The following is a 57435-nucleotide window of genomic DNA, read 5'->3' as shown; positions in this document are numbered from 1 at the left end:
TGATCCTCCCGCTCCAGTTGCTGTCGGTGTTCGGGCTCCTCCACGCGATAACGCGGCACTTCGGCGGCGTATTCAACGCACTCAATCGTCCCGACTACAACATGAAACTCGACGTGGTCCGTATCGTCTGTCTCGCGGTCGTCATCTGGCCGGCGACGGCACAGTGGGGTCTCGCGGGGACGGCGACTGCCGTCATCGGCGTCTACCTCTTCCCGATGTTCCCGCTCGACGTCTATGCCGTCTCGACGCTCATCGAGGCCCACCCCCTCGAGATCTTCCACGAGTACGTCTACCCGGCGATCGGGTCGGCGGTTATGTTCGGGAGTCTCTGGTACGCGCACGGCCTCGTTGACGTCTCCCCACTGGTCGAACTGGTCCTGACGGTGCCGATTGGAGCCGTCGTGTACACGGTCTCGGTGCTGTTGCTCGACGAGTTGTTCAGTTGGGGCATCAAACGGGACATCCGGCACATCGCTGCTGAAGTACAGAGCTAGCGTCGCCGACGCGCCGCGCGGCGGCGACGCAGAACTCCGAGCCGACGACGCTCCTGCGTGTCCTCTCCAGACCTTCGGTGAATCCGCGGCCGAACGGGTAGTACGTGAGAACCTACCCCTGTAGAATTACGAACGTCACCAGTCAGTCGGATTCCACAAACTCGGTAGTATCCGAGTAGATCCGCTTCGCTCGACACGCAAGCGAGTTCTTCCGGGTGTTTCATCACCTATCCAGTCTAACGGAAGTATCCGCGATCACTCGCCGAGGTCGAACGCCTCCTCGCCGTGTTCCTCGACCGCCGCGAGCAGTTCGTCGCGCTGCCGGCGGAGCTCGGGCGGCATGTCGGCGTACGTGTGGTCGAACATCGCGGCAGGGTCGGGCTCGACCGCCTCGGCGGCGTCTATCGCCTCGGCGACCAGGTCGTCGGCGCGGTCGTGGGCCGCCGCGACGCCCTCGTCGTCGATCCGGGCCGTCTCCCGGAGGAACGTCTCCATCCGGTCGATCGGGTCGATCGCCCGCCAGGGGTCGACCGCGTCGTCGTCGCGGTAGGCGGTGGGGTCGTCGGCGGTCGTGTGCGCGCCGTACCGGTACTCGACGAACTCGACGAGGACCGGACGGGTCGGCGGATCGTCGGAATTCCCCTCCTCTCCCTTGCTCGCGCCCGCGTCTCGCCCGGATCCGTCACCGCGAGCGCGCTCGGCCGCCTCCCGCGTGACCGCGTAGCTCGCGAGCGGGTCCATCCCGTCGACGCGGACTCCCTCGAAGCCGTAGGCCGTCGCCTTCGCGGCGAGCGTCGCGCTCGCGGTCTGGCGCTCGCGCGGGACCGAGATCGCCCAGCCGTTGTTGTGACAACAGAACAGGGTGGGCGTGTCGAAGACGCCGGCGAAGTTCATCGCCTCGTGGAAGTCGCCCTCGCTCGTCGCGCCGTCGCCGAAGTGACACGCCACCACGCGGTCCTCCCCGCGGAGGTCGAACGCCCACGAGGCCCCCACCGCGTGCGGCAGGTGCGCCGCGATCCCGATGTTGAGCGGGAACACGTTGCCCTCGGCGATCGCCGCCGTCCCGGACTCGTGACCCATCCAGTACGGGAGGTACTCCGCGAGGAGGTCGCGAGCGACGACCGCCCCGTGCTCGCGGTACTGGTAGCTGATCAGATCGCGTTCTGCGAGCGCGTGGGTCGACCCGACCGCCGATCCCTCCTGTCCGGCACAGGGGGCGTACGTTCCCATTCGCCCCTGTCGTTGGAGGCTGACGGCGCGCTCGTCGAACCGCCGGGTGGTGACCATGTCGCGGTAGATCCCGCGGAACCGGTCGTCCGAGAGGTCCGGAACGGTCGCGTCCGGGAGCGGCCGCCCGTCCGGCCCGAGCACGCGGTAGACGTCCTCGTCGGCGAGCGGGTCGGTCGCGGAGCCGGCGACGTCGGTGCCGTTCTCGTCCATGCCCCGTGACTGTGTGCTGCTGTCACAAGGCGTTAGCGGTCGGTCGCGGCGACGGTCGAGTTCGACGTGGCCGCACACGACTCGGTCGAGTCGCTGCGTTGACGGGCGCGCTCGGCGTGGGGCTTACACTCGTCGCGGGGTGTGCGTTCCGGAAACGACTCCTGCGGTCGTCCACGGCGTGACGCCGTCCGGGAGCCCGTTCGCGGTCGAACGGTCACTCGATCGATCACCCGATCGGTCGGCCGTCAACCCTCGGAACCCTCCGTGTCGATCGTCGCCGCCTCGTACTCGATCCCGGCCTCGTCGAGGAACGACCGTAGCGTTGCCATCCCGCGGTCGAAATCGAAGCCGACGCCGTCGATGTGGTCGTTCCCGTTCTCGGTCGGTTCGAGCTCCCAGTGACCGTGGAGTTCGATCCGTCCGTCCTCGCCGCGCCAGCCGCGGAGGTGCGTCTGCCACCAGCGATAGCTCGTCCCGTCGACCGTCCGTTCCTCGTACACCACGCGGGCGAGGTTCAGGACCTCGCCGCGCTCGTAGTAGGAGAACTCCCAGTTGGGCGCAAAGCTGAACGCGCCGAGCTCTCGTTCGAGCTCCGCGACGGACCGGTCGACGACGAGATACTCCCCGGACGGCCGCGACGCCGTGAAAAGCGCCTTCCGCAGCTGACGGTACGCGTTCCGAACCGCGTCGAACGGGACGTTGACGACGTCCCAGAGGTTGATCCCCGTCATCTACCCGACGGCGAACGACGCGAGTACGGTCGGAGCCGGACGGACGGACGGCGTGCGGTTCGTGGACCCGCCGGTCGGTCGTCGAATGCGCATAGTTGGCAATAGTCATCGAACTATTTAATTCCGGATGTCAAACACGTTTCGAGCGGAAACCGCCGCTTCAACCGCTGTGAGGACGTTCTTCGATCGATCCGTCATCCGTCAGCGGGACGGATCCCCTCCGCCGATCGGGACCGGCCGTCCGCGGAGGTCCCGCTCTCCCGTCACGTTTGATTTTGTCCGTGTAATATGATGGCGTGATCGTTGCTCGGTGGACGGACGGTTCGTGCGCAGGGACGACGCTTCGGGGCCGTGCGAACCACACGGTCGGATCCGAGCGGCGATCCGGGAGCGACGGCGTCAGTCGTCGCAGAGGTCGAGCCCCAGCTTCATCCAGAGCGGATAGGCGGCGAACATGATGACGGCGAGCACGTCCGTCCCCGGTCCCCTGGTCAGATCCGTGTCCAGCCCCGAATTCAGCATCCACTCGGGGCCGTCCTCGTCGGTGAACCACCAGGGGAGGACGTCGAGGTACAACAGCGTGCTCGTGGTGAGGAACACGAGCACGACGCCCGCCGCCAACCGGGCGCGGCGGACCGGCGATCCGACGTAGCGGTCGAGCAGGACGCCGATGCCCACGAGGGATGGGGGGTCCAGCAGAAAGCTCATCGTTCCGTGATACCTCTCCACACACAACTGTTGGTCCATCAATAATATAGATTTTGGTGGATCGCGGCGATCGCCGTTGACGGCCGGTTTCGGAACGCTCGCCGCTGCCCGTGGCAGCCGTCGCCCGGGGATGTCATCGGGATAAAACTTTTTCACTCGGTCGTCCGATCCGGCACCATGGTAACTAGTCGCATTGATGAGTGGGTGACCACCACGTGGCGGAGCGTGGCGTCGACCTGGGGGCTGCTCCTCGAGTTCGCGGGGATCGGTCCCGACGTCGACCCGCACACGCGGGTGACGTTCCGGGCCATCGCCGACGCGGTCGTCCCGGAGACGCCGGCGCTCGCGGAGGAACTCGGCCCGGAACACGTCGCCGGCGGGCTGGCGGTCGACCTCGACGAGTTCGCCATCACCTACGTGGACGACGGCTTCCAGTTCGGGCTTCCCCACCTCGGCCCCCAGGGCAACATGCCGATCGCTGACCCGATCGCCCACGTCCTCGACACGGCGGCGCTGACGCTGCTGGAGCGCGGGGACAACGAGGAGGAGCCGAGCCTCGACCGCGCGCTGTCGCTGCTCGGTCCGGACGATCCGTCGGCGGCGAAGACCGAAAGCGCGGTCGGCCCGTTCGCGAAGCTCTCCCGGCGCGACCGGCTGCGCGCCATCGCCATCCTCGACGAGTTCGAGGTCGAGTTCTCGCCGACCGACCACGACCTCCTCGAACTGGACGCCGGTCTCGTCGGGCAGCTGGTGGTCGGTTTCATGGAGATGATCTACTACAGCGAGTGGCAGGGATACGACGACTTCACCGAGCCGCCGAGCCGGCGGAACCACCCGAACGACCCGGACGCGGTCCAGAGCTGGCGACAGACCGGCTTCCCGGGGTTCGCGAACGGCTACGCCGCGCTGCGCGGCTACGTCGGCACGGACGACGGCCCGTTGGGTGACGGCGACGCGTGGACGACGATCGACGAAACGACCGGGGTCCGGATCCGCCGTGAGTCGGGGTCGTTCCGCGAGAACGACTACGACACGGGCGGCTACGAGGAGCCGTTCCCCGTGGAGTCGGGGTGAGAACGGATGGTCGAGGACAGCTACGACGCCATCGTCGTCGGGGCGGGCGGAGACGGACCGGTGACGGCGTGGAAGCTCGCGGAGGCAGGCCTGTCCGTGCTGGTTCTGGAGGCGGGGCCGTTCCACGGCAACGAACAGTGGCCGAACCCGCACGAGGAGCCGGGCGGGGAGGCCTCCTCGAGCGTCGAGGACCTGAGCGGCGACCTCCTCGACGAGCAGTTCACCACCCGCGAGTTCGAGATGATCACCAACCTCGTGTTCGGCCCGGCCGACCACGAGCGAGGGTTCTGGTTCCGGAAGTTCCCGGGCGACGGCGCCATCCTCCAGTGTGCCGGCGTCGGCGGCACCACCCTCCACTACACCGGATGCCACCCGCGTGCCTATCCGGCGTCGATCGACGAGCAGGGCCACTGGCCGATCGAGTACGCCGATCTGCTCCCCTACTACCGGGAGGTCGAGGAGATGTGCGAGGTGACGCCGGCACCCGTCACCGCCAAGGAGGAGCTCTTCTTCCGCGGGGCGGAGGCGGCGGGATGGGACCTGATCGAGGACCTGAACGTCACCGAGCCGGGATACCGCCCGCAGCCGAACGCGATCAAACAGCCCGACGGGAAGCTCCACGTGGACGCCGACTACGACGGAGACTTCACGTACCCCGACGTTGAGGGTGATTCCCTCGCGCTCGGCAACATCGCCGGAAACCCGCACCCGCGAGGCGCGCCCTTCGAGGAGAAGGCCAAACGAGCGAGCAACGTGAGCTTCGTGCCGGCGGCGTTGCGGACCGACAACGTGACGGTCCGGCCCAACGCCTTCGTCACCGACGTGCTGACCGAGACTCCCCGAGGCGACACGCCGACGGCGACGGGAGTGGAGTTCCGTGACACGTGGTCGGGATCGGTGGAGCGAGTGGAGGCGGAGGTGGTGGTGTTGGCGGCGGGAGCCATCGAGACGCCGCGGCTCTGGCTCAACGCCGACCTCCCCGCGAACGACTGGGTCGGGCGCGGGTTGACGATCCACTTCGGCGACAACGTGATGGGGCTGTGGGACCCCGACGACCTCGAGGAGACGATCGGGAAGCCGACGGTCGACCAACACGAGGGCCAGGACATCGCCGCCCGGTTCGACTACCCGGGCGTGGGGATGCTCCAGACGGTCGGCACCGCGCCCGGCATCGGCGCGATCCTCGGGTTCGGCGCGAGCGCGTCGGGGTTCGCCTTCCAAAACGATCCCGCGGACGCGCCGTGGGACACGATGGGACGGCTGGCCGGGGGAGACCTCAAACGACTGCTCTCCGATCACCGCCGGATGTTACAGATACTCGTCGTGAGCGACGACCGCCCGCATCAACGGAACGGGGTCACGGTCGCTCCGGGGGTCGCCGACGAGCACGGGCCGATCCCCGTCGTCAACTACGAGCCCAGCGAGGGCGACCGACGGCGCCGCGACGAACTCGCGCGGATCGCCGCCGACGTCCTGCGGGAGGCCGGGGCGTCCCACGTCCACCGTTCGGACTCCCCGCCGACCGCGCTTCACGTCCACAGCACGATGCGGATGGGGAAGGTCGTCGACGAGGCGTGTGAGGCGTACGACGTCGACCGGCTCTTCGTCGCCGATCACTCCGTTCTCGCGAACGGCGTCGGCGGCGCGAACCCGACGAACACGGGACAAGCGCTCGCGGCCCGGACGGGCGAGCGGATCGTCGAACGACACTTCTGATCACCGCAGTCGCTTCCGATCACCGCGGTTCCCACGCGCGTCCTCACACGTCCCGGCCGCGTCGGGTCGGTCACACGAGGCGCTCACGCCGGGTCTGTCACGGGTCGCTTGAGTACCAGCGAGTATCTCGAGTCGGCCTTCCACTCGCCGACGCTCCCCTCGTAGATCTCGCCCGACGAGTACACGCGCTCGTCGTCGAAGGCGATCACGTGTCGCGGCCAGGGGTAGGGAAGGTCCCAACAGAATCCGATCCCGATCCCGTCGCGGTCGTTGGCGACGGCCCACGAGAGCGCAACCAAAGCGTAGTCCTCGCAGTCCCCCCGGCCCACGTCGACGCACTCGCGCGGCTCTCGAGCGAAGTCCCTGACCCCGTTCCACGCGTCCTGTCTCCAGTCGTACTCCGACTCCGACCACTCCTCGAGATCGAAGGAGTCCCAGCGGTCGGCACGGTCCACGTAGCGGTCGGGCGCGATGAAGGTGAACGGCGTCCAGCGACGAACGTTCATGCCACCGGATTATCTGTCAACGATACTAATACTATGGACAGGGAGAAAGAGAGGAGGGGAAAAAGGAGCAGGGAGAAGTGAGAAGGGGAAGGGAGAAACGAAAAGGGGCAGGGAGAAGCCGAAACCCGCGGAAGGCCCGAAGACGGTGGAGAGCGGCGGTGAACGTGGAGAGCAGCCGAGGATCGGGAGTACTGTGGGGTACCGGGGACGGCCCCACGCCTCACGCTCAGGGCGTGATCACGGCGCGGCCGTCGATCTCCCCGTGTTCGAGCTTCTCGGCGACCTCGTTGACCTCGCCGAGGGCATAGCGACTCGTGTGGAGGTCGACGTCCCCCTGTTCGACGAGCGCGACCAGTTCCTGTAGCTCCGCGTATCGGCCGACGATGTTGCCGACGAAGGAGAACTCGCCGTTGACGAGCGCCTGTGCCGGCTCGTGGACGTGTCCGCCGTAGCCGATGACGTGGTGGTCGCCGCCCGCCGCGGTGACGTCGGGGGCGTACGCCGTGGTGACGTCCTCGCCGACGAAGTCGAGCACCTGTGCCGCCCCCTTCCCGTCCGTGATCCCCTCGATCTCGGACGGGACGTCGTCCTCGGTCGGGTTGACGAGGTGGTCCGCGCCGTACCGGTCCGCCAGACCGAGCGCGGACTCCTTCACGTCGACCGCGGTGATCCGTGCGGCGCTCATCGCGTCGAGACACTGGAGGCCGATGTGACCGAGGCCGCCGACGCCGATGACGACCGCGTGGTCGCCGGGGTTCAACTCGGCCACCGCCTTCTTCGCGGCGTGATACGCCGTGATCCCGGCGTCGGCGTGCGGCGCGATGTCCACCGGTTCGACGCCCGCCGGCAGCGGGATCACGGAGCGCTCGCTCGTGTGGAGGTAGTCGGCGAAGCCGCCGTCGGTCGTCAGCCCGTTGAACGCGTCGTTCTCGCAGTACATCGTCTCGCCGAGCCGGCAGGGTCGACAGGTCCCGCAGGTCTGTACCGGGTGACAGATCACCGGGTCGCCCTCGGAGACGATATCGACGTCCTCGCCCGTCTCGACGACCGTCCCGGCGTTCTCGTGGCCCAGCGTCATCGGCAGGTCCTGGGGGACGTACTCCTCCCACATCCCCTCGATGATGTGGTTGTCTGTCTGACACCACCCCGCGCCCTCGACCTCGACGATCACGTCGCTCGCGCCCGTCACCTCCGGACGGTCGACCTCGTCGATCGAGAGCCCCTCCGTCATGTCGTCGGTATACTCGTGGAGTCTGGCTGCTTGCATGTGGCATGAGATGGCGTGTCTATGTCCATAAACGTTCGTTCGGGTGTGGTGGTCGGGTCGGCGGAAACGGTCGGAGACGGCGGAGAAGGCGGGGACGGTCGGGGACGATCGGGGACGGCGGAGAAGGCGGGGGCGGCGGGGACGGTCGAAGGACGGCGTGAACGTCGGGTGCCGCGGAGACGGCAGGGACGCTATCGCCCGAACCCGTATCCTCTCCGGCGGTCCTCCCGACCCGACGGGTCGGACCGACCGGGGCGGGCGGGTCCGCTCACCTCCCCGTCGGCGTGGTCGCTCGCGGTCGCGTACGCCTCCTGGACCCGGCGGAACGCCTCCTCGTCGCCGCCCCGGTCCGGGTGCGTCTCCTTCACCCGTTCGCGGTAGGCCCGTTTCACCTCGTCCGCGTCGGCGTCGGTCGAGAGGCCGAGTTCCGCGTACGCGTCGGCGACGCGGTCGCTCCGCCGGGAGCGTTCGGGATCGGGGTCCCAGTCGGGTTCGGTCACGTCGAACGGGAGCCGCCGGCCCAGCCCGCGGCCGGGCATCTCGTGTTCGCACAACACGGCGTGGACGTTCTCGCCCTCGAGCCGGAAGTAGTCGTGCGCGTCGAAGGTCACGGCGACTCCGCGCGCCGGGAGGTAGAAGGGGACGACGACGCCGCCGACCGCGTGCTCCTCGAGGAAGCGCTCGTTGATCGCGGTGAGGTACGCGCGGATCTCGCCCCGACGCCGGACGTCGCCGCTCGGCGTCCCGCCGGCCGACCGTATCTCGTGCGGGAACAGGCGGTGTCCGACGTAGAACACGGCGGCGACGACGACGCTCGCGACGACGCCGAGCGCGACTCCCGCGAGCACCCACGACGGAACGGTTCCGATGCCGTCAACGGTCACGACCCCTCCTAACGGCCGCGCCCGTATCAACCTCTCGGGGGTCGGAACGCAGGATCCGAGACCGGAACGACGGCGACTCGGAGCGGCGAGCCGAGGGGCCGGGCTTTGAGAAGGTCACTGCGTCAACGACGACGGATGCCGACCGACTTACAGCAGGTCCTTCGACTCGAGCGCCTCGAGGACGTCGTCGACGAGCTCCTCGGCGGTGTCGTACGGGAAGTCCTGGTCGCTGCCGAGCTTGGCGGCCAGCTCCATCGCGGTGAAGCTCACGTCGCCCGCCTCGAACTTCGTCGCCGGCCCGTTCGGCAGCGCGGGGACGAGGTCCATCTGGTTCTGTACGGGGAAGTCGGCGTCGCCGAAGGCGTCCAGGAACTGTTCGCGGAGTTCCGCTTTGACGTCCGTCATGCCCCCACCTCTCCGGAGGGGCCGCAAAAGCGTTGTGGAACCACTAGAAATCGATTTATCGTTTTCCGTCCCGACCCGGCGACCCGACCCCACGACACCCGGATCCTACGGAACTTTGTCCGTGGCGGCGTTCGTCCCGGGTATGTCCACCACGTCCGACGACCCGTTCGACGGGGACGACGCGCTCGACGAGGACCTGCTGTTCGAACTGACCGAGGCCCGCGGGGTTCCGGGGTACGAGGACCGCGTCCGGGAGATCGTGCGCCGCGAACTCGCCGACTCCGTCGATCACGTCCGCACGGACGCGATGGGCAACGTCGTCGGGACGATCGAGGGCGACGCGGACCCTGACTACTCGGTCGCGGTGGCGGCCCACATGGACGAGATCGGCTTCATGGTCCGGCACGTCGACGACGACGGGTTCGTCCGGGTCGACGCGCTCGGCGGGTTCGACCCGCGCGTGCTCCGGGCCCAGCGCGTGACCGTCCACGGCGAGGCGGACCTCACGGGCGTCATCGGCTCGGTCCCGCCGCACACCCTCACCGACGAGCAGCGGGAGGCGGACGACGAGGTCTCGGACGTGTTCATCGACCTCGGCCGCGACCCGGAGACGGTCGCCGACCTGGTGAGCGTCGGCGACCTCGTCACGCTCGACCAGACGACGACGCGGATGGGCGACTGCGTGACCGGAAAGGCGCTCGACGACCGGGTGTGCCTGTTCGCTGCCCTCACGGCCGCGCGCCGGATCGACGACCCCGACGTCACGATCCACTTCGCCGCGACGGTTCAAGAGGAGGTCGGGCTCCGGGGCGCGCACGCGCTCGGCGTCGACATCGATCCGGACCTGGCGATCGCCCTCGACGTCACCGTCGCCAACGACGTGCCGCAGATCGGCGAGGCGGCCGACGCGGTGACGAGCCTCGGAGACGGGGCGGCGATCAAGCTCAAGGACTCCTCGGTGATCACGAGCCCGAAGGTCCACCGGCGGCTGACGGAGACCGCGGAGGCGAGGGACATCGACCACCAACACGAGGTGTTGCCGGCGGGCGGCACCGACACGGCCGGGTTCCAGACGCCCGGCGGCGCGAAGCCGGTCGGCGCGATCTCGATCCCCACTCGATACCTCCACACGGTGACGGAGACGGCGAACGTCCGAGACGTCGCGGCGACGGTCGACCTGCTGACGGCGTTCCTGGTGTCGGAGACGGGCGAGCACGACTACACGCTTTGAGGCCGAGTCGGGGCGTCGACGGCGGCGGGCCGGGGCGGCGGCGGCCGAACGGACTTCGCGTCGTCGACCGTCCACGCCATACCAAACCCGTTTTAAGCGTCGGCGCCGAACCGCCTTCCAAGGTAGATATCCATGGAAATGCCACGCCGCTTCAATACGTACTGCCCCCACTGTGACTCCCATCAGGAGCACGAGGTCGAGAAGGTCCGATCGGGTCGTGCGACCGGCATGAAACGCGACGCGCGACAGCGACGCCGCGCGCTCGCGACGATCGGGAACGCCGGCGGATACTCGAAGGTGCCCGGTGGCGACAAGCCCACTAAGAAGACGCACCTGAAGTACCGCTGCAGCGACTGCGGGAAGGCCCACATGCGCGAGGGATGGCGCGCGGGCCGACTCACGTTCCAGGAGTAACCATGGCGGGAAGCTTCCACCGCGTGCTCTGTGCGGACTGTGAGAACGAACAGGTCGTCTTCGGCAAGGCCTCCTCGGTCGTGTCGTGTGCCGTCTGCGGCACGACGCTCGCGACCCCGACCGGCGGGGAGGCCGAGCTGCACGGCGACGTCGTCGAAACCGTTGAGGCGCGGTAACCGCCTCGCCCCCCATCATGAAGTACAGCGGCTGGCCCGAACCCGGTGAGCTCGTCGTCGGCGAGATCGACGAGATCGCCGACTTCGGCGTCTTCGTCGACCTCGACCAGTACGAGGAGAAACGCGGCCTGTGTCACATCAGCGAGGTCGCCTCCGGCTGGATCAAGAACGTCCGCGACCACGTCCGCGAGGGACAGACGGTCGTCGCGAAGGTCCTCGAGGTCGATCAGTCCTCGAACCAGATCGACCTGTCGATCAAGGACGTCAACGAACACCAGCGCAAGGAGACGATACAGGACTGGAAGAACGAGCGCAAGGCCGACAACTGGATGCTCATCGCGCTCGGCGAGGACGTCGACGACGACCGATACACCGCGGTCGCGAACGCGCTCCTCCGCGAGTACGACTCGCTGTACGACGCCTTCGAGGCCGCGGCGATCAGCGGACTCGAGGCGCTCGAGGACGTGGACGTGGACGACGACGCGGCGGAGGCGATCGTCGACGCGGCCCGGGAGAACGTCTCGGTCCCGTACGTGGACGTCACGGGCTACGTCGACCTCGAATCGACCGCCGCCGACGGCGTCGACGACGTCAAGACCGCCCTGGAGGCGGCCGAGGGGAACGGCGAGATCCCGGACGGCGTCGAGCTCGACGTGGGCTACGTCGGCTCGCCGGAGTACCGGATCAAGGTGCGCGCGCCCGACTACAAGACGGCGGAGGACGAGCTCGAGGCCGCCGCGGAGCGCGCCCGCGAGGCGATCGAGTCCGCCGGCGGCGCCGGGTCGTTCCATCGCGAACGGCGCGAGGACGACGAGTAGTCGTCGTCACCGCATCACCGCGGACCTCCACTTCACGACTCCCCCTCACGTCCATGCGCTCCGACATCCGCGTCTGTTCCGACTGGCAAACGACCCACGAGCGGCCGGTGTACACCCTCGGCGACCGGTGTCCGGTGTGTGACGCTCCCGCCGAGAACAGCGCACCCGCCCCGTTCGACCCGACCGATCGGTACGGCGAGTACCGCCGCCGGGCGCGCTCGGACGGGCCCGAGTGAGACGGGGCGCACGCACCCGGTCCGCGCTCCCGTCGAATAGCCACCCTCTTGTGACCGCCGCCCGGACGGGAACCGTATGGACGACATCGAGATCGACGAGGTGGCGACGCCGGAGCTCGACGACCCGGTGCTGATCGAGGGGCTCCCGGGCGTCGGCCACGTGGGGAAGCTCGCGGCCGAACACCTCCTCGAGGAGTTCGACGGCGAGCTCGTCCGACGGGTGTACGCCACGGAGTTCCCCCCGCAGGTGAGCGTCGACGGCGAGGACGGGGTCGCGGAACTCACCTGTGCGGAGTTCCACGCCGTCGAGACCGACGGCGCGGACCTGCTCGTGTTGACCGGCGACCACCAGGCGGGGTCGAACGCGGGCCACTACCGGCTCACCTCGACGTTCCTCGACGTCGCCGAGTCGTTCGGCGCGGAGCGCGCGTTCGCGCTCGGCGGCGTCCCGACGGGCGAGCTCGTCGAGGAGTACACGGTGCTCGGCGCGGTCTCCGAGGAGGGGCTCGCGGACGACCTCCGCGAGGCCGGTGTGGAGTTCCGCCCCGACGAGCCGGCGGGCGGGATCGTCGGCGTCTCCGGGCTCGTGCTCGGACTCGGCGGCCGTCGCGGGCTCGAGGCGGCCTGTCTGATGGGCGAGACGAGCGGCTACCTCGTCGACCCGAAGAGCGCGCGGGCGGTGCTCGAGGTCCTCGAGGACCTCCTCGAGTTCGAACTCGGCTATGACTCCCTCGAGGACCGCGCCGAGGAGATGGAGGAGGTCGTCGGCAAGATCCGCGAGATGCAGGACGGCCCGGCGGTCCCCGACGACGACCTGCGATACATCGGGTAGGCCGTCGCTTCCTCCTCGCTTGCGTCTCCGTTCGCTCTTACCTCCGTTCGCTCTTACCTCCGTTCGCTCTTACCTCCGTTCGCTCTCACCACCTCTCGCCTCCGTCTCCGTTCGTTCCCCGGTCCCCGCTTCCGGCAGAGCTAAACGGGATCCACGGTCATCGATCGTGTATGACCGAGGTACGCGTCGCCGGCGTCGGACTCACGCGGTTCGGGAGCCACCCCGAGCGAACGGGTCGGGACCTGTTCGCCGAGGCGGCCGACCGCGCGTTCGCGGACGCCGGCGTCGAGCGGGATGACGTCGGGGAACTGAACTACGGCAACTTCATGGGCGCGCTCGCCGAGCATCAGGGCCACCAGGCCCCGCTGATGGCGGAGGCGGCGGCCGTCCGCTGTCCGGCCACGCGCTACGAGTCGGCGTGTGCGTCCGCGGGCGTCGCGGTCCGCGAGGCGGTCCGAACGGTCCGCTCCGGCGAGGCGGACGTCGTCCTCGCCGGCGGGATGGAGCGGATGACGAACCTCGACACGGAGGGAGCCACGGAGGGGCTGGCGATCGCGGCGGACGACCTCTTCGAGGTGCGGGCGGGGGTCACCTTCCCCGGCGCGTACGCGCTGATGGCCCGCGCCTACTTCGAGGCGCACGGCGGGGATCGCGAGGACCTCGCGCACGTCGCCTCGAAGAACCACGAGAACGCGCTCCCGAACGAGTACGCGCAGTTCCGAACCGCGGTCTCGGTCGAGGAGGCTCTCGACTCCCCGCCGGTCGCGGAGCCGCTCCACCTCTACGACGCCTGTCCGATCACCGACGGCGCGAGCGCGCTCGTGTTGGTCTCCGAGGAGTACGCGGCCGAAAACGACGTGGACGCGCCCGTCGCCGTGACCGGCACCGGCCAGGGGACGGACCGGATGGCGCTCGCGGACCGGGCCGACCTCGCGTCGACGCCCGCGGCCGCCGACGCCGCGACCGCCGCCTACGACGACGCCGGCGTCGGTCCAGCCGACGTCGACGTGGCCGAGGTTCACGACTGTTTCACGATCGCGGAGGTGCTCGCGGTCGAGTCGCTCGGGTTCGCCGAGCCGGGCGAGGGGATCGCCGCCGCCCGCGACGGGCTCACGACCGCCGACGGCGACCTCCCGGTCAACCTCTCGGGTGGACTCAAGGCGAAGGGGCACCCGGTCGGGGCGACCGGCGGGTCACAGATCGCGGAACTGACTCGCCTGCTGCGCGGCGACCACCCCAACAGCGAGCACGTCCCCGACGCCGACGTCGGCGTCGCACACAACGCCGGCGGGACGGTCGCCAGCGCCGTCGTCCACGTGCTGGAGGTGGCGGAATGACCGACCGAAACGAGGGGTACGACGAGTGGATCGACGCGCTCTCGGAGGGCGCGGGCTACGCGCTCGTCTGTCCCGAGGGCCACGGCTCGCTGCCGCCGCGGCGGGTGTGTCCGGAGTGCGGGGCGTCCCCGCTCTCGGAGGAACCCCTTCCGGAGACGGGAACGGTCGAGACGTACACCGTCGTCCACGTTCCCTCGCCGCGGTTCGCCGACGACGCGCCGTACGTCACCGCGGTCGCCCGCTTCGGACCGATCCGGCTGACGGGGATCGTTCGCGGGGTCGATGGCGACCTCGAGGGCGTGGGCGACGGCGACCCGGTCGAGGTCGGCACCGCGGTCGAGGCCGGCGTCGGAGAACGGGAGACCGACGACGGACGGATCGTCGTCCTTCGGCCGGTCGAGACCTAAGAGAGGCGCGTCGAGAACGGCGGGCGTTTCGGGACTCGAACCGATCCGGCTCAGTCCTCGGTGACCAGTTCGACCTCGTGGCCGTCCTGGTCCTTCGTGAACGCGTAGCGGTCGTCACACGACTCGGGGTCGCGGTAGTCGGCGGCTTCACGGACCATCAGCTGGTCCCACGCGTCGTCGAGATCGTCGACCTCGACCGCGAGGTGTCCCCACGCGTCGCCCAGCTCGTAGGAGCGGCCGTCGTAGTTGTAGGTGAGCTCGAGCTTCATCGCCTCCTCCGGGGCGTCCTCGGGCGCGACGAAGTAGTTCGCGAACGTGTCGGCCTCCCAGCGGTCTCGGGCCTCCCCGTACTCGAACTTGCGCGTCCAGTAGCCCAGCGCCTCGTCGGCGTCCTCGACGCGGATCATCGTGTGGTCGAGGCTCCACTTCGCGCCGTAGTCTCGCTTGACGATCTCGACCTCGTGGCCGTCGGGGTCCTTCACGAACGCGTAGCGGTTCCCGCAGGACTCGGGGTCGCGGTAGTCCTCGACGCCCTCCTCCATGAGTTGGTCGTACGACTTCTGAAGCTCGTCCTCGGGCACGCGGACCGCGATGTGGCCCCACGCGTCGCCCAGCTCGTAGGAGCGGCCGTCGTGGTTGTAGGTGAGTTCTAAGAGTGCGCCGGCGTCGTGGACGTCCTCGGGACCGAGGAACACGTTCGTGAACGTGTCGGCCTCCCAGCGGCCCTTCTCCTCGTAGTTCAGGTGCGTTTGATACCAGTCGAGGCTCTCCTCTAAGTCCTCGACGCGGATCATCACGTGGTCGAACGTGGACTCCATACGCGTTCGTTCGGCGGCTCGACCCAAAAGCGTACTGAACCCCTCGGTCGTCCGTTTCGGAACGGGTAGTTCACGGGACCGGGAAAAGATATGTATGTTCCCACTCCTCAGTCGAGACATGGCGACCGAAACCGACGATCGAGGGAGGATCTATCTCCCGAAGGAGTTGCGGGATCGTCACGGTGAGCGGTTCCGGGTGGTCGACCTCCCGAGTCGGATCGTGCTCGTTCCTGTCGACGACGATCCGATTCAAGCGGTCCGCGAGAGCGCGGGGCCCGCCTTTGAGGGAAAGTCCATCGACGAACTTCGCGATGACGCCCGTACGGCGATCGCCGAGGAATCCCGTCGGGAGACCGAAGGGAAGACCGACACATGACGGCGACGTACGTCGAGACGGACTTCCTCTTCGCCGTCGCGAAACCCGACGATTGGCTAAGCGAGGAAGTCGAGGCGGTTCTCGGGGAGAGGACGGTCGAAACCTCACTCCTCGCGTACGCGGAGTTTCTCGTGGCCGCCTACACGGAGGATGAGGGCTTCGATTTCGAGGTCGCACCGCTCGTCGCCAACATGCTCGATATGGTTCCGTTACCGTCGGCGAAAGACGAGGAGGTCCTGCTGGCGGCGGCGACGTACCTCGACGACCACGACCTCACCCCGTTCGACGCGCTTCACGCCGCACATGCGTCGATACGACACGAGGGCGTGCTCGTCGGGTCCGATCTCTCGTACGACGCGCTCTCCGACATCGAGCGTCATCAACTCGAGTCCGAGTGACTCACCGGGACTCCCTAGAGTACTCACGGGACGACGGAATCGGTCCCCGTCGCGGGTCGGCAGACACTTATCGCCGCCGTCACATCCCCGGACATGGACACGACGTATCTCCCGTACGCGCTGCTCGCGATGGGCGCGTACACGTTCGTCTCGCCGCTCATGCGGATCGCGACCACCGGACCCGACGCGGTCCCGAGCGACGTCGCCGTCATCGTCTCGAACACGTTCCTCGTCTCGATGGCGGTCGGCGTGGTCTGGTACACCGGGCAGGGATTCACCTCGCATCTCGCGTCCCCCAAGCTGCTCCACGTGCTCGGTGCCGGCGTCTTCCTCGGGATCGGCATCCTCGCGCTGTACCGATCGCTCTCTCTGGGTCCCGTCAGCGTCGTCACCCCGATATTCGCGACCTTCCTCGTCTTCTCCTCGCTCATCGGGGTCGTGTTCCTCGGCGAGTCGTTCTCGGCGCGGAAGGCGCTCGGGATCGCCTTCGCCGTCGCCTCCGTGTACCTCGTCTCGGGTGCCTGAGACCGGCGCGAGGGGCGGTCGACGATCCGGAAACGTCCGCCGCGTGACGAAACCCCTTTATCAAGGGCGGAGAAGACTGCGTACTCCCTGTGTCCTCCGTTCCGAACCCGTTTCGACTCGTCGTCCTCTACATCGGCTTCGCGCTCGCACGTCTGGGGCTGATCGACCGCCACCGCGTGGTCCGGACGACGGACCTGGCGTGGCCGCGGATCGTCACGGGCGTCGCCCGGATGTCGAAGAACGCCGTCGACGTGGCGATGGTTGGCGTCGCCATCGGGACGAGCGCGGTCGCGGGCGTCGGCTTCGCCGGGCCGTTCTGGGGCGTCGCCTTCGCCATCGGCGGCGGCGTCGCCGGCGGGACCATCGCGCTGGTCTCACAGCGCTACGGGGCCGAGGCGTTCCGGGAACTCGGCGACGCGGTCCGCGCCAGCACCCTGCTGGTGGTCCTCATAAGCGCTCCCGTCACGGTCGTCTTCTGGACGTATCCCTCCGAACTCATCTCGCTCATCAGCAGCAACGAGACGGCGATCGCGTACGGTGCCGACTACCTGCGGATCGTCGGGATCGGCGTCCCGTTCGCCGGCTTGAACCTCGTCGGGAGCCGGGTGCTCGTGGGATGTGACGACGCCTACACCGCGATGCAGCTCCGCGCCGGCGGCGCGATCGTCAACGTCGTGTTGAACGTGTGGTTCATCTTCGGGCTCGGCTGGGGCGTCGAGGGGGCCGCGCTCGGGACCGTCCTCTCGAACGTCGTCGTCACCGCGGCGTTCGCGGCCGGGATCGCGTGGGGTCGGCTCCCGATCTTAGGCGCGTTCCCGGTCGCGATCGACCCGTTCGGCTCGTATCTCAACCCCGCGATGCTCCACGACCTCGTCGAGATCGGGCTCCCGGTCGGGGCCCGAAACCTCGTGTGGACCGCCGCGGAGTTCCCGATGTTGTTCGTCCTCGACATCTTCGGCGAGAACACCGTGGCGGCGTTCGTCATCGCCCGCCGGATCTGGGGGATCATGAACACGCCGGGGTGGGGCTTCGGGCTCGCCTCCTCGAGCCTGGTCGGCCAGGAACTCGGCGTCGACGACCCCGGGGAGGCGGAGGCGTACGCTCGCGACATCATCCGCTTTTCCGTCGGGACGTACCTCGTGAGCGCGGCGCTCATCGCGACCTTCGCGACCGACATCGTGGTGCTCTTCGCCGACAGCGCGGCCAGCCCCGAGGTCCCCATCGCCGTGAATCTGGTGTACGCCGCCTGTGTCGCGGTCGTCTTCCAGGGGATCTCCGGCGGGGCCGCGGGGCCGCTCGACGCCGCCGGCGACACGAAGGTCCCCTTCGCCAGCCAGTTCGTCGGGATGTTCCTCGTGTCGATCCCGCTCGCGTACGTCGGGGCGACCACGTCGCTCGGGCTGTGGGGGCTCTACCTCGCGTTCCTCGCCGAGACGACGATCCCCGCCGCGATCAACTACTGGCGGTTCCGCTCCGGCAAGTGGAAGGCGATAAGCCAGGCCTACCGCCCCGATGCGGCGGTCGCCGACGACTGATCGGGCCCCGGCAGTCGCGCCGGTTCACCACGCCCCGCGGAGCACGCCCTCGATCCGCTCCGGCGAGGCGTCGATCCCCGCGGGCGCTCGTTCCATCGGCGAGTCCTCGGCGATGAACGCCGCGATCGCGGGGAGGTCCTCCTCGCGGACGGCGTCGACGTCGCGGAGGCGGTTCGGGACGGGAAGCGCGTCGCGGACGTCCGCGACCGCGTCGACGACCGCCTCGGCGACCGCGTCGTCGTCGCGGCCCTCGGCGTCGATCCCGAACCCGGCGGCGAGCGCCCGACGGCCCGCGTCCGCCTCCTCGAAGAGGTACGCGAGGGCGTGCGGGACGACGACCGCGTGGATCGCGCCCTGCTGGACGTCGTACCGGCGGGCGAAGCCGTGACCGAAGGCGTGGATCACGTTGATCTTCCGGTCGATCTGGACGAGCAGCGCGCCCGCGACCGCCCGCTCCATGGCGGCGGCCCCGTCGCCGGCGCGGTCGCCCGCCACGACCGGGAGCGCCCCGGAGAGGAGCCGGACCCCGTGGACCGCGGTGGCGTCGCTGACCGGCGAGGCGTCGCGGGCGTACACCGTCTCGATCCCCTTGTCGAAGCCGTTCATCGCCGAGCCGGCGAGGACGGACCGCGGCGTCGTCTCGAACAGGTCCGGGTCGAGCAGGTCGGCGATCGGCATCGCGGAGCCGCTCACCGAGACGGGTTGATCCGTCGGCGACTCCGCGGCCGAGAGCACCTCGAGTGACCCGCCGGCCGAGAGGTCCGCCCCCGCGAACGTGGTCGGGACGGCGACCACGGGGAGCGCCGGATCCGCCGTCAGCGGGTCGATCGACCCCTCGCGTGCCTCCGCTTCGAGGTCCTCGAGGTCCCGCCCGTCGGGGGCGAGGACGGACGCCTGTCGCGCGACGTCGAGGCTGCTCCCGCCGCCGACGGCGACGAGCACGTCGGCGTCCGCCGTCGAGGCCGCCTCGAGCAGGTCGAAGGCGGTCTCGGCCCGTTTCGCCGGCGTCGTCCCGTCGAACGTTCCCGCGTGTCGGTCGCCGAGTCCCGCCCGGATCGGGTCCATGAGGTCGTCGTTCGCGCCGACGTTCGACCCGCAGACGACGAGCGCGTCGGCGAGCCCCCGATCCGCGAGGTATCCTCCGAGGTCGGCGGCCCGTCCGCGCCCGTACAGCACGTCACAGCCGTCGTACTCCGATTCGAACCGGTCCGCGATCGGTAACATGCCCGTCCATACCACGGCGGTCCGTTTGTACCTGTGGGCCGGCCCGTCGCACCCGTCGACGGGCGCGCGCGGACGGAGCGGTATCGATGAGAACGTGTGTCAACGGACGGATCACGAACGGTTCGTTTACGAAACCTGTCAGAAAGACATCCAGCCATCGAATAATTTATAGATAGTTGTAAGGATCGTTGGGTGTCAGCATGAATCTCCCAAGCAGGATATTTGCGATCGGGGGTGCTGGGAAGGCCATTACGTACGAGTTGTTGAAAGCCGATTGGGTCCAGGAGGCGGTCCTGCGGCCCCGCCCGAACCCCGAGTCGTTGACGGTGACCGTGATAGACACGGCGGAAGAGGAAGAGAACCGCGACCTCGAACGGATCAAGGAGATCGAACAGCAGATCCAGGAGACCAAAGACCGGCTCCGGTCGGAACACACCGGTCGGCCGGGAGAGATCACGATCGAGTACCTTCCGCTCACCCGGAACATCCAGCTCCACGACCAGAACGACCTCATCGGCGAGGAGGCGGTGCCGCGGATTGCTTCGGGGGTCGGCATGGAGGAGGAGAACTGGTGGCTCCAACCGGAGTTCATCAACGAGAACCTCGACTTCGCCACCGGCGTCGTCCGGAAGCGCGGACTGGGGAAGGGACTCTACTACAAGGCGTACGCCGAGGACGACGACGTGCGGACGGCCATCGACCTCCCGGGCCGCGGGAAGGTCGCAGTCATCGCGGGGCTCGGCGGCGGTTCCGGCTCGGGGATCTTCATCGACCTCGTCAAACACCTCAAGCGCACGCAGCGGACCGCGGAGATCACGCTGTTCGGCGTGTTGCCGAACGACGACGAGGGGGACGCGGAGAACGCGAACGCCCACGCCGCGCTCTCCGAACTGGAGTACCTCAGCCTCCAGGACGAGGACCTGTTCAAGGACCGGATCCTCATCCCGATCGACCCAACCGGGTTCGGCGGGAAGAAGGCCAACATCCTCCAGAGCTCCGACGCCCTCCTAGAGTTCGACCGTGCCGCGATCTACCTGATCGCGACCTACTACAACATGATGGACATGGAGGACCCGTTCGCGGACACGCCCTCCTACGCCCCGTTCATCATCGGGATCCCGCAAGTCCTCCGGTACAACGTCGACGCGATCCAGGACGCCAAGACCGTCACGAAGGACATCCTGAACGCCAAACAGGACGCCCTCGAGGCGGAGGCGGACATCTACGCCGGCGTCGACCGGTTCCTCTCGCGCGAGTGGAGCCCCGACGGCATGAAGGGCGAGCTCCACGACTCCGACCGGACGGACCTCGAGACGCGGCTCAACAACGTGAAGTCGCTGCTCGAGTTGGACCTCTTCACCGAGCTCGACTACGAGTCGGTCTCGATCTACCGCGAGATCGTCTCGGAGGCGGAGATGGAGGCCGAGGACATCGTCGAGCTCATCGAGGTGATCGGCGGCTCGATCCGCGCCGGTACCGCCGAGGTGAGCAGCGACGGCGAGCAGTTCGTCGACAGCATCGACAAGCAGCTCGGCGACGTGATCCGCGACGAGCTGAACCGCCTCGCCCATCGGAAGGACCTGCTCGTGCGGCTCCGCGCGGTCGACGACAACCGCGTCGAGAGCACGATCAGCTACCTCCTCGCGTTGGAGGACGAGGGGATCAACGCGGGCGTCCGGCTCAACCAGCTCGAGGCCAAACTGGAGGAGGCCACCGAACGTCGGGACCGGCTTCAGTCCGATCTCGACGACGCCGACGCCGAACTCGAGGAGCGGCGACGGTCCCAACAGGACGAGGTCGACCGTCGCGTCGACGAGTGGGAGCGGTCGGTCCGCTCGCTGTACGAGGAGTACGACGAGTGTCGGTCGATCGACGCCGAAGGGATGGGCGACGAACTCGAGATGGCCCTCGAGACGTACGTCCGCGAGGTGAAGAACGCGGAGACCGAAGACCAGCTGGAGGCGGTCAGCGATGGGGACGTCCGGAGCGTCCTCAACGAGCTCTCCGAGGAGTTCGACCAAGTCGGGATCAGCATCTCCGACACCGAACGCCGGATAAACGGCTCGCTCGCCGACCTGGCGGACGCGAAGGAGGCGTTCCTCAAGATGAACCAGGAGGAGGGCACCATCGAGTCCATCCTCCCGTGGGACACTTCTGGCGAGGAGGAGCGCAAGCAGGCACAGAAGAACTACCGGATGAAGCGGAACCAGCTTGACGACAACGAGGTGTTCGAGATCTCTCGGGCGGGCGATTCGCTGTCGATCGAGTTGGAGTTCTCCACCGGCACCCTCAACCGGACGATAGACGAGGAGGTCGAGGACCGCCGCCGCGACATCCTCGCGGAGACGCGCGCCGAGCTCGAGACGGACAGTCCGCGGGCGCTCGACGAAATTGAGCGGGGACTCGACTCGGGCGTGAGCTTCTCCGAACTCGAACACGAGTTCGAGGAGCTGGTCAAAGACGAGGTCATCGAGACCGACGACATCGAGCGTCGCCGCGACGAGCTACAGTCGGACCTCGAGGACGCGGAACACAAGGCCGATCTGTACGAGGGGACCGTCAGCCTCTTCGAGGAGCTCAACGGTCCGCGCGACGCGTTCATCAACTCACAGAGCAAGTACCGGAATCTGCGGGAGAACTACAACGAGAGCCGAGAGACTTCCGTCTCGACGGAGGACGAACAGTACCACTACGTCAAGACGGTCAAGCCGCACGACATCCTCCAGCTCCGGGACGACTCGGACATCGCGGAGAGCAAGCTGTTCGACGACGAGACGGAGAAACAGCGGCTCCGCGGCTCCCTCGAGGAGCTCGCGAAGAACGCGCACAACCCCAAGTACACCGGGATCCGGAAACGCCGGATCAGCGGCGACCGCTCCCGCTACAACGACATGAACATTGTCGTCGGGGTGATGAGCCGGGCGATAAACCAGATCGGCGACGTGGCCGACCTCAAACCCGTCTTCCAAGGCGCATACAACCTGGGTGCGGGAAGCGAGAACTTCGCGTCGTTCCCGGTTGAAGCCGGGGGCAGCTGGGACATCGGACTCGGGATATTCATCGACGGGATCTTCCTGGACAACCTCCGTGCGGAGGTCGAAGCCGACGGCTACCAGACCGGATATCAAGCCAAGGAAGCGTCCGACGACACCGACATCCTGGTCCACCACACCTACGGCCTCGACGAGGGATACTACGTCCGCCGGAACAACGTGTTGAACCTCGAGAACCCCAACGACACCCAGTTCTTCCTCCGCGACGAAGGCGAGATCAAACGCGATCTCCTGGAGGAGCACATCGAGAACGTCCCGTTCACTGACGGGGCGAAAAAGACCGATGCGCCCTCCGAGACGCTGGACGGGGGGGAGTGATCGATAGATGACGACGATCGGTGAGTTCCTCGAGGAGAACGGCGAGAAGGTCTTTCTCGTCGTGTACTTCGCCGTGATGGTGATCGTCGCCGGGCCGCTCTTCCTCTCGCTCGGGGAGGCGTGGCAGGCGTCGGACATCGTCAGACCGGCGATCCTCGCGTTGAACCCGCTCGTGGGCGTCACCCTCGAACAGTTCTCCGCGCTGATGTTCGGACTCTATCTCGGGCTGTTGGTCCTCGTGACTCTCGACCCAAAGAAACGGGTCCAGGGGATCCTGTTGTGTCTGGGTACCGTTTCCGCGCTCGTCGCGCTGTTGTCCATCGGGCTGTTCATCCCGAACATCGATTTCGCGGCCAACATCGTGTGGGTCCTCGGCGGCTTCGTCGGCGGCGGACTCGTCGGCGGCGGCCCGAAACTCCTCGAAGTCCGGACGGCGAGCGCGCTCGAGTTCCGGCGGTCCGCGACGATCCTGTTCTACCTGATCAGCGCCATCGTCGTCGGCGGGCTGATCGAGTTCCACGTCAACTTTCCGCAGTTCCTCCAGGTCTCGGCGGAGACCGTTCAGATCGTTCCGCCGGCTCCGAACGTGAGCGTCGAGTGGGCCAGCATCGGCGTGAACACGCTCATGGCGGCGGTGTTCGTGGTCACGCTGCGCCGGTTCGTGACCTACGACGCCGAGGAGAACTTCTTCGTTCTGGGCCCGCAGGGCTCCGGAAAGTCGCTCTTCCTCGTCGGGAAGTACCTTGCCGCGCTCGACGACGCGGTCGGCCGTGAGGCCGACACGCCGTTGAACCCGAGCAGCGACCTCATGGAGCTGGTCGGCTCGCTCGACGCGGCGTCGAAGGACACCGGCTGGAAGCTCGACGCGACCGGACAGACCGACGTCGAGGACCTGAACTTCAACTTCGTCGACGGCCGGGTGTTCCCGAAGAACATCGAGCTGTCGAGCCTCGACTACGCGGGCGAGTACCTCGAACGGCTGCCGAACGCACTGATGAGCCCGGACGACGAGATCGACAACTCGACGCTCCGGCTGCTCGCCCAGCGGGTTCGGGACGCCAACACGCTGATCCTGATCATCGACGTCGAGCGGTACCACAACAACGAGCCGCTGGAGATAGAGCCGTACTTCGACATTCTGGACGTCGCCTCGAACAAGGACGTGCTGTTGGTCGCGACGAAGTGTGACATCCTCGCCGAGGAGTTCCGCGACAAGCAGGCGCTCGAGGCACACCAGTACTTCGACGAGTTCCAGGAGTTCGTCAGCGAGACGCTGATCGAGAACAACCAGACGGTTCGGACGCTCGTACAGGACACCTCCGGGTCGAAGATCCACCCGGTGTACTACCAGACGACGACCGACGAGAACGGCGAACGCGTCCCGATGCGCGACCGCAACGGGAACGTGATGACCGTCGGATTCGACGAACTCCTTGAGAAGATGGGGTGAACACGGATGCCATCACTACGCATATACGACACGAAAGGGAACGAACACTCGCCGACAGGCGAGGCCGGCCGGTCGAACGAGCGGGTGAAGGACCTGTTTTACGACGGGGTCAGACTCGCCATCGAGACGGGTCGTGAGCGCAAGTTCACGACCTTCTTCCGGGCGCGGGAGACCCGGAACGCGCGCACTGAGCAGTTCTACGCCGTGTACACGACGCGGGACGGCTCGATGCGGGAGTTCATCGACGCGTTGCGGGACCGGATCGAGACCGAGTGGGGGTACACCATAGACGACTCCGCCGACGACATGAGCGTCTTCCGGGCGCTCGATGCCGGCCGAACCTCGCTTCCGGGAAGCGATCAGGACCGCGCGATCCTCGAGGAGCTGATCGGCTCGCGACAGGGCGGGACCGTCGGCGTGCGCGACGCCGAGAACGCGCTCGGACTCGTCAACGAGTTCATGGGCACGTACAACCGCGCCGCCGTCGCCGACTCGCCGGAGTCGAACGCACTGTCGGACTTCGACCTGGTCGTCGCCCCGAACGGGTCGAGTGCCATCGCCCCGGTCGGCGACACCGAGGAACGGTGGGAGTCGACGAAGGAGTCGATCCGGAGCCGTCTCATCGACGAGGAGATCGCCTCGATCAACGAGTCGGTCCAGACGCTCTCGCGGGAGCACGGCCTCTCGAGTTCGGAGATCCGTCGGCGAGTGAGCCAGCGCGTCCCCGCGTTGAGCGCCCCGAGTTCGGGCGGTTCGACGACCGACCGGCTCTCGAGTGCGGGCTCCTCAAGCCGGTTCGACATGGCGGAGATCGGCAAGTACGTCGCCATCGGCGCGATCGTGTTGATCGTGTTGATCGGCGGGTTCGTCGGCGCCAGCGAGCTCGGATATCTCGGTGGTGGGGGTGGCGATATCGCCGCCACGGTCAACGGGACCGTCTACGACGCCAACGACGAGCCGCTGACGACGGGCGCCGAGGTCACTCTCGAACCGGCCGCCGTCCCCACTGGGAACGAGACCGCGCCGGAACCGGTGACAGTCACGGCTGATGGCGGAGAGTTCGCCTTCCAGAACGTGTCGGCCGGCAACTACACCCTGTCGGTCGAGTCGACGGAGCGGTTCGCGTACGACAATCGGTCGGTCGAGGTCCCGGGGAACACGACCGATCTCGAGATTTCGCCGGCGAGCGGAATCGTGAGCGGCCAAGTCGTGGACACGGAGACGGACGACCCGATCTCGACCAACGGCGACGGCGAGATCGACGCGTCGGTCGAACTCGTCGGCGGAAACAACGAAACCGTTGCCTCCGCGACCGGCGGGAGCTACGAGTTCACCGTCGGTCTCGACGGGAGCTACACGCTGCGCGCCAGCGCCGACGGGTACGAGTCGGCCGAACGGCCCGTGGAATCGTTCGGCGAGCAGGAACCGATCGAACTCGAATCGACGGACACGGTCTCAGAAGAGGAGGAATCGACGGGCGTGGCCCTGGAAGGAAAGGTCACCAACGCCACGAGCGGGAATGCGATCGATGTTGCGACTGTCGAGGTGACGATCGCTCCGGGTGACGTCCGAACGGCGACATCCAGCCTGATCGGAGAATACGAAGTCACTGGGATCCCCTCGAACGGGAAATATCGGGTTGAAGTAAGCGCTGATGGTTACGAGACAGAATCGCGGACCGTCGACTTCAGCGAGGAGAACCAGGTCTTCGAGGAGGACTTCGAACTCGATCCGTCCCAGTCGTAGTCATGCGCTCCGACCGAACTCTCACCGGAACCAACCAGACGATCACAACCGGTGAGCGGGTCGGGACAAGAACACACTGGGAGACGTTCGACGGACGAACCGCCGACGGCGACGTGGCCGCCGTCAGGTCGCTTCGCGGGGAGGTTCCGGAGGACGAGTACGACCGGTTCGACTCGCTCGCGACGCAGTGGCAGAACGTCTCCGGCCGCGAGACCGTCAGAACGCTCGTCGACTGGGGAACCGACCCCGAGCCATGGGTCGCCGTCGAGTCCGTCCCCGGCGAACTCAAGACGCTCGCGAACGGTGGGAGCGTCGAGACCGCGCTCGAGTGTGACCTCGCGACGCGTACCGACCTCCTCGGTGACGTCTGTGAGGCGATCCGGAGCTACGGTCGCTACGGATCGACCCCGTACCACCTCCGGATCGGTCCGGAATCGGTGGTTTTCCGGGAGGACCCGAGCGGTCCGACAGCGGTCGTGGACGATTGGGGGATCAGCGGGCTCGTTACCGACCCGCCGGTTACACCGTACACGGCTCCCGAACAGTTCGACGACGGGAACCACGCCGGCAGGCAGACCGACGTGTACCGGCTCGGCGCGCTCGGCTACCATCTCCTTTCCGGATCACCACCGTTCGCCGACGCGGATCGACCCCTCGAGGACGCGATCCGAGACGGGATCGGAGACGACCCGGCGGAGATTCCGGAGGACTTCCGTCGGGTCCTGCGTGACGCGATGTCGATCGATCCGGACGACCGACAGGACGGGGCGTACCAGTTCCGTCGCGATCTGGTCGACGCGCGGCCGAGGGTTCCGCGGGAGGAGCGCGTCGTTTCCGGGCTCCCGCCGCTGGATGGAAAAGATGACGAGCATGGCGGAGATCTCGATGGTACCGAGGATACGGATACGGAGGAACCCTCCGGCGAGGATGGGATCGACGACGAAGAGAACGTCGAGGATAAGTCGGAGAGGGCCGATAACGAGAGGAGTTCCGAAGAGGAAGGATCGGCTGACGATCGGGAAGTGTCTACCGCCGACGAAACGACTGATGATTCCGACGGGGACAGCAGTAGATCAACGAGATCTTCCGTAAAAATCGGGAAATACCTCCTCATCGGAGCGGTCGTATTGATCGTGTTGGTCGGCGGGTTCTTCGGCGCGAGCGCGCTCGGGCTGATCGGCGGCGGAGGCGGCGGGGGCGGCGACACCGGTCCAAGCACCCCATTTATCATCGGGAGCGTGGTCAACGCGAACGGAGAGCCGATCGATTCGAGCGTAGAAGTCACCATCGAACGGGTTTCTGACATAAACGGGAATGAGACCGACGGTCAGACGAACACGACGGTGACGGACGGCGGGAGATTCGTCTTTGGGAACGTCCCGACTGGGACCTACGAAGTCACCGTCGGATCGACCGGTGTCTTCAGGTATGGAACCGAAGAGATCGAGGTCGACGAGAACGGAACGAACGGAACTGAAATTGAACCGCTCAGTGCGACAGTGTCCGGCCGAGTCGCTGACGCGGAAACGGGAGAACCGCTCTCAACGGATGGCGATGGTGGAGTCGACGCGTCGATTGAACTAGTTAAAAACAGCGAGACCGTGGATTCGACCACAGGTGGAAGTTATGAGTTCACTATCGATCCGAGCGGGGATTATACGCTACGTGCGACTGCTGATCGATACGATCCAGTCGAACGACCCATTGAATCGTTCGGTGAACAGGAACCGATCGAACTTGAGCCACTACCGAGTGCGACACTTGATGGAAAGATTAGTGATACCGATGGGACCGCAATCGCGAATGCCACCGTCGAAGTGATCGTCGATCCGGGAGAGGTCTATAGTTCGACGAGCGATTTGGCAGGTAGGTACGAGATCACCGGAATCCCACCGGACGGCTGGTACGTCGTCGAAATTCAGGCAGATGGATACGAGACGATTTCGGGAGATATCCGCATTACCGGGGCGAATTCACAAGAGCTAGATATTGAACTCGAGCAGTCCAGTTCAGAGACTGCCTCTTAAGGTGGTGTTTGATCGCCGACCGATTCTACTCGTCTCCCTCCAACGACTCGAAGAGGCGCTCGATCCGCTCGCGTTCCCCCTCGACGCCCGCAGGATACGCGCCGGCGACGAGGACCACGTCCTCGCCGCGTTCGACGATGGTGAGATGGATGTATCCCCGCTCCTCAGTGCCGTCGGGGAGGACCACGGTCGCCTCGTAGACGCTCACCTCCGTGGTCTCGCCGAACACCTCCTGTTCGATCGTCTCGACGCGTTCCGGGTCCCGGATCTCGCCGTCGTACTCGGCGCTTATCTCGCCGCGCGCCTCCTCGATCAGTTCCTCCTCGTCCATGTTCGCGAGCGGACTTAGCTGCTGGCCGGCGGCGGAGACGCCGGGCGTGCTCACGACCGCGAACACCGACTGCTCCTGGCCGGTCAAGTCCGACCGGATCTCCCGGAGGTACGCGCGGACCTCGGTTCGCGCGGTGAACTCCCGGCGCTGCCCGAACTCCTCGAACTCCTCCTCGACGACCACCGTCTCGTTTCGGACCTCCTCGAAGCCGGTCTCCTCGACGCTCGACTCTGCCGGCTCCGCCGGTTCCGCCGACCGCTCGATCTCCTCCTGTGTCGCGATCTCGACGGCGTCGGTACACCCGCTGAGAGCGATGGTCCCCGCCGTGGCTCCCGCAACCAGGAATCGACGACGTGATGGCATACAGTGACACATTCATCTCCGACAGATATATCACTTGTCCATCTATTCTCGATATCGATATCGAACCGAACGGCCACGGGGGCCCGACCACCCGACGTACGACGGTCGCTCAGTCGAAGACCGCCAGCCTGAGGATCCGCGCGAACTCGCCGATCGAGTCGTACCGCTCGTCGGGGTCCGGGTCGATGGCGCGGGTTATCGGCCGATCGAGGGCCGAGGGCACGCCGGCGTGCTCGCTCGGCTTCGCGGGTCGGTGGTCGGCGGGCGGGCTTCCCGTCGCCGCGTGGTACGCGAGCACACCGAGCGCGTACGTGTCGGGCTTGCCCCGCCAGAGCGGCTCCTCGGAGTCGGAGAGCTGTTCGGGCGCGGTGTACGGCGAGGCCGCACGCGTCCCGTGATCGGGCGTGTCCGCCACCGAACCGATCCCCCAATCGTCGACGATTCCGGTCGGCTCCGCGCCCGATCCGACGACGCGGACCGTCTCCGGCGAGAGGTAGTAGTGTCTGACCGTGTAGCGGCTGGCCTGTGACATCGCCTCGGCGGCGTCGACGACCGGCGACAACCGGGCCGCGAGGTCCGCCGGCGGGTCGTCGAGGTGCTCGGCGAGCGTGGCGACCCCCTGAATCGGGTCGGTGAGTACCCACGGATACGGATCGCTCCCCGACCCGTACACCGTGGCGATCCCATCGTAGTGGCTGACGCTGCCCCAGTCGGTCGCGACGGAGCCGAACCGTTCCACGCGGTCGTCCTCGGCGTCCGGGAGCGCCAGGATCCGCCCATCACCGCCGTTGATCCGTTCGTCGGTGACGGCGTACGCGACGAGGGGTCCGACGGACGCGACCGGCTCGATCGACGAGAGCTCGTCCACCGCCGCGAGCAACGCGTCCCCGTCCGCGCCGCCGGTATCGGCACCACCCACGGATCCGCTCACGTCTTCGGCTCCGTCCCGGTCTCCGGACTCGGATCCGGCGTCCTCGACGGACTCCGTATCGGCTTTCGGCTCGCTCGAGGCGTTTGCGGACGCGGCCGAGGAGGAACTCTCTGACGCGGACGACGCCGAACCGGCGTCAGCGTCGACGCCCTCCGTCGTGTCGGTCCCGGTAGTTCGAGTCTCCGGTTCGACGGTATCCGTGGCACCTGCCGAGTTCACCGAGTCGGTTGCCGACGACCGTCCCGGCCAGGATCCGGGGTCCGATCCCGAAGCAGCACCGTCCGAACTCCCCCCGAGGAACCGATACGCTGCCAGCACACCGACCGTGATCCCGCCTGCCGCGCCGAGGAGTCCGACCGCAGGAACTTGGCTGGTCAACCCCGACGAGCCCGAACCATCCGCCGACGCCGGGGGGCTCTGTCCGGAATCGTCTTCCCCGCTTCCGTCCGTTGATCCGTCAGTGCTCGTGGAGTCGTCCGATCCCGTCGACCCGGACGACCCGGACGAGCCGGTCGAGCCGCCCGATCCGTCCGAGGAGTCGCTACCCCCCTCGAACTCGATGCCTGCGGCCACGTGGTGGTGTCCGAGCGTTCCGAGCGATGTCCGCGACCCGACGCCGTGCCCGTCGCTCGCGAGGTCAACGACGGTCGGCGAGGAGAAGATCGCGTCCGTCGCGCCGTCGAACGACCACCGCTGGTCGCCGGTCTCGGCGTCGAACCCGTACAACTCTCCGGCGGCGTTCCCGATGAAGACCGTCCCCTCCCAAAGGGTCGGCGAGGAGTTGATCTGGTCGCCGGTTCCCGTCGACCACACCGGATCGCCGCCTTCAGCGTCGACCGCGTACAGGGACCCGTCGACAGAGCCGACGTAGACGGTCCCGTCGACGACCGTCGGCGAGGAGACGACGCCCGCGATCCCGTCGGTCACCCAACGCCCTTCGCCCGTCTCGGCATCGATCGCGTGGAGCCCGACGCCGACGCCGACGCTGCCGACGTAGACGGTCCCGTCGACGACTGCCGGCGAGGAGAAGACGACGTTCTCGAGGTTCGCGTTCCAGACAGTCTCGCCGACCTCGATATCGACCGCGTACAGGCGTTCGTCGAAGGAGCCGACGTAGAGCGTCCCGTCGACGACCGCCGGTGACGAGGAGATCCCGTCCTCTGGGGCCGTGACCCGCCACCGCTCCGTTCCGTCGGACGTCGCGAGCGCGAGGATCTCGCCGGTCTCCGTCCCGACGTAGAGTGTCCCTCCGTCGATGGCCGGCGAGGAGACGACGGCACTCACGGAGTCCTCGACGCGCCACTCCTCGGTTCCCTCGCTTCGGTCGAGCGCGACGACCGCGCCCGTTCCGGTCCCGACGAACACCCGGTCGTTGATGACGGTCGGCGAGGAGACGATCCCCTCGTTCTCGCCGCCGCTACCCGCCTCGACCGACCACACGGCCGACCCGTCGGTCGCGTCGACCGCGTACAGCGACCCGTCCGCGGAGCCCACGTAGGCCACGCCGTCGACGACGGTCGGCGAGGAGGAGACCGAGCCTCCGGGCTCGTCGAAGCGCCAGACCGATTCGCCGGTCCCGGCGTCGACGACGTACAACGACCCACCGTCGGAGCCGACACAGACGATCCGGTTCGGCACGTGGTTCGTCGCCGACGCGGTCGGTACCGTTTCGCCGACTCCGGCGAGCGAGAGTCCGGCGACCGACAGCGCGCTGACCGTACCACGGAGCACGCCCCGCCGAGAGACCCGACCGGATCGGCCGGTCGTCCCGTCGATGACGTGTCGCTCCCGGTTCGGTTCGGATCCGTCGGGACTCCCCATGCCGACTAGTAGTCAGACGGATGCCATGAGTGTTTCCTCCGCGGTCGAATCCGCCGGCCGCCACAAGAGTCATCCGACGCCGACCCGGAGTCGTCACCGACGCGATCGGGATCGTCACCGGTCGCTCCCTACCTCCTTCCCCTCGACATCTCATGAAACGCTATCCGTCGCTTCCGACCGTTTCCGACGCGCCCCGGAACCTCCTCTCGGGACACCTCTGGCTCCTCGAGCGGATCGACGGCTGGCATCTCCGATTCCGGATGGAGGAGTCCGGACTTCTCCGGTTCGGCGACCGCGAGACGGTCTACGACGACCCGGAGAGCCTCCCGATCGGGTACGCTCACGCGGTCCGACACGTCAGGGAGCGGTTCGACCGGGCGGCGTTCCGGAGCGCGGTCGACGACGTGACCGACGTCGTCTTCTTCGGCGTGGCTACCAATCAGCGAACGATCGAGTACGACTGGGACCGGCTCCCGTCGTTTCTCGGCCACGACGTGTGGTCCGAAAACGCGGGGTCGTTCCGACCGCCGGACGCCGCGGAGGCGATATTCGAACGGCTCGGACTCGATCCCGTGAACGCCTTCGAGCGCGAGCGTCACGCCCGTGACTTCGATCCCGAGTCGTACGCCGTCCCGTCGTCCGCGTGGTACGACGGCCCCGCGGCCGGCGTCGTCGTCCGGAACAAGACGGGCGGACGAGGCGTGATCCGGGGAGCGGAGCGGTCGGCATCAGTGGACCAAGAGACAGGGAGTGACGACCCCGTGGAGGCGGTCACGGCTCACATGGATCGGGAGCAGCTCGCACGGATCAAAACTCGGATCGAGGGTCGTGGCGACCCCGTTACGGTCGACGCTCTCGCGGAACGGGCGTTCGAGACGTTCCTCCGGGAACGCCACCAGTTGGTCGCTCGGAACGGAGGGGGCCGGACGCTGGAGGCGATCCGTTCGGAACTCCTCGATCGATCACGGACGTTTCTCGACGATGTCGATGCCAGTTGAGTGGGGATCGACGTGGTGATGAGTCACGGAACGTGTCCACTGGGACGAGTTCGCGGTGTTAGATGAGAAGTTCGACGTGGTGGCGGATCCCATAGTGATCGACGGCTGACGGATCATCGATTGACGCAATAGGGGTCACGTACGAGGGGTCGACGTGGTGAAAGGGCGGCGAATACATGACCTCATCGGTCGCCAAACCGATTTCAGGTGTCGAGTTCGGGTATTGTTCCGGGATCGTCGGAGCAATCGCCAGCGACGAACTCTCGGTAGTAGCCTGCGCCGCGGACGCCAGTGAGAAACCTCGAGAGTGCGCCGAATGCGACACGATCTCTCCTCGAGAGATCCTGATCCGGTCGCTTGATCCCGGTCGGGCGTGGTGGAATACCCGGCGTCCCATACCGATCCGGGTGGTATCGCTGGAGTTGACACAATCCGCGACCGACACGAATATCCTTCGCGATGAGTTCACCGATCGAACTCCGAGTTGGATGAGACACCGTGATGTCGTCCGCGAGATGTGAGTCATAGCCCGCCCCGTGGACTCGATTTCCGAACTCTTTGTCACCCCCCGACATGAGTCGCCGATCAAAGAGGCCAACGTCCGCGAAGACCGCCCGACGGACGAACAAACAACAGGTGGGAACAAACTGTTGACGCTCAAGGTATCCCTCCACGGGGAAGCCCGTATGGTGGTCATATCGCCCGGCAATCGTTGGAGAATTCGGCAGTGTAAGATCGACGTTACATCCCATATAGTCTGCGTTCGCCGCTTCAAGCTCCCGCAGGCTTTCTCTGAGCCAGCCATCGGGGACAGCCATGTCGGCGTCGACGAAAGCCAGGATATCACTTTCAGTGGCATTAACGCCGGTGTTTCGGGCAGCGTAGGAAGATTGAATATCCGTCTCAAAAAGCAGGGTCAACCGATTGTCGTCGTACGAGCGGACGATGTTGGGAGTATCGTCAGTCGATCCATTGTCGACGACGACGATCCGGTGTGGCCATTCACATGACTGAGCAAGAAGCGACTCCAGTGTCGTCCGGATCCCGTCGGGATCCTCGTAGACGGGAACGATAACGGCAACCTTAGGAGTCTCCGAATCTGACGATCTGTTCGTCTGTGTCACCGTAGGTACCCTAGATCCGAGAGCCGATCTTCAGTCGCTTCCGACACAGTCCCCGAACCCCCATCCATATTGATCGGTTCAAGAGAATCGAAGACCTGATCGACCGTCTCCACATCGGTTCGGTTAATCGGGATATAGTCCTGCGCGCTCCGGATACGGAGCATGATCGCATCGTCACCGTGGGTTGCATACTTGATGACATCACCGTTGTCCGACCCTTCGTACACAGCCCGCCATGGACCGTGATACGCCGATACCGGTTCGTCGCTGTCGTCGAACACGTCGGCGTGATCTTCAAGGAGCCGTTCCGTGGAGGCAACTACCGGTCCCTCGGGAGCAAACGAATCCCGTGAACACGTTCCGTCGAACGCCGCCCGAACAGTCTCAGGAAACGCAGTAAGCGTCGCCGGCTCGTCAACGGTGATCGGATCAGTCTGTCTAGGGTATTTGACCACGAGCGGGACGTGTGTCACCACCTCGTGGATCCCCCAACTATGGTCGACCATCCGGGTCCGTCCCGTGAGCCGACTGATTTCACCGAATCCTTCGCCGTGATCGCTCGTGATCACCACGAGCGTATCGTCGTGGGCATCTGCTCGTTTGAGTCCCGCCACGATCCGTTCCAAGTGTGCGTCTAGTTCCAGTATTGTCCCGTCATACAGGTTCTCGAACGCCTCAAGTTGCCACCACGGACGTCCCTGGACGAACTCGTTGGCGGGCGGTTTATCGAACCCATCATGAAGCGATCTGAGTTCATCGTCTCCCCACTGGTCGTACTCCTCAGCGGGTTCGTAGGGGAAGTGTGCGTCCATGAGATTGAGACACGCCGCCCACGGATCGTCGGATTCGGCCTGCCATTCGAGGAATCGCTCGATCAACTTCTCCGAGTCGAGGGTCGGCTCGAGGCGTCCGCGTTGTTTCCGGTACAGATGATCTGCGGCGTTGAGAAGGGACTTGATCGGAGTGTCGTCCCGGAGGGACCGAACTAGGTTACCCACGATCCCCTCGTGAGAGGCGATGTCTGTCGGACTATGGGCGTCAGGGAAGGGTTTCTCGACACTATCGGAGAACTCGTCCGTCTCCACATGGTCGAACGGTTCAACCAAGTTCGAGGCGTGAGCGACGACGGAATTGACGGTGAAGACGCCAGTCCGGTAACCGTTCTCGGCCAGTTCTTCCCAGATAGTCGTCCCCGCACGTAACCGATCCGCGTGGCGCGTTATGCCATGTTCGGCGACGGCCGTCCCGGTCCACAGGCTGGCGTGGCTCGCGACGCTGTGTATCCCGGGCGCTCTGGCCTGCCGGTAGGTGGTCGCGCCGTCGGCGTACTCGGATAGAAAAGGCATCGTTTCTCGGTGGTGCCCGTGGAGTCCGACGTTTCTCGCACGGAGGCTGTCGAGCACGACGAGCAAGACGTTTGGACGCCTCATCTACCTCCATCTACGGTTCCCCCCGGCATATCCGTTCGGGTTCACAGGCCTATTCCAAGATCGTCGCCGGTCGAGACTCTGATATGATCCCAACCGTGGGACCGCTCACCCGGTACTGTTATATTTTCCAGCCGAAACCGTCAGCCACGGATGGAACTCGGAGACATCCCCGGGCGTGCGGTCCGTAAGTATCGCCAGGATGGCCCGCGGGAACTCGTTCGTTCGGGAGGGGACCTCGTAGTCGAGGACGTGTTGTTCTATCGACTTGCGTATCGTCGACTCCTTCACGACCGAATCGACGTGCTATCGCGCGAGGCGCTCCCGTCACGATTCGATCCGATCGTCACCGAACCTCACGACGGATCGATGCGGATCAAGGCGGCGGCAGGGTCCCGAAGACAGCGGACTCCCGAGCGATACGATCCCGGCGATCGTTTCGTCTGTGAGATCCCGAACGCGACTCTTCTGGGACCCGCGGGGCCGGGGGTCACCGCCAACGGGACCGTCGTCGCCGACACCGTCGCCACTCCGCCGCTCGAGACGAGACGGACGGGCGTCACCATCGCGCAGTCGATGCGAACAAACGGGATCCGACAGACGATCGGGACACTCTCGGGCGGGGTGAACTCAGGTCAGCGCTTCGAGCTCGCCACGCTCGCGATCCCGCCGTGGACCAACTACTACCACTGGACGATGGAGTGTCTGGTTCGCGTCCGCCTGCTCGAGTCCTATGCCGACGCAACCGGAGAATATCCGACGCTCCTAATCCCCGCCGATCCTCCCGGATGGGTCGAGGAATCGCTCTCGATCGTCGGATACGACGGGGACATCCGGCGATGGGACGGTGGCATCGCCGCCGTCGAGACGCTCGTCGTCCCGACGTTTCCCGATCCCACGCCGACGGAGTGTGCGTGGCTCAGGGATCGGATGCGACGATCGATGTCGACGGATACGGGACCCGAACGGATCTACGTCGGCCGTGGCGACGCGACCGTCAGACGCGTTGCGAACCGGGACGAGCTTCAGAGAGTACTCGATCGGTACGACATCGACACCTGCCTTCCCAGTCATCTGAGCGTCCGTGAACAGGTCGACCTCTTCTCGCGAGCCGAACTCGTCGTCGGACCCCACGGTGCGGGGCTGACGAACGTCGTCTTCGGAGATGATCTGACCCTCGTCGAACTATTCGGTGACAAACGAATGGCAACGTTCGACCGCCTCGCTGCGGCGCTCGATCACGAGTATGTGCCCATCGATGGCAAACAGATCGGCGTCGACGTTCGGATCGACACGGATGAACTCGATCGAACGATCGCCGAGATCCTCGGCGAGGAACCTTCGTGATTCGTCGAGGACGCTACGGATGACCGAACTGCTCGATCCAGTCCTCCGCAGAGGCAATCTCGCCGAAGCTCACCGTCATCGGTCGCCGGAGCCAGTCCGGGAACCCCGGATACGAATCTTTCGGTAGATGAACAGATACTTGCCCCATCGTGTTGTATCGGAACGGATATCCGACCTATTTCGAAGCCGCCGATTCCGAAGCCGATGACCGAAGTTTACATATGCGAACACCCAGACTCCCCGCCATGGGCGACCCAAACGTCCTCCTCGTGATCCTCGACAGCGTCCGGGCACGGAACGTCGGGCACCTCGGGTATCCTCGGGAGACGACGCCCCGTCTGGACGCCTTCGCGGACGGAGCGACGACGTATACGAACGCCAAGGCGCCCGGAATCCACAGCATTTCGAGCCACGTGAGTCTCTTTACGGGGTATCACGTCGCCGAACACCGAGTCTCCTCTCACGGAGTCGAACTATTGCCGGGACACACGGTCTGGGAGACGCTGTCCGAGGAGGGATACCGAACCGGACTGTTCACACCGAACGCCATCGTCGCCGAATCGTCGAACCTCGCGTCCTTTTTCGACCACGTAGTGGGACCGAGACGCGACGAACTCGTCTTTCCGGACGCGCTCGGACCGGAGGCAATCCCCGGCGATCCGAGTTATCTCGAATACCTGCGTGCGTGCCTCCGGAGCGATGCGCCGTTTCGCTCGGCCATCAACGGATTCTCTCGGGAATTCGGATCAACGAGCGGGGTGTACGATCCGACGAAGGAATACGGCGGCGAGTACGTCTCCGCGTTCTTGGAGTGGCGACGCGAAGGGAACGGGCCGTGGGCCGCCTGTCTCAACCTCATGGACGCACACTATCCGTACCTGCCGCTCGACGAGTTCGATCGCTGGGGAGGGCCCACGCTTCAGGAACTTCACCGCGAGGCGATGGGCGGGCCGCTCACGACACAATACCTTGGGAAACGCCCGTTTTGGGAACTGGTCGCGAGCGAAAGCTTGTACGACGACTGTATTCGACAAGTCGACGCGTATGTGGGAACGTTGCTCGAAGGACTCACGGATGCGGACGTCCTTGACGACACGCTCGTCGTGATCACCAGCGATCACGGCGAGGGATTCGGTGAGTACAGCGCGCTGAACGATTCGGTTCGGCTGATCGACCACAGTTGGGGGATCGGCGACGAGCTGGCTCATGTTCCGCTTGTCGTCAAACGACCCGACCAAGATCAAGGGGAAACCGTCAAATCTCCAGCTTCCCTTACCCAATTTCCGAGCGTCGTCGACTCGATCCGTTCCGGTAGGGATGCCAATTTCGTTCCGCCGAACGGTGATGCGATAACGACCTCCTACCGCGTTCAGGAACCCGGAGACGAACTACCACTTCCCGCCGATGAGCGGGAACCGTATTTCGGACCGTGGCACGCGGTCTGTCACGAACACGACGAGACGGTCGTCGTCGATGCCATTCGGCGCGACGACGGGATCCGGTATGAACCATCGTCGCATCGCGTCCCTCTCGATTCGGGTGTAGACAACGCGTACGTCGAGGACGTCGTCGACGGTCTCGGGACGGTGCGCATCGATGAAGGTGAAAGCGACCTTGAGAACGAGGTCGAACGGCGGCTCCACGAACTTGGCTACATGACGTAGAAAGCGGTCCCGCAGTCGGCAGATCTCTCAAGCGGCGGCCTTATTGGTCTGACTCACGCGCGTGAACGTATGCGACTGGGACAGACATCTGTCGTTCACTTCGGGTCCCGGTTTCTCGCATCCGCACTCGGTTTCGCAGCGACCGTGTTCATCGCTCGTTTTCTCGGATCGAGTACTCTCGGGACCTATTACCTCGTTCTCTCGACGGTTTCGTGGCTTGGCATCGTCGTCACCATGGGTATTCCGGAGTCGATCACCAAACGTGTCAGCGAGAACGATGGAGGCGACCAGTCCGCGTACGCCATCGCTGGCGTCACGCTCGGCTTCGCGTTGCTCCTTGCGATGGCGATCCTCGTCTTTTCGCTCGAGCGATGGGTGAACGACTATATCGGCTACCCCGCATCCGGGGTCATCGTGGCGTTCCTGTTCGTCAAACTCGCACAATCTACTGTGAGTTCGACCCTGAACGGACAACGCCTGGTACACGTGTCGGGGATCTTCAATCCGATCCGGACCGGTACTCGAAGCCTCATCCAGATCGGCGCGATCCTCGTGGGATACGGGATCGGCGCGTTGTTCGTCGGCTACGCCGTCGGCTATCTGTTCGTCGCGGTCATCGGAGGGATGATCGTCCTTCGAGGTTTCGAACGAATCGCCTTGCCCACCCGGACCCACTACCGGCAGATAGCCGAATACGCGAAGTTCTCGTGGCTGGGATCCCTCCGTTCACGGGCGTTCAACTGGGTCGACGTGGCGGTTCTTGGATTCTTCGTGTCCTCGTCGCTCGTTGGGATCTACACGGCGGCGTGGAACATCGCGGTCTTCTTGATCCTCTTCGGAGGATCACTGAGCGAGACGCTGTTCCCGGAAATGAGCGCACTCTCTGCCGAGAAGGGACTGGACTCGGTAAGTGACTTATTCGAAACGGCGCTGGCGTACGCCGGACTGATCCTGATCCCCGGATTGGTTGGTGGAATCCTGCTCGGCGAACGCCTCCTCCTTGTGTACGGTGAGGAATTCACTCGAGGAGCAACCGTCCTCTCGGTACTGATTCTCGCCACACTGATACAGGGCTATCAACGACAGTTCACGGCTACGCTCAACGCTGTTGACCGTCCAGACTTGGCGTTTCGTATCAACGCCGTCTTCATCGTCGCGAACGTCGTGTTGAACGTCGGTCTAATCCCTTTCTACGGGGTCATCGGTGCGGCCGGTGCGACGGCGGCATCGGTCGGCGTCAGCCTTGTCGTCGCGTATGCGACGCTCTCGCGGGTGCTAGAGTTTTCTGTTCCGACGGACGAGATAGCCCGTCAGTGGGTGTCCGCGGGTGCGATGGGCGTCGTGGTCTACGGGTTGCTCCAGGCGGAGAGCGCGTACTTGGACATTAATTCAAATCTCGTCATTGTCCTGTTTCTCGTCTTTCTCGGCGCGGGAGCATACTTCCTCTCGCTTCTAGGAGTCTCCGCACGGTTCCGGAAAACTGTCGTCGACAACATTCCGGACCGCCTGATCCCCGAATGGATCGGTCGAGGGTGATGCTCTCGATCGCTCGTGATCGTCCGTGAAATGCGATCATGAGCCCGAAGAACGGCCTACGGTTCGTCGACATCCTCGCGAAGCACGTCCCGTCGTACGAGACCGTAGAGATACCCGAGACCCACGGCACCGGTAAACGTCAGGATCGCTACGATCCGTTTCCCCTGCGAGAGCGACGGCCCGAACACCGTCTTCCTCGCTCGACTCGACAGATGCGTGAAAAAAAGATCCCGAAGATACGCGCTTTCATTGCCCTGTGCGCCGGGATACAACAGCTCCATCACGCGCTTCGAGAACCCTTGCCAGAAGGAACGAAACACCAGCCACTGGAACTCGCCCCTGTAGTCGAACAGTTTGTGGTGGACGACGGCGTCGTTGACGTACACGACGCCCTTTCCGTACTTCTCGCGAAGGCGGATTCCGACGGGTGCCTCGTGGGCTTGGATGTGACGGTCACCTTTCCTTCCGGTGTTCACGTCGTAGCCGCCGACGGAGAGGAACGCATTCCGTTCGTACGAGACGTTCGACCCGTAGCCGTTGCGCACCTCCTCGCCGTCTTCGGCGAACCCTCGTTCTGTACAGCCGACGAGCCAGTAGAACTCGTCGGGAAAGAAGTCCGGTTTATCCGTCTGCCAGTCAGGTGCGACGTATCCCGCGACGGCGACCGCATCCGTCTCCTCATACATCTCGACGTGTTTCTCGATCCAGTCCTCTTCAGCCACCCCATCGTCGTCGATGAACGCGACGATCTCCCCGGAGGCCAACTTCGCACCCTTCGTCCGGCTGTAGGAGATCCCGCGGTTCTCCTCGTTGTCATGGATCACGACGTTCTCGCAGTCGCCGAAGTCTGCGACTGCTCGCTCGTACACCTCGGAGTTCCCGTCGATCACCAACACCACCTCGATCGGGTCGTACGTCTGGGAGAGCGCGCTCTCGACGGCCTCCGTGAACACGTCGTAGCGGTCCATCGTATACGTACAGACGACGACGGAGACCTTCATCAGATGGCGGTTTCTCCGCGTCGCGAATAAGCGTTCGGACCGAGTCGTGATCGGTATATAACAAGGCTTATGGACGTTTTCGAAGTGTCATCGTGTAATGAGCCAGCGAACCGACTCCGCCAAGGAAGACGACGCCCCCCTCGATCTTCTCGAGCGGTGGTACCACGTCCCGGCCCTCCTCGGGATACTGGTCTTCATGCTGTGGACCCGCCTCCGGTCGTACGGAAACTTCATTGTCGACGGTGAGGTGTACTTCCGCGGGAACGACCCGTGGTACCACCTCCGCGAGACGAGCTACCTCCTCGAGAACTGGCCGAACACGCTCCCGTTCGACCCGTGGACCGGATTCCCGTTTGGCACTCAGGCCGGCCAATTCGGCACGCTATGGGACCACGTCATGGCGGTCAGCATCTGGATCGCCAGCCCGATCATGGGCGGCGCCGAGGAGGTCATGCTCGTGATGGCCCCGATCGCCGGGGCGCTCGCCGCGGCCCCCACGTTCTTTATTGCGCGCCGGTTCGTCGAGCGTCCGGCCGCGCTCGCCGGCGTCGGCGTGCTCGCGCTGCTGCCGGGCACGTTCTTCAATTACAGTCTGGTTGGCTTCCCTGATCACAGCGCGGCCGAGGTCCTCTTCCAGTCGTTTGCGGTCCTCGCGTTTCTCGTCGCCTTTGCGGTCGCTGAACGCGAGAAACCGGTCTGGGAGCTCCTCGTCGACCGCGACTGGGAGGCGCTCAAGCGACCGGCAGGCTACGCCGCGGCCGCCGGCGTCGCTCTCGGTCTCTACATCTGGACGTGGCAGCCGGGGATCCTGATGGTCGGGTTCACGGGCGTCTTCCTCGCGATCAAGATCACGAGTGACGTGTACCACGGACGGACCCCCGAACCGATTGCCTTCGCGGGTGGGGTCGCGATGGGCATCACCGGCTTGATGCAGCTGATCCCTCTCGACACGTTCTCGTTCGCAGTCACGGACTACTCGCTCCTCCAGATCATCCTCCCGCTCGGCGTCGCAGTCGGTGCCGTCCTCCTCGCGTGGCTCGCCCGCCAGTGGGAGTCACGCGAACTCGAAAGCGAGATGTATCCGGCGGCGGTCGGCGGGCTGATCCTCGCATCGGCCGGCTTCCTGTGGCTCGCGATCCCCTCGCTATGGTCGACGCTCTCGAGTAACCTCCTGAACTTCATCGGCTTCAGCGCGCGAGCGACCTTCCAGACGATCGGCGAGGGCGCACCACCCCTCCAGGACGCCACCTTCGCGAACTTCATCCTCTCGCAGTACGGGCTCGCCTTCTTCCTTGCGCTCGCGGCGGTCCTCTACGTCGTCGCGCGCCCGCTGTACCTCTCGGACGACCCGAACCACACGCTCTACATCCCGGCCGCGCTGGCGGTCGTAGGCTCCGTCTACGCGGTGCCCCAGCTGTACGACACGATCGGTAGCGTCGTCGGCGTGAGCTGGCAGGTGGTCGGGCTCGTCATCGCCGCGGCGTTCCTCGTCGGCGCGACGTTCCTCGTCGAGTACGACGCGGAGGAGCTGTACTTCGTCGTGTGGGCCGCATTCATCGGGAGCGCCGCGTTCACCCAGGCTCGGTTCAACTACTACCTCGCGGTGATCGTCGCGGTCGGCGCGGCGTACTTCCTCCAAGTCACATTCGATGCGATCGACCTCTCCTCGCTCGAGAACCTTCGTGAGATCGAGGGGTGGCAGGTCCTGACCGCGGCCGCGGTGATCGCCGTCCTCCTCGTGCCGCTCGTTGGGGTCGCCACGCCGGTGTGGACCGCGGGCAACTCGACCGGGCCGGGCAACGTCGTCGAGTGGGACGAGAGCCTCCAGTGGATGAACGACGAGACGCCCCATCCGGGCGAGCTCGAGGGCGCCGACAACCCGATGGAGTACTACGGCACGTACGAACGCCCCGACGACGGCGACTTCGACTACCCGGAGGGCGCGTACGGCGTCCAGTCGTGGTGGGACTACGGCCACTGGATCACCACCCGCGCGGAACGGATCCCGAACGCGAACCCGTTCCAGCAGAACGCCGACGCGGCCGCGAACTACCTACTCGCACCGGACGAGGCCGCCGCGAACGACGTGCTCGCTGGACAGAGCGAGGAGGGTGCGAACACCCGGTACGTGATGGTCGACCGCCAGATGGCCTCGCCGAACTCCAAGTTCGGCGCGCCGGTCACGTTCTACGACGAGAGCAACGTGACCCGGGAGGACTTCAACCGCCCCGTCTACCAGCAGAACGAACAGGGCGGGTTCGGAACGGTGATGCAGGTGAACACCCAGCGATACCACGAGAGCCAGATGATCCGGCTGTACGAACACTACGGAAGCGCGGTGGAACCCGAACCGGTCGTCGTCGACTGGGACACGCAGGCGGCGCGAACGGCGAGCGGGGAGCAGGTCGAACTCGCGGTGCTTCCGGAGGACCCTCGGTCGATGGTCCGCCAGTTCGAGAACGTCTCCGCGGCGCGCGAGTACGTCGAGGAGGACGGAAGCGCACAGGTCGGCGGGGTCGGCGGGCTTCCCTCGGAGCGCGTCGGTGCCCTCGAACATCACCGGCTCGTTCACGCTACAGAATCGCAAGGACAGTCGGCATCGGCACAACAAGTGAGCGTCCTCCAGCAACTCGGCGTGAATTTCGAGGAGATCCTCGGCGAGTCTGTGCTCGCCGCGTTCCAGGACGACTGGGTGAAGACGTTCGAGCGCGTCCCTGGTGCGACTATTGAGGGATCCGGTGCGGAGCCGGGCGCGGAGGTTCGTGCGGCCGTCGAGATGCAAAAACCCTCCGGCGAGACGTTCGTGTACCAACAGTACACGGAGGCCGACGACGATGGAAACTTCGAGTTCACGGTTCCGTACTCAACGACCGGCTACGACGAGTTCGGACCCGAGGAGGGGTACACGAACACGAGCGTGCGGGCAACTGGCCCCTACGAGGTCACGACAGGGCTGGCGTCGGGAGGCAGTGACGTGACTCCGCGTGCGGGGCGAGTGAACGTCACCGAGTCGCAGGTGATCGGCGAGGACGGCGCCGCGGCGACCGTCGAACTCGAATCGGTCCTGTCGGGAAGCGACAGCGGGAGCGGATCCGACGGCACAGCCGACGATGAGACAAACGAAAGCAGTACCTCGATATCCGCACCCGAATACACTGCCACGGCCCCCTGACCCACGATGGCGAACGCTCGGGACTGGATCGCGATATACCTGAAGGGGTTGGCGATGGGGACGGCCGACGCGGTCCCGGGGGTCTCCGGCGGCACCATCGCGCTGATCGTCGGGATCTACGAGCGACTGATCGCGGCGGTGACCGCGATCGACCCCGACCGGATCGTGCGCGTGCTCTCGGGAGTGCGGGCGAGCGGCCGGGCGGACGCGCGAGTCGCCTTCCGCGAGGTCGACGGCGCGTTCCTCGCCGTTCTCGGCGCGGGGATCGGCACTGCCGTCGTGCTCGTGTTGACCCTCGTGGACGCGCTCCTCGCGGCGGCTCCCGTCGCGACGTACGGGTTCTTCTTCGGGCTGATCGCCGCCTCCGCGGTCGTGCTCTACGGGGCGGTCGATCTGGAGACGACCGGCCGGAAGGTCGCGGCGGTCTGCGGTTTTCTCGCCGCGTTTCTCGCGTCGGGCGTCGCCGCCACCGCCCTCGGCCACGCGCTCCCGGTCGTCTTCCTCTCGGGGGCGGTCGCGGTCAGCGCGATGGTTCTGCCCGGACTCTCCGGGTCGCTCCTGCTGGTCGTTCTCGGCCAGTACGAGTTCATGGCCGGGACGCTCAGCGCGTTCCTCGACGCGACCGCCGCGGCGGCCGCGGGCGAGGGAACCGCCGCGATCGTCGGCTCCGCCCCGCCGATCGTCGCGTTTCTCGCCGGCGGCGTCGTCGGGCTGTTCACGATCGCACACGCGGTGCGGCGCGCCCTCGAGGCCGCCCGCGCCGCGACGCTCGCGTTCCTCGTGAGCCTGATCGTCGGCGCGCTCCGCGCCCCGGTGATCGAGGTCTCGATGCGGCTCGCCGAGTCCGGCGAGACGTGGACGAGCGCTCTCCCGCGATTCGGGCTCGCCGCGGTCGTCGGTGCGGTCGCCGTGCTCGCGGTCGACCGATACGCGGGCGTGCTCGAGTACTGACGCCGAGCGCGTTCGCCGCGTGAACTCCGGGCGCGTTCGCGGTCTCGGGTCAACCGTTAAGTCGCGGTCGGTCGACCGTGTAGGTAATGTACGACCCCGAGGAGCTGGCCGAGATCCGGGAGGCGAAGGAGTCCTGGGAGGAGGGGACCTACGGCGACACCGTCGACCGGTTCGGGGAGCGCGAGGAGGAGTTCACGACCGACACCGGCGGACAGACGGTCGACCCGCTGTACACCCCGGCGGACCTCGCGGATCACGATTACCGGGAAGACGCCGGCTTCCCCGGCGAGGAGCCGTACACCCGCGGCGTCTACTCGACGATGCACCGCGGGCGGCTCTGGACGATGCGCCAGTACGCCGGGATGGGGACCGCGACGGAGACCAACGAGCGGTTCCGCTACCTGATAGACGAGGGCTCCTCGGGGCTCTCGATGGCCTTCGACCTCCCGACGCAGATGGGGTACGACTCCGACGCCGCGATGGCTGAAGGGGAGGTCGGCCGCTCGGGAGTCGCGATCGACACCCTCGACGACTTCGAGACGGTCTTTTCGGGGATCCCGCTCGACGAGGTCTCCACGTCGATGACGATCAACGCGCCGGCCGCCGTGTTGCTGGCGATGTACGTCGCGATGGGTGATGAACAGGGCGTCCCGCGGGAGGAGCTCCGGGGAACGATCCAGAACGACATCATGAAGGAGTACGTCGCGCGGAACCTCTACATCTACCCGCCGGAGCCGTCCATGCGGCTCATCACCGACATCTTCGCGTTCTGTGCCGAGGAGGTCCCGGGGTTCAACACCATCTCCATCTCGGGGTACCACATCCGTGAGGCGGGGTCGACGGCCGCCCAGGAGGTGGCGTTCACGCTCGCGAACGGGATCGAGTACGTGGAGGCCGCCCTCGACGCCGGCCTCGACGTCGACGAGTTCGCCCCGCAGCTCTCCTTCTTCTTCAACGCCCACAACGACGTCTTCGAGGAGGCGGCGAAGTTCCGCGCGGCCCGCCGGATGTGGGCACGGATCATGGACGAACGGTTCGACGCGGCGGACCCGAAATCCAAACAGCTGAAGTTCCACACCCAGACGGGCGGCTCCACGCTGACCGCCCAGCAGATCGAGAACAACGTCGTTCGGGTCGCCTATCAGGCGCTCGCGGCGGTGTTGGGCGGTACCCAGAGCCTCCACACGAACGGGAAGGACGAGGCGCTCGCGCTCCCCACGGAGAAGTCGGTCCGGACCGCCCTCCGGACCCAGCAGATCCTCGCACACGAGTCGGGCGCGGCAGACACGATCGACCCGCTCGCCGGGAGCTACTACGTCGAGAACCTCACCGACGGGATCGAGGAGGAGGCGTTCGAGATCATCGAGGAGATCGACCGCCGCGGCGGCGCGCTCGAGGCGGTCGAGAGCCAGTGGGTCCAACGGCAGATCCAGGACGTCGCCTTCGAGCGCCAGCGGGAGATCGAGGCGGGCGAGCGCGTGATCGTCGGCGTCAACGAGTTCCAGGTGGACGAGGAGCCCGAGATGGACATAGAGGAGGTCGACCCCGAACAGGAGGCCGAACAGCGGGCGCGCCTGGAGGAGGTCAAGGCTAACCGCGACGACGAGGCAGTCGAATCCGCGCTCGCGGCCGTCAGGGAGGCGGCTCGCGGCGAGGCGAACGTGATGCCCCCGATCGTCGACGCGGTGAAGGCGTACGCGACCGTCCAGGAGGTCTCCGACGTGTTCCGCGAGGAGTTCGGCGAGTACAGCCCGAACCGGTGAGCGTCGACGTCCGGTCGATCGCCTCGACGACGGGCCGGTAGCGTTTTTCCTCCGGCCGCTCACCCGGATCGTGATGCCCTCCGATCGAACGCTGAACCTCGGCCCAGCCGCCCGACCGTCCCGACGGCGGTTCCTCGCGACGGTCGGGGCGGTCGCGTCCGCGTCGACCGCCGGCTGTACCGGCGTGTTCCCGGGAAGCGGCTCCGGCGACGCCAACGAACCCAACGAGGTGATAGTCGAGAACGCCACGGCCGGGGAGGCCGAGATAGCGGTCCGCGTGGCGGACGAGGACGGCCGGACGCTCTTCTCCCGCGTGTTCGCGCTCGGACCCGAACGGATCGCGTCACACGAGGGGATCGACGTGGTCCCCGCGAGGATACACGCGTTCACCGCGGACGGCGTCTCTCGCGCGTGGCGGTACGACCCCGACCTGCCGATCGAGTTCGAGTGCGAGCCGAAGGACGTCGGGCTCACGCTCGGAGCGGACGGGATCGAGCCGTGGTACGACTGTTGAGCCGCGACCGCGCCGGGTCGGATCCCGTTAGCTCGCGCCGCGGACGACGTGCCCGTACTTCAACAGCGCGACGAACACCGCGCCGCCGAAGGCGTTTCCGACCGTCGCTAAAACGAGGAATCCGACGTAGTCGATCGCGGTGATCGCGGGCGACATGAACAGCCCGAACAACACCTCCACGTTGCCCGCGATCGAGTGCGGTAGGTGGAGGAGACCGATGGTCCCGGTGACGATCAACACGAGTATCAGCCGACTCGTCGTCTCCTGTGCGGCAGTGATCAGCCACGCCAGAAGCCCCATCAGCCACCCGGCGAAGACGCCGCCGACGAACAGCCACGGCAGGTCGTGGCTGACGAGTTTCAACGCGATCGTCTCGAACGCCGAGGGCGTCACGACGCCGAGCTCCGGCATCAACAGGATCACGAGCAGAGTGAAGAGGAGTCCGCCGACGACGTTCCCGACGTACACGAGCCCCCAGAGCCGACCCAGGTCACGGAGGGACGCCTGCCCGTCGAGGACGGGGATCACCGCCAGCGTGGTGTGTTCGGTGAACAGCTCCGACCGGCCCAAGATGACGAACATGAACCCGATGGAGTAGACGCTCGCCAACAGCAGCTCGGTGGTGAGGTCGCCGAACCCGGCGGGTGAGAGCGTCAACACCACGGCCATCATCAGGGGGCCGAACCCGATGTCGAGGCCCGCGGACAGCCCCGAGAGCAGCAGCCCGGACCGCTCCCGATTCATCTCGTGGAGCGCGCCGTCGAGGATCGTATCGAGGACGGTCCGGGAGGTCTTCTGCTCCGTCTGTGCGTCGGGGCTCTGGTCGGACACGGCTCGTCGGACCTTTCGCTCGGCGGCACCCAAACCTTTCCCTCGGGGCGGACCGTGCCGATGCGCCCTCTGCCGCTCCGGGTCGATTCGACCCGCGCCGCTCGATTATAAGTCGGAGACGCCCCATCCACCTCCCATGCGCTTCGATCACGTCGGCGTCGCCACACGTGACGCCGCCGGACTCGCCGACTCGTTTTCGGGACTCCTCGACGCGCCGGTCGCCCACGAGGAGACGTTCGAGGGAATGCGCGTCGTCTTCCTCGAACTCGACGGCGGCTACTTCGAACTGCTGGAACCGGCCGAAGAGGGCCCGATCCGCGACTACCTCGAGCGCGAGGGACCGGGGATCCACCACGTCGCGCTCGCGACCGACGACCTCCCCGCCGCGCTCGACCGGGCCCGCGACCGCGGCGTCGACCTCGTCGACGAGGAGCCTCGACCCGGCGCGTGGGGCCACGCGGTCGCCTTTCTCCACCCCCGGTCGACCGGCGGGGTACTCGTGGAGTTCGTCGAGGTGTAACGCTCGCGAAACGCCGTCGACCTACTCGTCGCCGTCGGCGACCCCGTCCGCGAGCTCGGCCGCGATCCCGGTGTAGCCCGCGGGGGTCAGCTCCCGTAGCTCCTCGCGGACGGACGGGTCGACGTCGAGGTCGTCGAAGAGTGCCCGGAAGTCCTCCAGGGTGACCCGCGAGCCGCGGGTGAGCTCCTTGACGCGCTCGTAGGCGTCGGTGTCGCCCTCGCGACGGAGGATCGTCTGGACCGCCTCGCCGATGACCTCGGGGGTCGCCTCCAGCTCCTCGCGCATGACGACCTCGTTCGGTACCACCTTCGAGAGCCCGTCCGCCGTCTTCGAGTAGCCGATCAAACAGTGGGCGAACGCGGCTCCCACGTTGCGTTTCACCGTCGAGTCGGAGAGGTCGCGCTGGAGCCGCGAGGTCGTGACGTAGTCGGCGAGGAAGACCAGGTCCGAGTTCGCCTTCGAGAGGTTGCCTTCGGCGTTCTCGAAGTCGATCGGGTTCACCTTGTGCGGCATCGTCGACGAGCCGGTCTCGCCCTCCACGGCGCGCTGCCCGAGGTAGCGGTCCGAGACGTACAGCCAGGCGTCGAGGTCTAAATCGAGGAGGACGTCGTTCACGCCGCGCAGCGCGTCGAAGAGCGCGGCGAGGTCGTCACACGGGTTCACCTGCGTCGCGAGCGGGGTGTGGTCGAGCCCGAGGCCACCGACGACGGAGCGGGAGACGCCCCGCCAGTCGACGTCCGGGTAGGCGGCGACGTGGGCGGCGTAGGTTCCCGACGCGCCAGCGAGCTTGCCCGAGAGGTCGTCGACCGCGGTCTCGACGCGGCCGAGCGTCCGACCGAGTCGCGCGGCGTACACGGCCATCTCCTTGCCGAAGGTCGTCGGCGTCGCCGGCTGGCCGTGCGTCCGCGCGAGCATCGGCGTGTCCCGGTGCTCGTGGGCCAACTCGACGAGCGCGTCGCGCACCTCGCGGACCGCGGGCACGAGCACCTCCGTCACGGCCGGCCCGATCAGGACCCGGTGGGCGAGGTTGTTGACGTCCTCGCTCGTGAGCCCGAAGTGGATCCACGGGAACAGCCGCTCCGAGTTCTCGAGCGTTCCGGCCTCGTCCAGTTCCTCGAGGCGCACCCGCAGGAAGTACTCGACGGCCTTCACGTCGTGGTTGGTCGCGGCGTACCCCGCCGCGCCCTCGACCTCCAGGTCCTTGATCAGCCGGGCGTCCTCCGCGGAGAAGGTCCCGTAGAGGTCACGCAGGGCCGCGGTCTCCGCCTCGGTGAGCGCGATCGGCGTCGCCTCGAGCCCGGCCAGTTCGATCAGGTACTCGACCTCCACGCGGGTCCGCGCCCGCATGAGCGCCGCCTCGCTCGCGTACGGCGAGAGCGGCGCGGTTCGGCCGGCGTACCGCCCGTCGAGTGGGGAGACGGCCGCGAGCGGGTCCGAACGGGAGAGTCCCGGGAGTGGGTCGTCGGTCATGTCCGCGAGTGTCCCCGGAGCGCGCAAAAGCGTGTCGATGACGCTACCCACGGAGGTGTATACTCTCGTGCCGTTTACGGCGATCAGTCCGGATACATGTCCTCGATCGTGTATACTTCTCCGGCGACGACCGTAACGGATAAACGCGACCGGTCGGAGGGATCGGACATGAAGATCGCCGGACTCGCCAGCAACCGGGGACGGAACCTGCGACACATCGCCGACGCCGCGCCCGGCGGCGCGGAGCTGTCCGTCGTGTTAACGAACCGCGAGGGAGCGCCGGTCATCGAGGCGGCCGCCGAGCGCCGGATCCCGACCGAGGTCGTCACCCGCGAGGAGGGCGAAACGCGTGCGAGCCACGAGCGCCGGATCCTCGATCGACTCTCGGATTACGACTTCGACCTCGTCTGTCTGGACGGCTACATGCGGGTGCTCACCGACGAGTTCCTCGATGCCGCCCCGACGACGCTGAACGTTCACCCCTCGCTGCTGCCGGCGTTTCCCGGCACCGACGCCCACGAGCAGGTGCTCGAGGCGGGCGTCAAGACGACCGGGTGTACCGTCCACGTCGTCACCGAGGCCGTCGACGACGGTCCGATCCTCACCCAGGAGCCGGTCCCGGTCTACGACGACGACGACGCCGCGTCGCTGAAGGAACGAGTGCTCCACGAGGCGGAGTTCACCGCGTACCCGCGGGCGGTCCGGTGGTTCGCGGAGGGGAACGTCGCGATCGAGACCGACGAGGACGGGACCCCCGAGTCGGTCCGGATCGACGGCGACACCGGCGGCTCCTTCCCGGCCCGACGGTTCGTCTCGGAGGACCGGGCCGACTCGCTGCGCTACGGCGAGAATCCCCATCAGGAGGCGGCGCTGTACGCGGATCCCGCCTGCGAGGAGGCCAGCGTCGTCGGCGCGAACGGGTTGAACACCGGATCGAAGGGAATGGGGTACAACAACTACAACGACGCCGACGCCGCCCTCGGACTCGTCAAGGAGTTCGACGAGCCCGCCGCCGCCGTGATCAAACACACCAACCCGGCCGGCTGCGCGACGAGCGACACCCTCGCCGACGCGTACGACCGGGCGCTCCGCACCGACGCCAAGTCGGCCTTCGGCGGGATCGTGGCCTTGAACCGCCGATGTGACGCCGACACCGCCGAGGCGATCGCGGACTCGTTCAAGGAGGTCGTCGTCGCGCCCGGCTACACCGACAGCGCGCTCGACGTGCTCACGGCGGAGAAGAACCTCCGCGTGCTCGACGTCGGCCCGCTGGGGGAGGGCGATGAACGCTTCTCCGAGCGGTTCGTCGAGAAGCCGATCGTCGGCGGGCGGCTCGTTCAGGAGCGCGACCTCCAGTCGCCGACCGCCGCCGACCTCGAGTTCGTCACCGACCGTGAACCCTCCGAGGAACAGGTCGAGACGATGCTGTTCGCCTGGAAGACGCTCAAACACGTCAAGTCGAACGGGATCCTGTTCGCGACCGGTACCGAGACGGTCGGCGTCGGCATGGGGCAGGTCTCCCGCGTCGACGCGGTCACGCTCGCGGCGATGAAAGCCGAGAAGGACGCCGACGGGAAGTCAGCCGAGGGCGCGGTGATGGCCTCCGACGCGTTCTTCCCGTTCCCGGACGCGATCGAGGAGGCGGCCGACGCCGGCATCGAGGCCGTGATCCAGCCCGGCGGCTCGGTCAACGACGAGGACGTGATCGCCGCCGCCGACGAACACGACATGGCGATGGCCTTTACCGGGTCGCGCTGCTTCCGCCACGACTGAGCGGGTACGCTCCGGCTCCGGCCCCCCTCCCGACTCCCGTTCCGATTCCGGCTCCCGTTCCGATTCGAGTTACCCCGATTCCGACTCCTTCTCCCCCTCCCGCAACCCGTCGACGAGCGTCCGGAGCGTCGCGAGCGGGTACTGGCCGGGCGCGGTTGCGTCCGCCGCGTCGACCGGGGCGTACCCGATCCGCGAGCCGTACACCGGAGCCACCGCGCGGGTATGTCTCCCCGGTTCGCCCATACACATCGTCGCGACGCGGTGGCCCGCCGCGGTCGCCTCGTTGGTGGCGCGAAGCATCGCGAGCGCGTCCTCGCGGGCGTTCGCGGTGGTCGCCAGCTTCCCCACGTCGCCCTCGCTCGCCGCGTCCGCGAGGAGGTCCGAGAGCGTTCCGACCTCCGGCGTCGACTCGAAGTCGTGGACGGAGGCGATCACCTCGACGCCCTCCTCGCGGGCGCTCGAGCGGAGCGCCGTCGCGTGGGAGCGCTCGCCGGTCGGCGCGTTCCCCCGGAGCGCCGCGAGCTCGACATCGACCGCGACGACCGCGTCGTGGGCGATCGCCTCCGCGAGCGCGTCGTACCGGCCGAGGTCGCCAGCCTCCCCGCCCTCCCACTCCGCGCGGTTCGTGACGACGAGCGGGAGCGCCCCGTCGTACGCCTCGAGCTGCGCCAACGGCTCGTCGGCGAGGTCCATGCGGAACTCCACGGCGTCGGCCGCCTCGCGGGCGCGCGGCTCCGCGGACAGGTCGGCGGTGCTCGCCGCGAGAACGAACTCCTCGAACATGCCCGGCCCTTCGACGGTGGGGGACTTAGCTCTCCCCGTCGGACCGGGGCTCGTCCCGGCCGGCCTCGACGCGCCCGACGCGAGCCAGTCGGAGCCAACCGGCGGCGACCGCGAGGAGGCCGCCGACGAGCAGGACGAGCGAGAGCGCGTCGAGGCCGGCCGCGATGCCGTCCGCGCCGAGCGCGAGGATCGAGACGCCGAGGACGACCACCGCGATCGACCGGAAGTGCTCGGCCGAGAGGTCGCGTCCGGCGACGGTCGGGGCGATCTCCGCCCCGGCGATCAGATATGCGACGCCGGCGAGTCCGCAGCCGACGCTGGCGACGAGGAGGGTGACGCGGCCGCCGCCCGCGCCCGTGGTGAGAAGGAACCACCCGGCGACGAGGACGAGCGAGACGCCGGAGAGCAGGTCACGGGAACGGGTCATGGATGTCGTGGCGGGTCGCGTGTTCGGGGTCTCGTGCGTCGAGCCGAACGCCTACGCGACGAGGCCGTCCTCGGCCTCGAGCAGCTCGTGGTAGCGGTTACGGATGGTGACCTCGGAGATGTCGGCGACCTCCGAGACGGCCGCCTGCGTCGTCTTCTCGTTGGTGAGGAGGGCGGCGGCGTAGACGGCGGCGGCCGCGAGCCCGACCGGCGACTTCCCGCTGTGGACGCCCTTCTCCTTGGCGTTCTTCAGCAGGCCCTTCGCGCGCATCTCCGACTCCTCGGAGAGCTCCAGGTCGGAGGCGAACCGCGGGACGTACTGTTCTGGGTCCGCGGGCTTGACCTCGAGTTTGAGCTCGCGGACGACGTAGCGGTACGTCCGGGCGATCTCAGCCTTCTCGACGCGTGAGACGTCGGCGATCTCGTCGAGGCTGCGCGGGACGCCCGCCATCCGGGCGGCCGCGTAGACGCACGACGTGGAGACTCCCTCGATGGAGCGGCCGGGGAGGAGGTCCTCGTCGAGCGCGCGGCGGTAGATGACCGAGGCGGTCTCGCGGACGTTGTCCGGGAGTCCGAGCGCCGAGGCCATCCGGTCGATCTCGCCGAGCGCCTGTTTGAGGTTGCGCTCCTTCGAGTCGCGCGTGCGGAAGCGCTCGTTCCACTTGCGGAGCCGCTGCATCTTCTGGCGCTGGCGCGCGCCGAGCGAGCGGCCGTACGCGTCCTTGTCGCGCCAGTCGATGTTGGTCGAGAGGCCCTTGTCGTGCATCGTGTTCGTGGTCGGCGCGCCCACGCGGGACTTCTCGTCCTTCTCGCGGGAGTCGAACGCGCGCCACTCCGGCCCGCGGTCGACCGAGTCCGCCTCGACGACGAGTCCGCAGTCCGCACACACCGTCTCGCCGTGCTCCTCGTCGTTGATGACCTGGCCGTCACACTCCGGACAGCTCAGCGTCTCGTCGGTGCTCTCCGATTCCTCCTCCGTCTCCCCACGGGTGCGACTCCCCCTGGTATGTAGTCGTTCGGTCATAGCTCTCTGTCCCCCGGTTAATCGAGAACGCCCGGGAGCAGTCTTGTCCGATAGACGGGCGAACGTAACTTAAAAGACCCGGAACGTGTCGCCGCGCGGGCGACGAATGAACACGATCGATCACGACGGATCTCGAGGGGATCCGGCGTCCCCGCGCGATCCGAACGTTTTCGAGCGACGGGAGCGAACCCGTCACCGATGACCGCTCCCCGCGTCGTCTCGCTCGCGCCGAGCGCGACCGCGACCCTCTCCGCGCTCGGCGCGGCCGAGTGTCTGGTGGGCGTCACCCACCACTGTGATCCCCCGTCGAACGCGGGATCTGCACACGGAACCGACCCCGTCGCCGTCGGGGGCTGGCTCACCCCCTCGATCGATCGGGTCGCGGCGCTGGACCCCGACGTCGTGTTCACGAGCGACGACCTCCAGACCGACCTCGCCGACGACTGCCGGGAGCGGGGACTCGCCGTCGACCACCGCGACCCGGCCACGCTCGAGGACGTGCTCGAGGACTTCCGGGAGACGGGCGCGGCGGTCGGTCGGCCGGACGCGGGCGCGGAACTGGCCGCCGACGCGCGCGAGCGGCTCGAGGCGATCGGGGACGCGACCGGCGACGCGACCGCGGACCGTCCCGTCGTCTACTGCGAGGAGTGGTCGGACCCGCCGATGGCCGCGGGCAACTGGGTCCCCGACGCGGTCCGGGCCGCCGGCGGCCGGTACCCGTTCCTCGAGGCGGGCGAGCGCTCCCGGGAGGTCGATCCCGGGACCGTCGCGGCCGCCGACCCCGACCACGTCGTCGTCCACGTCTGCGGGCGCGGCGACCGGGTCGACCCCGCGACCGTCGCCGACAGGGAGTGGATCGACGCGCCGGTCCACGTGATCGACGACTCGCTCCTGAACCAGCCGAGCCCCGCACTGATCGACGGGATCGAGCGGCTTGCGGGGCTGTTCGGCGTCCAAGGGTATTCGTGAGTCCCCGACGGGGTCGCCGTATGCGAGTCGGCGTCGGCAGCGGCAATCCGGTGAAACGACGTGCGGTCGAACGCGCGCTCGGGACGAACGAAACCGAATCGGTCGAGTCCGTCGCGGTCCCCTCCGGCGTGAGCGAGCAGCCGACCGGCCACGCCGAGACCGTCGCCGGCGCGGAGAACCGCGCCGCGGCGGTCCTCGAGGCGGGCGGGTACGACCTCGGCGTCGGTCTCGAGGGCGGCGTGGCCCGGTTCGAGGGCGTCGACGGCCTCTTTCTCGTGATGTGGGCGGCCGTCGACGACGGCGACCGCGTCGGCCGCGGTTCGGGGCCGAGCCTCCGGCTTCCGGACGGCGTCGCCGACCGCGTCGATGCGGGCGGGGAGCTGGGGCCGATCATGGACGACGTGCTCGACACCACGGGCGTCGCGCGACGCGGCGGGGCCGCCGGCGCGCTGACGAACGGCGGCCTCGACCGCACCGACGCGCTCGCCGCCGCGGTCTCCGGCGCCCTCGGACCCTTCGTCTCGGATCTGTACTGACGGCCGGATCGCGCCGGAAGCGGGATCGTTCGCCGGTTCGGAGTTCGTACCGGAACGGCCCGTCGGCGGGAGCCACACGGACCGCTCTCGCGTCGAAATCGCACTACGTGACGGTGTTAATCCCGTCTACCAACCGCCTTTTGAGGGTACACTCCATGTGTGGTGACATGAGCACGGCACGCGCGGAACCCGTCGCGGTCGAACCGACCGGCCTCTCGGAGAAACAGACCCGGATCCTCGAGTACCTCCGGGCCAACGCGGACGACCGGACCTACTTCAAATCGCGACTGATCGCGGACGAGCTCGGTCTCTCCGCGAAGGAAGTGGGCGCGAACATGGGTGCCGTCGCCGACGCGGCCGCCGAGCTCGACATCGAGAAATGGGGCTACTCCTCGGGCACGACGTGGATGGTGACGGCCTAGGGGAGTCGCCACCGCGGCCGACGGCGACTACGGGTCGTAACTGACGAGCGAGGCCGCCTCGTCGGCGAAGGCGACCGCGTCGGCGTCGAAGGAGTCGGCGTACCGCACGACGAGCGTCAACAGCCGCTCGGGCTCGGTCAGCTCGTAGCCGTCGGTGCGGTCGAGGAGGTCGGCCGCGGCCAGCTCGCCCGCTGCGGCACTTATTGTCGGTCGGGAGACGCCGAGCGCGTCGGCGAGCTCCGCGCCGGTCGCGTCGGGGTCCGAGAGCAGCGCGAGGACCATCCCCCGCGGCGTCTCCCGGCGGAGGTAGCCGAGCGCCCGCTTGTCGAGTTCGTCGAACCGGCCGGCCGGGAAGTACCGGCGGTAGTCGGCGTCCTTTCGCGACTCCACCTCGCCCGCCTCCTCGAGCGTCCGGAGGTGGTGTTGGGCCTCACCCGTGCCGAGCCGGAGGTCGTCCCGGAGCTTCGAGAAGTGCGCGCCCGGCGTCGAGGGGACGTACCCGCGGATCGCCTCGCGGGTCTCGTTGGTGTCGTCCGCGGCGCCCGCGGTTCCGACGAACGGGGCGGCCGCTCCGACGGCGGCGAACCGCCGCAGGGTTCGGCGTTTCCGTTCGTCGACCTCTTCGGTCACGCTCCGTGGTACGCGATCGCCCGGCAAAAGCGCTTCGCTCGGGGCGGAAACGGTCGAATCGGCGGTTCAGCTCTCCTCGGCCGGCTCGACCTCGCCCTCGGGGACGTCCTCGTCCATCTCCTGGATTACCTCGTCGGCCGACTTGATGTTCGAACCCGCGTCGCCGGACTTGACCGCCTCGGCCTCCTTCTCGAGCTCCTCGACGTCCATCTGGGCCGCCTCGTCGATCTGTCCGAGGATCTCGTCGATGTCGTCGAGCCCGAGCATCTTGCGGGTCTCCTCGTCGAACTCGAGGCCCTCGAGGCCGTCCATCTGCTGGACGTCGGAGCCGGAGAGCGCCTTGCCGTAGCGGCCGACGAGGCTCGTGAGCTCCTGCGGGAGCACGAACGTGGTCGACTCGCCTTTTCCGATCTCCTCGAGGGTCTCCATGCCGCGCTCGATGATGGCGCGTTCGCCCATCGACTCGGCCGAGCGCGCACGCAACACGGTCGAGATCGAGTCACCCTGCGCCTCGAGGATCTGGCTCTGTTTCTCCCCCTGCGCGCGGATGATGTTCGACTGCTTGTCACCCTCCGCCTGCTCGACCGCCGAGCGCCGTTCCCCCTGCGCCTCGAGGATCATCGCGCGGCGACGCCGCTCCGCGGAGGTCTGTTGCTCCATCGCCTGCTGGACGTCCTTCGAGGGGTTGACCTCGCGCACCTCGACGCTCTCGACGCGGATCCCCCACTCGTCGGTCGGCTCGTCCAGCTCGCGGCGGATCTTCGCGTTGATCTCCTGGCGTTTGTTCAGCGTGTCGTCGAGCTCCATGTCGCCGAGGACGGCGCGGAGCGTGGTCTGTGCCAGGTTCGAGACGGCGTTCTTGTAGTTGTCGACCTCGAGGAACGCCTTCTTGGCGTCCATCACCTTGATGTAGACGACCGCGTCCGCGGTCACCGGCGAGTTGTCCCGCGTGATCGCCTCCT

At 66.9% G+C, this 57435-nt stretch carries 53 protein-coding genes (1 of these 53 only partly in view); 32 read left to right on the top strand and 21 right to left on the bottom strand.

The features are described 5' to 3' along the window. Positions 1-494: the final stretch of a lipopolysaccharide biosynthesis protein gene (locus tag F3H10_RS09255; protein WP_149784492.1), read on the top strand. Its footprint begins 1015 nt before the window's first position; 494 of the gene's 1509 nt are visible here — the last part of the coding sequence; its start codon lies beyond the left edge, outside the window; it ends in the stop codon at positions 492-494. 255 nt (positions 495-749) lie between these two features. Here the strand turns inward: F3H10_RS09255 and F3H10_RS09250 are convergent, their stop codons facing one another. From F3H10_RS09250 to F3H10_RS09240, 3 genes are all read right to left on the bottom strand, one after another. Next, positions 750-1934 carry a thiamine pyrophosphate-dependent dehydrogenase E1 component subunit alpha gene (locus tag F3H10_RS09250; protein ID WP_149784491.1) on the bottom strand — a complete coding sequence of 395 codons (1185 nt, stop codon included), beginning with the start codon at positions 1932-1934 and terminating at the stop codon, positions 750-752. 245 nt (positions 1935-2179) lie between these two features. Further along, positions 2180-2665, bottom strand: a complete 486-nt coding sequence (locus F3H10_RS09245; RefSeq protein ID WP_149784490.1) for a hypothetical protein — start codon at positions 2663-2665, stop codon at positions 2180-2182. Between the two features lie 399 nt (positions 2666-3064). Further along, entirely contained in the window at positions 3065-3373 is a 309-nt protein-coding gene (locus tag F3H10_RS09240; RefSeq protein WP_149784489.1) for a hypothetical protein, read from the bottom strand. A 177-nt stretch (positions 3374-3550) separates the two neighbouring features. Between F3H10_RS09240 and F3H10_RS09235 the strand changes: the two genes are divergently transcribed. Continuing rightward, on the top strand, positions 3551-4447 hold the full coding sequence (locus F3H10_RS09235; RefSeq protein WP_149784488.1) for a hypothetical protein: 897 nt from the start codon (positions 3551-3553) through the stop codon (positions 4445-4447). A gap of 6 nt (positions 4448-4453) precedes the next feature. After that, entirely contained in the window at positions 4454-6163 is a 1710-nt protein-coding gene (locus F3H10_RS09230; RefSeq protein ID WP_149784487.1) for a GMC oxidoreductase, read from the top strand. An 83-nt stretch (positions 6164-6246) separates the two neighbouring features. Here the strand turns inward: F3H10_RS09230 and F3H10_RS09225 are convergent, their stop codons facing one another. The 4 genes from F3H10_RS09225 to F3H10_RS09210 all read right to left on the bottom strand — a co-directional run bounded on the left by F3H10_RS09225 (position 6247) and on the right by F3H10_RS09210 (position 9225). Then, the gene (locus tag F3H10_RS09225) at positions 6247-6669 is read right to left on the bottom strand and encodes a hypothetical protein (protein WP_149784486.1); all 423 of its coding nucleotides are present in this window, start codon (positions 6667-6669) and stop codon (positions 6247-6249) included. A 226-nt stretch (positions 6670-6895) separates the two neighbouring features. Beyond that, positions 6896-7936: an NAD(P)-dependent alcohol dehydrogenase gene (locus F3H10_RS09220; protein ID WP_149784485.1), complete on the bottom strand. Its 1041-nt coding sequence runs from the start codon at positions 7934-7936 to the stop codon at positions 6896-6898. A gap of 191 nt (positions 7937-8127) precedes the next feature. Continuing rightward, positions 8128-8820, bottom strand: a complete 693-nt coding sequence (locus F3H10_RS09215; protein ID WP_149784484.1) for a J domain-containing protein — start codon at positions 8818-8820, stop codon at positions 8128-8130. A gap of 147 nt (positions 8821-8967) precedes the next feature. Then, positions 8968-9225: an MTH865 family protein gene (locus tag F3H10_RS09210; protein ID WP_149784483.1), complete on the bottom strand. Its 258-nt coding sequence runs from the start codon at positions 9223-9225 to the stop codon at positions 8968-8970. Between the two features lie 142 nt (positions 9226-9367). On the opposite strand from F3H10_RS09210, the gene F3H10_RS09205 reads away from it, so the two are divergent. The 8 genes from F3H10_RS09205 to F3H10_RS09170 all read left to right on the top strand — a co-directional run bounded on the left by F3H10_RS09205 (position 9368) and on the right by F3H10_RS09170 (position 14676). Continuing rightward, the gene (locus tag F3H10_RS09205; protein ID WP_149784482.1) at positions 9368-10456 is read left to right on the top strand and encodes a M42 family metallopeptidase; all 1089 of its coding nucleotides are present in this window, start codon (positions 9368-9370) and stop codon (positions 10454-10456) included. A 132-nt stretch (positions 10457-10588) separates the two neighbouring features. Further along, the gene (locus F3H10_RS09200) at positions 10589-10870 is read left to right on the top strand and encodes a 50S ribosomal protein L44e (RefSeq protein ID WP_066414660.1); all 282 of its coding nucleotides are present in this window, start codon (positions 10589-10591) and stop codon (positions 10868-10870) included. Positions 10871-10872: 2 nt separating this feature from the next. Further along, entirely contained in the window at positions 10873-11046 is a 174-nt protein-coding gene (locus F3H10_RS09195) for a 30S ribosomal protein S27e (protein ID WP_149784481.1), read from the top strand. Positions 11047-11063: 17 nt separating this feature from the next. Further along, positions 11064-11864, top strand: a complete 801-nt coding sequence (locus tag F3H10_RS09190) for a translation initiation factor IF-2 subunit alpha (protein WP_149784480.1) — start codon at positions 11064-11066, stop codon at positions 11862-11864. 53 nt (positions 11865-11917) lie between these two features. After that, positions 11918-12100: an RNA-protein complex protein Nop10 gene (locus F3H10_RS09185; RefSeq protein WP_149784479.1), complete on the top strand. Its 183-nt coding sequence runs from the start codon at positions 11918-11920 to the stop codon at positions 12098-12100. 76 nt (positions 12101-12176) lie between these two features. After that, on the top strand, positions 12177-12932 hold the full coding sequence (locus F3H10_RS09180; protein ID WP_149784478.1) for a proteasome assembly chaperone family protein: 756 nt from the start codon (positions 12177-12179) through the stop codon (positions 12930-12932). A 170-nt stretch (positions 12933-13102) separates the two neighbouring features. After that, entirely contained in the window at positions 13103-14269 is a 1167-nt protein-coding gene (locus tag F3H10_RS09175; protein ID WP_149784477.1) for a thiolase domain-containing protein, read from the top strand. Further along, on the top strand, positions 14266-14676 hold the full coding sequence (locus F3H10_RS09170; protein ID WP_149784476.1) for a Zn-ribbon domain-containing OB-fold protein: 411 nt from the start codon (positions 14266-14268) through the stop codon (positions 14674-14676). The genes F3H10_RS09175 and F3H10_RS09170 overlap by 4 nt, the downstream gene beginning before the upstream one ends. A gap of 50 nt (positions 14677-14726) precedes the next feature. Here the strand turns inward: F3H10_RS09170 and F3H10_RS09165 are convergent, their stop codons facing one another. After that, on the bottom strand, positions 14727-15494 hold the full coding sequence (locus F3H10_RS09165) for a VOC family protein (RefSeq protein WP_149784475.1): 768 nt from the start codon (positions 15492-15494) through the stop codon (positions 14727-14729). Between F3H10_RS09165 and F3H10_RS09160 the strand changes: the two genes are divergently transcribed. From F3H10_RS09160 to F3H10_RS09145, 4 genes are all read left to right on the top strand, one after another. Then, complete coding sequence (locus tag F3H10_RS09160; RefSeq protein ID WP_223174284.1) at positions 15484-15870, top strand: AbrB/MazE/SpoVT family DNA-binding domain-containing protein; 387 nt, start codon at positions 15484-15486, stop codon at positions 15868-15870. The genes F3H10_RS09165 and F3H10_RS09160 overlap by 11 nt on opposite strands. After that, positions 15867-16268: a PIN domain-containing protein gene (locus F3H10_RS09155; protein ID WP_149784474.1), complete on the top strand. Its 402-nt coding sequence runs from the start codon at positions 15867-15869 to the stop codon at positions 16266-16268. The genes F3H10_RS09160 and F3H10_RS09155 overlap by 4 nt, the downstream gene beginning before the upstream one ends. A gap of 93 nt (positions 16269-16361) precedes the next feature. Beyond that, complete coding sequence (locus F3H10_RS09150) at positions 16362-16793, top strand: EamA family transporter (RefSeq protein ID WP_149784473.1); 432 nt, start codon at positions 16362-16364, stop codon at positions 16791-16793. Between the two features lie 89 nt (positions 16794-16882). Next, complete coding sequence (locus tag F3H10_RS09145) at positions 16883-18328, top strand: MATE family efflux transporter (protein WP_149784472.1); 1446 nt, start codon at positions 16883-16885, stop codon at positions 18326-18328. Positions 18329-18352: 24 nt separating this feature from the next. Here the strand turns inward: F3H10_RS09145 and F3H10_RS09140 are convergent, their stop codons facing one another. Beyond that, positions 18353-19552 (bottom strand): iron-containing alcohol dehydrogenase family protein, encoded by a 1200-nt coding sequence (locus tag F3H10_RS09140; protein WP_149784471.1) that lies wholly within the window; start codon positions 19550-19552, stop codon positions 18353-18355. 200 nt (positions 19553-19752) lie between these two features. Here F3H10_RS09140 and F3H10_RS09135 point away from each other — a divergent pair, with 200 nt between their 5' ends. From F3H10_RS09135 to F3H10_RS09120, 4 genes are read left to right on the top strand one after another with little or no spacing between them, the layout of a single operon-like run. Continuing rightward, on the top strand, positions 19753-22923 hold the full coding sequence (locus F3H10_RS09135; protein ID WP_149784470.1) for a tubulin-like doman-containing protein: 3171 nt from the start codon (positions 19753-19755) through the stop codon (positions 22921-22923). Positions 22924-22930: 7 nt separating this feature from the next. Further along, positions 22931-24373 carry a hypothetical protein gene (locus tag F3H10_RS09130; RefSeq protein WP_149784469.1) on the top strand — a complete coding sequence of 481 codons (1443 nt, stop codon included), beginning with the start codon at positions 22931-22933 and terminating at the stop codon, positions 24371-24373. A gap of 6 nt (positions 24374-24379) precedes the next feature. Then, positions 24380-26119, top strand: a complete 1740-nt coding sequence (locus tag F3H10_RS09125; RefSeq protein WP_149784468.1) for a carboxypeptidase regulatory-like domain-containing protein — start codon at positions 24380-24382, stop codon at positions 26117-26119. A gap of 2 nt (positions 26120-26121) precedes the next feature. Beyond that, positions 26122-28146: a carboxypeptidase regulatory-like domain-containing protein gene (locus tag F3H10_RS09120; RefSeq protein WP_149784467.1), complete on the top strand. Its 2025-nt coding sequence runs from the start codon at positions 26122-26124 to the stop codon at positions 28144-28146. 25 nt (positions 28147-28171) lie between these two features. On the opposite strand, the gene F3H10_RS09115 is transcribed toward F3H10_RS09120, so the two are convergent. Beyond that, positions 28172-28840, bottom strand: coding sequence for a DUF6517 family protein (locus F3H10_RS09115; RefSeq protein WP_149784466.1), 669 nt, complete (start codon positions 28838-28840; stop codon positions 28172-28174). Positions 28841-28949: 109 nt separating this feature from the next. After that, the gene (locus tag F3H10_RS09110) at positions 28950-31592 is read right to left on the bottom strand and encodes an outer membrane protein assembly factor BamB family protein (protein WP_149784465.1); all 2643 of its coding nucleotides are present in this window, start codon (positions 31590-31592) and stop codon (positions 28950-28952) included. A 152-nt stretch (positions 31593-31744) separates the two neighbouring features. Between F3H10_RS09110 and F3H10_RS09105 the strand changes: the two genes are divergently transcribed. After that, complete coding sequence (locus F3H10_RS09105) at positions 31745-32590, top strand: RNA ligase family protein (protein WP_149784464.1); 846 nt, start codon at positions 31745-31747, stop codon at positions 32588-32590. Positions 32591-32793: 203 nt separating this feature from the next. On the opposite strand, the gene F3H10_RS09100 is transcribed toward F3H10_RS09105, so the two are convergent. Together F3H10_RS09100 and F3H10_RS09095 are read right to left on the bottom strand one after the other, a co-directional pair. Continuing rightward, positions 32794-33714 carry a glycosyltransferase gene (locus F3H10_RS09100; protein ID WP_149784463.1) on the bottom strand — a complete coding sequence of 307 codons (921 nt, stop codon included), beginning with the start codon at positions 33712-33714 and terminating at the stop codon, positions 32794-32796. Then, positions 33711-35144 (bottom strand): sulfatase-like hydrolase/transferase, encoded by a 1434-nt coding sequence (locus F3H10_RS09095; protein ID WP_149784462.1) that lies wholly within the window; start codon positions 35142-35144, stop codon positions 33711-33713. Before F3H10_RS09095 ends, F3H10_RS09100 begins: the two co-directional genes overlap by 4 nt. 150 nt (positions 35145-35294) lie before the next feature. Between F3H10_RS09095 and F3H10_RS09090 the strand changes: the two genes are divergently transcribed. The 3 genes from F3H10_RS09090 to F3H10_RS09080 all read left to right on the top strand — a co-directional run bounded on the left by F3H10_RS09090 (position 35295) and on the right by F3H10_RS09080 (position 39688). After that, complete coding sequence (locus F3H10_RS09090; RefSeq protein ID WP_149784461.1) at positions 35295-36488, top strand: glycosyltransferase family 61 protein; 1194 nt, start codon at positions 35295-35297, stop codon at positions 36486-36488. A 245-nt stretch (positions 36489-36733) separates the two neighbouring features. Next, positions 36734-38152, top strand: a complete 1419-nt coding sequence (locus F3H10_RS09085; protein WP_188127912.1) for a sulfatase-like hydrolase/transferase — start codon at positions 36734-36736, stop codon at positions 38150-38152. 69 nt (positions 38153-38221) lie between these two features. Then, complete coding sequence (locus F3H10_RS09080; protein WP_149784459.1) at positions 38222-39688, top strand: flippase; 1467 nt, start codon at positions 38222-38224, stop codon at positions 39686-39688. A gap of 56 nt (positions 39689-39744) precedes the next feature. Here F3H10_RS09080 and aglG read toward each other — a convergent pair whose 3' ends face one another. After that, the gene (gene aglG / locus F3H10_RS09075; RefSeq protein ID WP_149784458.1) at positions 39745-40689 is read right to left on the bottom strand and encodes a glucosyl-dolichyl phosphate glucuronosyltransferase; all 945 of its coding nucleotides are present in this window, start codon (positions 40687-40689) and stop codon (positions 39745-39747) included. Between the two features lie 97 nt (positions 40690-40786). Between aglG and F3H10_RS09070 the strand changes: the two genes are divergently transcribed. The 4 genes from F3H10_RS09070 to F3H10_RS09055 all read left to right on the top strand — a co-directional run bounded on the left by F3H10_RS09070 (position 40787) and on the right by F3H10_RS09055 (position 47089). Further along, on the top strand, positions 40787-43861 hold the full coding sequence (locus F3H10_RS09070; RefSeq protein WP_149784457.1) for an oligosaccharyl transferase, archaeosortase A system-associated: 3075 nt from the start codon (positions 40787-40789) through the stop codon (positions 43859-43861). Between the two features lie 6 nt (positions 43862-43867). Then, on the top strand, positions 43868-44812 hold the full coding sequence (locus F3H10_RS09065) for a DUF368 domain-containing protein (protein ID WP_149784456.1): 945 nt from the start codon (positions 43868-43870) through the stop codon (positions 44810-44812). Positions 44813-44898: 86 nt separating this feature from the next. After that, positions 44899-46575: an acyl-CoA mutase large subunit family protein gene (locus tag F3H10_RS09060; protein ID WP_149784455.1), complete on the top strand. Its 1677-nt coding sequence runs from the start codon at positions 44899-44901 to the stop codon at positions 46573-46575. 73 nt (positions 46576-46648) lie between these two features. Beyond that, positions 46649-47089, top strand: coding sequence for a hypothetical protein (locus F3H10_RS09055; RefSeq protein WP_149784454.1), 441 nt, complete (start codon positions 46649-46651; stop codon positions 47087-47089). Between the two features lie 27 nt (positions 47090-47116). Here F3H10_RS09055 and F3H10_RS09050 read toward each other — a convergent pair whose 3' ends face one another. Beyond that, positions 47117-47920, bottom strand: coding sequence for a formate/nitrite transporter family protein (locus F3H10_RS09050; RefSeq protein ID WP_149784453.1), 804 nt, complete (start codon positions 47918-47920; stop codon positions 47117-47119). 136 nt (positions 47921-48056) lie between these two features. On the opposite strand from F3H10_RS09050, the gene mce reads away from it, so the two are divergent. Then, positions 48057-48440: a methylmalonyl-CoA epimerase gene (mce, locus tag F3H10_RS09045; protein ID WP_149784452.1), complete on the top strand. Its 384-nt coding sequence runs from the start codon at positions 48057-48059 to the stop codon at positions 48438-48440. Positions 48441-48461: 21 nt separating this feature from the next. Here the strand turns inward: mce and purB are convergent, their stop codons facing one another. Further along, positions 48462-49910, bottom strand: coding sequence for an adenylosuccinate lyase (gene purB, locus F3H10_RS09040; RefSeq protein ID WP_149784451.1), 1449 nt, complete (start codon positions 49908-49910; stop codon positions 48462-48464). A gap of 168 nt (positions 49911-50078) precedes the next feature. On the opposite strand from purB, the gene purN reads away from it, so the two are divergent. Then, entirely contained in the window at positions 50079-51683 is a 1605-nt protein-coding gene (gene purN, locus F3H10_RS09035; protein ID WP_149784450.1) for a phosphoribosylglycinamide formyltransferase, read from the top strand. Positions 51684-51752: 69 nt separating this feature from the next. Here the strand turns inward: purN and F3H10_RS09030 are convergent, their stop codons facing one another. The 3 genes from F3H10_RS09030 to F3H10_RS09020 are packed head-to-tail and all read right to left on the bottom strand — an operon-like array spanning position 51753 to position 53916. Next, the gene (locus tag F3H10_RS09030; RefSeq protein ID WP_149784449.1) at positions 51753-52466 is read right to left on the bottom strand and encodes a type I 3-dehydroquinate dehydratase; all 714 of its coding nucleotides are present in this window, start codon (positions 52464-52466) and stop codon (positions 51753-51755) included. A gap of 25 nt (positions 52467-52491) precedes the next feature. Next, entirely contained in the window at positions 52492-52893 is a 402-nt protein-coding gene (locus F3H10_RS09025; RefSeq protein ID WP_149784448.1) for a hypothetical protein, read from the bottom strand. A 51-nt stretch (positions 52894-52944) separates the two neighbouring features. Continuing rightward, on the bottom strand, positions 52945-53916 hold the full coding sequence (locus F3H10_RS09020; protein ID WP_142986864.1) for a transcription initiation factor IIB: 972 nt from the start codon (positions 53914-53916) through the stop codon (positions 52945-52947). Between the two features lie 198 nt (positions 53917-54114). Between F3H10_RS09020 and F3H10_RS09015 the strand changes: the two genes are divergently transcribed. The 3 genes from F3H10_RS09015 (at position 54115) to F3H10_RS09005 (ending at position 55843) form a co-directional block, all read left to right on the top strand. Continuing rightward, the gene (locus F3H10_RS09015) at positions 54115-54885 is read left to right on the top strand and encodes a cobalamin-binding protein (RefSeq protein WP_149784447.1); all 771 of its coding nucleotides are present in this window, start codon (positions 54115-54117) and stop codon (positions 54883-54885) included. A gap of 20 nt (positions 54886-54905) precedes the next feature. Further along, entirely contained in the window at positions 54906-55421 is a 516-nt protein-coding gene (locus tag F3H10_RS09010; RefSeq protein WP_149784446.1) for a DUF84 family protein, read from the top strand. 167 nt (positions 55422-55588) lie between these two features. Next, the gene (locus F3H10_RS09005) at positions 55589-55843 is read left to right on the top strand and encodes a DUF7123 family protein (protein ID WP_149784445.1); all 255 of its coding nucleotides are present in this window, start codon (positions 55589-55591) and stop codon (positions 55841-55843) included. 27 nt (positions 55844-55870) lie between these two features. Here the strand turns inward: F3H10_RS09005 and F3H10_RS09000 are convergent, their stop codons facing one another. Both F3H10_RS09000 and F3H10_RS08995 read right to left on the bottom strand, forming a co-directional pair. Beyond that, on the bottom strand, positions 55871-56473 hold the full coding sequence (locus tag F3H10_RS09000) for a winged helix-turn-helix transcriptional regulator (RefSeq protein WP_149784444.1): 603 nt from the start codon (positions 56471-56473) through the stop codon (positions 55871-55873). 66 nt (positions 56474-56539) lie between these two features. After that, a partial coding sequence (locus tag F3H10_RS08995) for an SPFH domain-containing protein (protein ID WP_149784443.1) occupies positions 56540-57435 on the bottom strand: 896 nt, incomplete at its 5' end.

The sequence above is a fragment of the Halorubrum aquaticum genome, assembly GCF_900113615.1.
Lineage (GTDB): Archaea > Halobacteriota > Halobacteria > Halobacteriales > Haloferacaceae > Halorubrum > Halorubrum aquaticum.
The sequence above is the reverse complement of the archived record's forward strand: the minus strand, read 5'-3'. Positions and strand labels throughout refer to the sequence as shown.

Excerpts from the sequence above, each read along its gene's own strand:
- F3H10_RS09080 (WP_149784459.1), top strand. The coding sequence starts at position 38,222 with ATGCGACTGGGACAGACATCTGTCGTTCACTTCGGGTCCCGGTTTCTC.
- F3H10_RS09030 (WP_149784449.1), bottom strand. The coding sequence starts at position 52,466 with ATGTTCGAGGAGTTCGTTCTCGCGGCGAGCACCGCCGACCTGTCCGCG.
- F3H10_RS09205 (WP_149784482.1), top strand. The coding sequence starts at position 9,368 with ATGTCCACCACGTCCGACGACCCGTTCGACGGGGACGACGCGCTCGAC.
- F3H10_RS09065 (WP_149784456.1), top strand. The coding sequence starts at position 43,868 with ATGGCGAACGCTCGGGACTGGATCGCGATATACCTGAAGGGGTTGGCG.
- F3H10_RS09200 (WP_066414660.1), top strand. The coding sequence starts at position 10,589 with ATGGAAATGCCACGCCGCTTCAATACGTACTGCCCCCACTGTGACTCC.
- F3H10_RS09010 (WP_149784446.1), top strand. The coding sequence starts at position 54,906 with ATGCGAGTCGGCGTCGGCAGCGGCAATCCGGTGAAACGACGTGCGGTC.
- F3H10_RS09090 (WP_149784461.1), top strand. The coding sequence starts at position 35,295 with ATGGAACTCGGAGACATCCCCGGGCGTGCGGTCCGTAAGTATCGCCAG.
- F3H10_RS09240 (WP_149784489.1), bottom strand. The coding sequence starts at position 3,373 with ATGAGCTTTCTGCTGGACCCCCCATCCCTCGTGGGCATCGGCGTCCTG.
- F3H10_RS09140 (WP_149784471.1), bottom strand. The coding sequence starts at position 19,552 with ATGTTACCGATCGCGGACCGGTTCGAATCGGAGTACGACGGCTGTGAC.
- F3H10_RS09165 (WP_149784475.1), bottom strand. The coding sequence starts at position 15,494 with ATGGAGTCCACGTTCGACCACGTGATGATCCGCGTCGAGGACTTAGAG.
- F3H10_RS09095 (WP_149784462.1), bottom strand. The coding sequence starts at position 35,144 with ATGAGGCGTCCAAACGTCTTGCTCGTCGTGCTCGACAGCCTCCGTGCG.
- F3H10_RS09105 (WP_149784464.1), top strand. The coding sequence starts at position 31,745 with ATGAAACGCTATCCGTCGCTTCCGACCGTTTCCGACGCGCCCCGGAAC.
- F3H10_RS09155 (WP_149784474.1), top strand. The coding sequence starts at position 15,867 with ATGACGGCGACGTACGTCGAGACGGACTTCCTCTTCGCCGTCGCGAAA.
- F3H10_RS09245 (WP_149784490.1), bottom strand. The coding sequence starts at position 2,665 with ATGACGGGGATCAACCTCTGGGACGTCGTCAACGTCCCGTTCGACGCG.
- F3H10_RS09150 (WP_149784473.1), top strand. The coding sequence starts at position 16,362 with ATGGACACGACGTATCTCCCGTACGCGCTGCTCGCGATGGGCGCGTAC.
- F3H10_RS09120 (WP_149784467.1), top strand. The coding sequence starts at position 26,122 with ATGCGCTCCGACCGAACTCTCACCGGAACCAACCAGACGATCACAACC.
- F3H10_RS09020 (WP_142986864.1), bottom strand. The coding sequence starts at position 53,916 with ATGACCGAACGACTACATACCAGGGGGAGTCGCACCCGTGGGGAGACG.
- F3H10_RS09070 (WP_149784457.1), top strand. The coding sequence starts at position 40,787 with ATGAGCCAGCGAACCGACTCCGCCAAGGAAGACGACGCCCCCCTCGAT.
- F3H10_RS09005 (WP_149784445.1), top strand. The coding sequence starts at position 55,589 with ATGAGCACGGCACGCGCGGAACCCGTCGCGGTCGAACCGACCGGCCTC.
- purN (WP_149784450.1), top strand. The coding sequence starts at position 50,079 with ATGAAGATCGCCGGACTCGCCAGCAACCGGGGACGGAACCTGCGACAC.
- F3H10_RS09060 (WP_149784455.1), top strand. The coding sequence starts at position 44,899 with ATGTACGACCCCGAGGAGCTGGCCGAGATCCGGGAGGCGAAGGAGTCC.
- F3H10_RS09175 (WP_149784477.1), top strand. The coding sequence starts at position 13,103 with ATGACCGAGGTACGCGTCGCCGGCGTCGGACTCACGCGGTTCGGGAGC.
- F3H10_RS09195 (WP_149784481.1), top strand. The coding sequence starts at position 10,873 with ATGGCGGGAAGCTTCCACCGCGTGCTCTGTGCGGACTGTGAGAACGAA.
- F3H10_RS09135 (WP_149784470.1), top strand. The coding sequence starts at position 19,753 with ATGAATCTCCCAAGCAGGATATTTGCGATCGGGGGTGCTGGGAAGGCC.
- aglG (WP_149784458.1), bottom strand. The coding sequence starts at position 40,689 with ATGAAGGTCTCCGTCGTCGTCTGTACGTATACGATGGACCGCTACGAC.
- F3H10_RS09115 (WP_149784466.1), bottom strand. The coding sequence starts at position 28,840 with ATGCCATCACGTCGTCGATTCCTGGTTGCGGGAGCCACGGCGGGGACC.
- mce (WP_149784452.1), top strand. The coding sequence starts at position 48,057 with ATGCGCTTCGATCACGTCGGCGTCGCCACACGTGACGCCGCCGGACTC.
- F3H10_RS09025 (WP_149784448.1), bottom strand. The coding sequence starts at position 52,893 with ATGACCCGTTCCCGTGACCTGCTCTCCGGCGTCTCGCTCGTCCTCGTC.
- F3H10_RS09235 (WP_149784488.1), top strand. The coding sequence starts at position 3,551 with ATGGTAACTAGTCGCATTGATGAGTGGGTGACCACCACGTGGCGGAGC.
- F3H10_RS09225 (WP_149784486.1), bottom strand. The coding sequence starts at position 6,669 with ATGAACGTTCGTCGCTGGACGCCGTTCACCTTCATCGCGCCCGACCGC.
- F3H10_RS09110 (WP_149784465.1), bottom strand. The coding sequence starts at position 31,592 with ATGGGGAGTCCCGACGGATCCGAACCGAACCGGGAGCGACACGTCATC.
- F3H10_RS09125 (WP_149784468.1), top strand. The coding sequence starts at position 24,380 with ATGCCATCACTACGCATATACGACACGAAAGGGAACGAACACTCGCCG.
- F3H10_RS09210 (WP_149784483.1), bottom strand. The coding sequence starts at position 9,225 with ATGACGGACGTCAAAGCGGAACTCCGCGAACAGTTCCTGGACGCCTTC.
- F3H10_RS09250 (WP_149784491.1), bottom strand. The coding sequence starts at position 1,934 with ATGGACGAGAACGGCACCGACGTCGCCGGCTCCGCGACCGACCCGCTC.
- F3H10_RS09055 (WP_149784454.1), top strand. The coding sequence starts at position 46,649 with ATGCCCTCCGATCGAACGCTGAACCTCGGCCCAGCCGCCCGACCGTCC.
- F3H10_RS09130 (WP_149784469.1), top strand. The coding sequence starts at position 22,931 with ATGACGACGATCGGTGAGTTCCTCGAGGAGAACGGCGAGAAGGTCTTT.
- purB (WP_149784451.1), bottom strand. The coding sequence starts at position 49,910 with ATGACCGACGACCCACTCCCGGGACTCTCCCGTTCGGACCCGCTCGCG.
- F3H10_RS09085 (WP_188127912.1), top strand. The coding sequence starts at position 36,734 with ATGGGCGACCCAAACGTCCTCCTCGTGATCCTCGACAGCGTCCGGGCA.
- F3H10_RS09190 (WP_149784480.1), top strand. The coding sequence starts at position 11,064 with ATGAAGTACAGCGGCTGGCCCGAACCCGGTGAGCTCGTCGTCGGCGAG.
- F3H10_RS09185 (WP_149784479.1), top strand. The coding sequence starts at position 11,918 with ATGCGCTCCGACATCCGCGTCTGTTCCGACTGGCAAACGACCCACGAG.
- F3H10_RS09015 (WP_149784447.1), top strand. The coding sequence starts at position 54,115 with ATGACCGCTCCCCGCGTCGTCTCGCTCGCGCCGAGCGCGACCGCGACC.
- F3H10_RS09180 (WP_149784478.1), top strand. The coding sequence starts at position 12,177 with ATGGACGACATCGAGATCGACGAGGTGGCGACGCCGGAGCTCGACGAC.
- F3H10_RS09230 (WP_149784487.1), top strand. The coding sequence starts at position 4,454 with ATGGTCGAGGACAGCTACGACGCCATCGTCGTCGGGGCGGGCGGAGAC.
- F3H10_RS09220 (WP_149784485.1), bottom strand. The coding sequence starts at position 7,936 with ATGCAAGCAGCCAGACTCCACGAGTATACCGACGACATGACGGAGGGG.
- F3H10_RS09170 (WP_149784476.1), top strand. The coding sequence starts at position 14,266 with ATGACCGACCGAAACGAGGGGTACGACGAGTGGATCGACGCGCTCTCG.